Origin of the sequence: Methylobacterium sp. UNC300MFChir4.1, from assembly GCF_900110155.1 — a bacterium.
Taxonomy (GTDB): Bacteria; Pseudomonadota; Alphaproteobacteria; order Rhizobiales; family Beijerinckiaceae; genus Methylobacterium.
The window spans coordinates 55349-99802 of the sequence record NZ_FOCS01000021.1; the positions used below are offsets into that span (position 1 = coordinate 55349).

The 44454-nt window shown below is 70.3% G+C and carries 31 protein-coding genes and 1 pseudogene (1 of these 32 running past the window's edge); 22 read left to right on the forward strand and 10 right to left on the reverse strand.

The features are described from left to right. The 5 genes from BMY19_RS23535 to BMY19_RS23555 all read left to right on the forward strand — a co-directional run. Positions 1-722 carry the 3' portion of an MFS transporter gene (locus BMY19_RS23535; RefSeq protein ID WP_100253127.1) on the forward strand. 580 nt of this gene lie to the left of the window's left edge, so the window shows 722 of its 1302 coding nt (coding positions 581-1302); its start codon lies beyond the left edge, outside the window; the stop codon is at positions 720-722. 220 nt (positions 723-942) lie between these two features. Then, entirely contained in the window at positions 943-2361 is a 1419-nt protein-coding gene (locus BMY19_RS23540) for an FAD-binding oxidoreductase (RefSeq protein WP_100253128.1), read from the forward strand. A 438-nt stretch (positions 2362-2799) separates the two neighbouring features. Further along, a complete protein-coding gene (oxlT, locus tag BMY19_RS23545) occupies positions 2800-4101 on the forward strand; it encodes an oxalate/formate MFS antiporter (RefSeq protein ID WP_091682085.1) in 1302 nt (433 codons plus the stop codon). A 279-nt stretch (positions 4102-4380) separates the two neighbouring features. Continuing rightward, positions 4381-5082: a GntR family transcriptional regulator gene (locus BMY19_RS23550; protein WP_020095868.1), complete on the forward strand. Its 702-nt coding sequence runs from the start codon at positions 4381-4383 to the stop codon at positions 5080-5082. Positions 5083-5108: 26 nt separating this feature from the next. After that, entirely contained in the window at positions 5109-5291 is a 183-nt protein-coding gene (locus BMY19_RS23555; protein WP_020095869.1) for a hypothetical protein, read from the forward strand. A gap of 50 nt (positions 5292-5341) precedes the next feature. On the opposite strand, the gene BMY19_RS23560 is transcribed toward BMY19_RS23555, so the two are convergent. The 4 genes from BMY19_RS23560 to BMY19_RS23575 form a co-directional block, all read right to left on the reverse strand. After that, positions 5342-6697, reverse strand: a complete 1356-nt coding sequence (locus BMY19_RS23560; RefSeq protein ID WP_100253129.1) for a peptidoglycan-binding protein — start codon at positions 6695-6697, stop codon at positions 5342-5344. A gap of 184 nt (positions 6698-6881) precedes the next feature. Beyond that, positions 6882-8174: a cytochrome P450 gene (locus BMY19_RS23565; protein WP_100253130.1), complete on the reverse strand. Its 1293-nt coding sequence runs from the start codon at positions 8172-8174 to the stop codon at positions 6882-6884. A gap of 59 nt (positions 8175-8233) precedes the next feature. Further along, on the reverse strand, positions 8234-9373 hold the full coding sequence (locus BMY19_RS23570) for a helix-turn-helix transcriptional regulator (protein WP_020095872.1): 1140 nt from the start codon (positions 9371-9373) through the stop codon (positions 8234-8236). Between the two features lie 154 nt (positions 9374-9527). Further along, the gene (locus BMY19_RS23575; protein ID WP_100253131.1) at positions 9528-11396 is read right to left on the reverse strand and encodes a di-heme-cytochrome C peroxidase; all 1869 of its coding nucleotides are present in this window, start codon (positions 11394-11396) and stop codon (positions 9528-9530) included. Between the two features lie 414 nt (positions 11397-11810). Between BMY19_RS23575 and BMY19_RS23580 the strand changes: the two genes are divergently transcribed. Beyond that, positions 11811-14633, forward strand: a complete 2823-nt coding sequence (locus BMY19_RS23580; RefSeq protein ID WP_100253132.1) for a patatin-like phospholipase domain-containing protein — start codon at positions 11811-11813, stop codon at positions 14631-14633. An 819-nt stretch (positions 14634-15452) separates the two neighbouring features. On the opposite strand, the gene BMY19_RS23585 is transcribed toward BMY19_RS23580, so the two are convergent. Beyond that, a complete protein-coding gene (locus BMY19_RS23585; RefSeq protein WP_020095876.1) occupies positions 15453-15671 on the reverse strand; it encodes a hypothetical protein in 219 nt (72 codons plus the stop codon). A gap of 273 nt (positions 15672-15944) precedes the next feature. Between BMY19_RS23585 and BMY19_RS23590 the strand changes: the two genes are divergently transcribed. After that, a complete protein-coding gene (locus tag BMY19_RS23590) occupies positions 15945-16610 on the forward strand; it encodes a phosphatase PAP2 family protein (RefSeq protein WP_244534998.1) in 666 nt (221 codons plus the stop codon). Between the two features lie 14 nt (positions 16611-16624). Here the strand turns inward: BMY19_RS23590 and BMY19_RS23595 are convergent, their stop codons facing one another. Continuing rightward, on the reverse strand, positions 16625-16786 hold the full coding sequence (locus BMY19_RS23595) for a YjiS-like domain-containing protein (RefSeq protein WP_244435356.1): 162 nt from the start codon (positions 16784-16786) through the stop codon (positions 16625-16627). Positions 16787-17170: 384 nt separating this feature from the next. On the opposite strand from BMY19_RS23595, the gene BMY19_RS23600 reads away from it, so the two are divergent. The 5 genes from BMY19_RS23600 to BMY19_RS23620 are packed head-to-tail and all read left to right on the forward strand — an operon-like array spanning position 17171 to position 21858. Beyond that, positions 17171-17668 carry a MarR family winged helix-turn-helix transcriptional regulator gene (locus BMY19_RS23600; RefSeq protein ID WP_020095879.1) on the forward strand — a complete coding sequence of 166 codons (498 nt, stop codon included), beginning with the start codon at positions 17171-17173 and terminating at the stop codon, positions 17666-17668. Beyond that, positions 17665-19707: an FUSC family protein gene (locus BMY19_RS23605; RefSeq protein WP_100253135.1), complete on the forward strand. Its 2043-nt coding sequence runs from the start codon at positions 17665-17667 to the stop codon at positions 19705-19707. The genes BMY19_RS23600 and BMY19_RS23605 overlap by 4 nt, the downstream gene beginning before the upstream one ends. Further along, entirely contained in the window at positions 19704-19913 is a 210-nt protein-coding gene (locus tag BMY19_RS23610) for a DUF1656 domain-containing protein (RefSeq protein WP_091682073.1), read from the forward strand. The genes BMY19_RS23605 and BMY19_RS23610 overlap by 4 nt, the downstream gene beginning before the upstream one ends. Before the next feature lie 57 nt (positions 19914-19970). Next, positions 19971-20918, forward strand: a complete 948-nt coding sequence (locus tag BMY19_RS23615) for an efflux RND transporter periplasmic adaptor subunit (RefSeq protein WP_020095882.1) — start codon at positions 19971-19973, stop codon at positions 20916-20918. Positions 20919-20970: 52 nt separating this feature from the next. Next, entirely contained in the window at positions 20971-21858 is an 888-nt protein-coding gene (locus BMY19_RS23620; RefSeq protein ID WP_100253136.1) for a VOC family protein, read from the forward strand. A 248-nt stretch (positions 21859-22106) separates the two neighbouring features. Here the strand turns inward: BMY19_RS23620 and BMY19_RS23625 are convergent, their stop codons facing one another. The 3 genes from BMY19_RS23625 to BMY19_RS23635 all read right to left on the reverse strand — a co-directional run bounded on the left by BMY19_RS23625 (position 22107) and on the right by BMY19_RS23635 (position 23623). Continuing rightward, positions 22107-22556, reverse strand: a complete 450-nt coding sequence (locus tag BMY19_RS23625) for a DUF6691 family protein (RefSeq protein WP_042673736.1) — start codon at positions 22554-22556, stop codon at positions 22107-22109. Between the two features lie 3 nt (positions 22557-22559). Beyond that, entirely contained in the window at positions 22560-22985 is a 426-nt protein-coding gene (locus BMY19_RS23630) for a YeeE/YedE family protein (RefSeq protein WP_100253137.1), read from the reverse strand. Between the two features lie 314 nt (positions 22986-23299). After that, the gene (locus BMY19_RS23635) at positions 23300-23623 is read right to left on the reverse strand and encodes an ArsR/SmtB family transcription factor (protein WP_020095886.1); all 324 of its coding nucleotides are present in this window, start codon (positions 23621-23623) and stop codon (positions 23300-23302) included. 597 nt (positions 23624-24220) lie between these two features. Between BMY19_RS23635 and BMY19_RS23640 the strand changes: the two genes are divergently transcribed. Continuing rightward, the gene (locus BMY19_RS23640) at positions 24221-30580 is read left to right on the forward strand and encodes an autotransporter outer membrane beta-barrel domain-containing protein (protein WP_100253138.1); all 6360 of its coding nucleotides are present in this window, start codon (positions 24221-24223) and stop codon (positions 30578-30580) included. Positions 30581-30765: 185 nt separating this feature from the next. Here BMY19_RS23640 and BMY19_RS23645 read toward each other — a convergent pair whose 3' ends face one another. Next, complete coding sequence (locus BMY19_RS23645) at positions 30766-32223, reverse strand: FAD-dependent monooxygenase (RefSeq protein ID WP_100253139.1); 1458 nt, start codon at positions 32221-32223, stop codon at positions 30766-30768. A gap of 530 nt (positions 32224-32753) precedes the next feature. Between BMY19_RS23645 and BMY19_RS23655 the strand changes: the two genes are divergently transcribed. From BMY19_RS23655 to BMY19_RS23695, 9 genes and pseudogenes are all read left to right on the forward strand, one after another. Next, entirely contained in the window at positions 32754-33158 is a 405-nt protein-coding gene (locus tag BMY19_RS23655; RefSeq protein WP_244534999.1) for a hypothetical protein, read from the forward strand. Positions 33159-33206: 48 nt separating this feature from the next. Further along, positions 33207-33458 (forward strand): annotated as a pseudogene (locus BMY19_RS31445) (hypothetical protein); the annotation flags it as partial. Between the two features lie 358 nt (positions 33459-33816). Next, complete coding sequence (locus tag BMY19_RS23660) at positions 33817-34638, forward strand: hypothetical protein (RefSeq protein ID WP_100253142.1); 822 nt, start codon at positions 33817-33819, stop codon at positions 34636-34638. 301 nt (positions 34639-34939) lie between these two features. Continuing rightward, positions 34940-35254: a hypothetical protein gene (locus BMY19_RS23665; protein ID WP_020095892.1), complete on the forward strand. Its 315-nt coding sequence runs from the start codon at positions 34940-34942 to the stop codon at positions 35252-35254. Between the two features lie 255 nt (positions 35255-35509). Beyond that, a complete protein-coding gene (locus BMY19_RS23670; RefSeq protein ID WP_244535000.1) occupies positions 35510-37294 on the forward strand; it encodes an ABC transporter ATP-binding protein in 1785 nt (594 codons plus the stop codon). A 569-nt stretch (positions 37295-37863) separates the two neighbouring features. Beyond that, complete coding sequence (locus tag BMY19_RS23675) at positions 37864-38373, forward strand: RNA polymerase sigma factor (protein WP_056524283.1); 510 nt, start codon at positions 37864-37866, stop codon at positions 38371-38373. Positions 38374-38445: 72 nt separating this feature from the next. Next, the gene (locus BMY19_RS23680) at positions 38446-39393 is read left to right on the forward strand and encodes a FecR family protein (protein WP_100253144.1); all 948 of its coding nucleotides are present in this window, start codon (positions 38446-38448) and stop codon (positions 39391-39393) included. Between the two features lie 117 nt (positions 39394-39510). After that, positions 39511-42144 carry a TonB-dependent siderophore receptor gene (locus BMY19_RS23685; protein ID WP_100253145.1) on the forward strand — a complete coding sequence of 878 codons (2634 nt, stop codon included), beginning with the start codon at positions 39511-39513 and terminating at the stop codon, positions 42142-42144. Between the two features lie 755 nt (positions 42145-42899). After that, positions 42900-44454: S8 family peptidase (locus BMY19_RS23695; RefSeq protein WP_244535001.1), on the forward strand; the 1555-nt coding region annotated here is incomplete at its 3' end.

A 44454-nucleotide genomic window follows, 5' to 3' on the forward strand; every position in this document is an offset into this window, starting at 1 on the left:
TCCTGACGGACCGGCCGGCGCAGGCGGGCTGGCTGCCCGAGGACGAGCGCGCGTGGCTCACCGAGCGCCTCGCGCAGGAGCGGCGGGCGCGCGAATCCGCCCGCCGCTACAGCGTCGCGGAGGCGCTCCTCGACCGGCGCGTGCTCGCCGTCGCCTTCGTGTATTTCGGCAACGTGGCGCTGCTCTACGGGCTCAGCTTCTTCCTGCCGCAGATCGTCAAGGGCTTCGACCTCACGAACGTCCAGACGGGTCTCGTCAGCCTCATCCCCTTCGCGATCGGGATCGTCGGCATGCTCGCCCTCGGGCGCTCCTCGGACCGCAGGGGCGAGCGCAAGGGGCACGCGGCCTTCGCGCTCCTGCTCGCGGCCGGCGGCACGGCCGCGGCGGCGCTGGTCTCCGATCCCTACGCCAAGATGGCCCTGTTCAGCGTCTCAGCCTTCGGCATCTTCGGCGGCCTCCCGGTGATCTGGACGCTGCCCACCGCCTACCTGTCCGGCGCCGCGGCGGCCGGCGGCATCGCCATCATCAACGCCCTCGGCAACCTTTCCGGCTTCGCCGCGCCCTACGCGGTCGGCGCGATCAAGGACGCCACCGGCACCTTCACGGGCGGCCTCCTCCTCATCGCGGCGGCCGGCCTCGCCGCCATGGTGACGGTCCTCTGCCTCACCCACGACCGGCACCTGGAGCAGGCCGCGGCGCGCGGCGCGCGGGCGGCGGAGTAGGCGCGGCGGGGCAGACGCGGTGGGTGAACGCGACCCGGGGGGAGGGGGCAGCGCCGCCGCCCCGCCGCGCCCGGGTGGCGGGCGGCCGCCGATCGACCTACGGTCGCGTCGCCATGTCGTCCCGGCGGAGGCCGTGTCGCGGGGCCGCGCGCCCCCCGGGACACGCCGTCCCCGGCGCCGTCCCCAGCGACGCCCCAGTTCGAGCCCATCGGAGCAGCCCATGAACGCCCCCGTTCCCGCCCCGCGGACCCGCCCGGACGCGGCGACGATCGCGGGTCTCGCCGAGGCCCTGCGGGCCGTGCTCGGGGACCGGGTGACGGCGAGCCCGGCGGTGCGCGAGCAGCACGCCAACCAGCTCACCTGGGCGCCGTGCGAGCCGCCGGACCTCGTGGTCTTCCCGCACTCCACCGCGGAGGTGCAGGCCGTCGTGCGCGCCTGTGCCGAGCGCGACGTGCCGATCGTGCCCTACGGCGTCGGCACCTCCCTCGAGGGCCACGTCAACGCGCCGTTCGGCGGCGTCTCGATCGACACGGGGGCGATGAACCGCGTCCGCGCGGTCCATGCCGACGACCTCGACTGCACGGTCGAGGCCGGCGTCACCCGCAGGGCGCTGAACGCGTACCTGCGCGATACCGGCCTGTTCTTCCCCATCGATCCCGGGGCGGACGCCACGATCGGCGGGATGGCGGCGACGCGGGCGTCGGGCACCAACGCCGTGCGCTACGGGACGATGAAGGACGCGGTGCTCGGACTCACCGCGGTGATGCCGAACGGCGACATCGTCACGACCGCCCGGCGGGCGCGCAAGTCGTCGGCCGGCTACGATCTCACCCGGCTCCTCGTCGGCTCGGAGGGCACCCTCGGGATCATCACCGAGGTCACGCTGCGCCTGCACGGCATCCCCGAGGCGATCTCGGCGGGCATCTGCCCGTTCCCCTCGATCAAGGCGGCCTGCGACGCCACGATCCTGACGATCCAGTCCGGCATCCCGGTCGCGCGCATCGAGCTGCTCGACGAGGTGCAGGTGGCGGCCTGCAACCGCTACTCGAAGCTCGCCCTGCCGGAGACCCCGCTGCTCCTCGTCGAGTTCCACGGCACGGACGCGGGCGTGCGCGAGCAGGCCGAGCGGTTCGGCGAGATCGCCGCCGATCTCGGCGGCGGCCCGTTCGACTGGGCGACCGGGGCCGACGAGCGCGCGCGCCTCTGGCAGGCGCGCCACGACGTGTACTGGGCCTCGGTCGCGCTGCGGCCGGGTCCCACGATCAAGAACATGTCGACCGACGTCTGCGTGCCGATCTCGCGGCTCGCGGAATGCGTGGAGGCGACGAAGCGCGACATCGCCGCGACCGGGCTCACGGCGCCGATCGCCGGCCATGTCGGCGACGGCAACTTCCACACCCTGCCGCTCGTCGATGCCGACAGCCCCGAGGAGATGTCCGCGGTGGCCGGCTTCCTCGACCGGCTCGTCGCCCGCGCGCTGGACCTGGGCGGCACCTGCACGGGCGAGCACGGGATCGGCCAGAAGAAGATACGCTTCATGGAAAGCGAGCACGGGCCGGAGGCGCTCGGCCTCATGCGGACCCTGAAGCGCGCGATCGACCCCCGGAACCTCATGAATCCCGGCAAGCTGATTCCCTGACGCGCCCCGCGACCCGGCGCCGCCGTCCGCGTCGCCCGTCGATCCCTCCGATCCCTCCGATCCGGGCCGATCGTCTGCATCGGTGCTGTTCAGGGCCGAGCGATCACGTCGTCCGATCCTCAAAGCTAGGGATCGCGCCGACGCCGCGGGCCGGGTCTCAGATGGCGCCGGCACACCGAGGACGGGCATCCGCGAGAGCGGCGGCCGGCCGCGCGATCCGGTAGCACGCGCGAGATCGCCCTCTAATCCCGAATTCTCGGCCGAAACGGATGAATTATTCTGCTTGCCATACGTTCCTGGCACACAGAATAATGCATGCCGCCGTGCCAATTTCGGAACCCGACATAAGGTTCCGGCGCGGGCAAGGAATTCGTCGGCGTGCACGCCAATCCTATAGCACGCCGCTGAATGTCAGCGCAGGAATGAGGGAGGAAGCTCATGGCCATGCCAAATGCCACGCCGGCTACGGCAGTACCCAGTACAAATCGATGGCTGCAGATCGTGCTCGGCGTGATCTGCATGGTTGCAGCGGCGAACATCCAGTATGCCTGGACGCTGTTCGTCCCCGAGATTCAGAAGACCTTCGGATGGGACCGCGCCGCGATCCAGGTCGCCTTCACGATCTTCGTCGTCGTCCAGACCTGGCTGACCCCGATCGAGGGTTACTTCATCGATAAGTACGGCCCGAGCCGCGTCGTCATGTTCGGCGGTCTGATGACGGGCCTGGCCTGGGTCATCAACTCCTACGCCACCAGCCTGAGCGGCTTCTACCTCGGCTCGGTGGCCGGCGGTATCGGCGTCGGCTGCGTCTACGCCACCTGCGTCAACAACGCGCTCAAGTGGTTCCCGGACAAGCGCGGCCTCGCGGTCGGCCTCACGGCGGGCGGCTACGGCGCCGGCTCGGCGCTCACCATCCTGCCGATCGCCAAGATGATCGACGGCGGCAACTACGCCCAGGCCTTCTTCGTCTTCGGCCTGATCCAGGGCGCCATCATCATCGCCGCCGCCATCGCCATGCGCGCCCCGCGCAAGGATCAGGTGCCGTTCTCCACCAAGGTCCTGCAGTCGCGGCGCGACTACACCCTGGGCGAGGCGCTGCGCACCCCCGTGTTCTACGTGATGCTGCTGATGTTCACCTGCACGGTGACGGGCGGCCTGATGGCCGTGGCCCAGCTCGGCGTGATCGCGCAGGATCTCGGGGTGAAGAACTTCCAGGTCAACCTGTACTTCTTCGCCATGGCCGCGCTGCCCTTCGCGCTGATGCTCGACCGGATCATGAACGGCATCTCGCGCCCCCTCTTCGGGTTCGTCTCGGACCGGATCGGCCGTGAGAAGACGATGTTCATCGCGTTCGCGATGGAGGGTATCGGCATCGTGGCGCTGGGCTACTTCGGCTCCAACCCGTGGGCCTTCGTGATCCTGTCCGGTGTGGTGTTCCTGGCCTGGGGCGAGGTCTACTCGCTGTTCAGCGCCACCGCCGCCGACACCTTCGGCTCGAAGCACATCGGCAAGATCTACGGCGTGCTCTACTGCGCCAAGGGCTTCGCCGCGCTGTTCGTACCGGTGGGCAACCTGATCATGCAGGCGACCGGCACCTGGGCGACCGTCCTCTACACGGTGGCGACCATGGACCTGATCGCCGCCGTCCTGGCGATCGCGGTCCTGCGGCCGATGCTCAAGCAGCACCACGCGGCGAACAACGACGCGGCGGCTCCGGCGATGAAGCTGGCCCACGCCTGAGCGACGGCCCCGGCCGCTCCGCGGCCGGGGCGAAGCCTCCCCGACCCGGCTCCGGAATTCCGGAGCCGGGTCGGCCAGCACCGGGCAGCTGGCCCGCACGGAGACCGTCTCGTCGAGACGCAGGGCGCCGCGGACGATCGCGCATGTTCGGGCGCGCATCGACGATCGGGCGAGGGGCGGCTGTCCTGGCGCCTCGCTCTCACGCGATAGCCCGGCCGCGCTCGGCGCCATTCCAGGACCTGAGGCCAGAATCCATTCTCGCGTTCCCGGAGTTCGACTGTGCTGCAGCCTTCCGAGACCTCTCTGGGTCTAGCCTCGATCGGACAGACCCTGAGTCTGCGTGAACAGGCCTACGACAGCATCAAGCAATCGATCCTGGCGATGGATCTCTACGCCGGATCGGCGCAGATCCGGCTGCACGAACACCAGATCGCGCAGGATCTCGGCATCAGCCGCACGCCGGTCCGCGAAGCCCTGACGCTCCTGGAGCGGGAGGGCTTCGTGTCCACGGTGCCGCGCCGCGGCCTCTTCGTGACGCGCAAGAACAAGCGCGAGATCGTCGAGATGATCACCGTCTGGGCCGCGCTCGAAGGCATGGCGGCCCATGCCGCCGCACGGAACGCCGAGGATGCCGATCTCCGCGCGCTCGGCAGGGCCTTCGAGGCGTTCGATATCGCGACTCTGCCCGACCATCTGAAGGCCTACGACGAGGCCAACCTCGACTTCCATCGGACGATCATCCGTCTCGGCGGCTGCGGGTTGATGGTCGAGATGACGACCAACCTGTTCATCCACATGCGGGCGATCCGGTCGGCCTTCCTCCATCGGGCCGGGAGGCTCGAGGACTCGATGCGCGAGCATGCCGCCATCATCGCTGCCTTGCAGGCACGCGACGCGGATCGGGCCGCGATCCTCGTCCGCGATCACGCGCTCGGGCTGATCGCGCATGTCGAGGCGCACTGGGTTTGGCCAGAGGGGTGAGAGGCACCTCTGACGGAGGACCACCGATGCTACCGTCCGTTCAGACGACCGATCTGCTCGGCCTCGGCTTCCTGATCATCGGGCTCGCCGCAGCTGGGATCGCCAGCGCGAGCCGGTCCGCGCGTTTCGCAGAGGAGCCGCGCGAGGAGCTCGCGGGCGGGGCTCTGCTGGTGGCGATCCTCGGCCTCGCCTTCGTGCTCGCCGAGTGAGCGGGCGCGGCGCGTCGTGAGCGCCGGACCTCCCGGGAGCCCGTCGCGCGCTACGGGGTCGCCTGCCCCGCGCGTGCGTTCCACTTCTCGAACTTCCCGAGCGCGCCCCACGCCGTCAGCCCGATGAAGATCGGCATCGTGTAGGGGCTCAGCCCGAAGGCGGGCGTGAGCTGTGCGAGCACCTGCCCGAGACCGGTGTTGAGCGGCACCTGGGACAGGATCTGCGTGGCGACGGCGCCGATGATGCCGATCGCCGACTTCTTGCCGGAGAGCAGCTGCCCGATCGTCTGCCCGAGCGCGCCGTTGACCGGCCCGAGGACCGCGCCGTCGGGACGCGCCGCGGGCGGGCCGGGCAAGATCGGTGCGGTCGGGAGGCGCGCACCGTCGATCTGTCGGCGCAGGGCCTGGAGGAACTCGTCGAGCCGCGCCGCGACGTCGGCGGGCGGCGCGGCCGGCGCGATCACCACCGGGGGCATCGAGGCAGGTTGCATCGGGGCGGGCTGCATCGGGGTGGCCGCCCGCGCGGCGAGCTGTCGCTCCAGGTCCTGGATCCGCGTCAGCACCGCGTGGTCCGGCGCCGCCGGCCGCAGCGCCTCCTGGATGGCGGCGATCGTGCGCGCGTCCGCGAGGCCGGTATCGTCCAGACCGCACCGCGCCTGGAACGTCGCGACGGCCGTCATGGTCCGCGGCCCGTTCCGGCCGTCCTCGACGAGGGGCGGCGTCGCGCCGAGGCGATTGAGCGATTGCTGGACCCAGAGCGTGCTGTCGGCGAGTTCGTCGTCGGGCTCGCGGGACACGGCCGCCTCGACGGCCCGCGGCGCCGCGAGCGCGACCGTCGCGTCGAGGTCGATGAGGCTCCGCAGGATCACCGCGGTGCCGATCTGCGTGTCGACCACGTTCGGGTCGAACACGTGGTCGCGCACGAACTTGCCGCCGCGCGCGCCCGGCGGCCCGTAGGCCGTCGATCCGCCCCAGAGATACGGCGAGTTCACGCCCCGGCCGTGGTAGCCGTAACCGTTGAAGCCCTCGAGCCGGTAGAGGGCCCGCGCGACGCTCCAGTCGCCGAGCCCGACCAGGCCCTGGAGGCGCAGCGCGTCGACTGCCCCTTCGACGAAGGCCTGCGGCCCCGTGAACGGCCCGCGCCCCTTCGGGACGATCGTGGTGCGCCGTCCGAGTCTCTGTCCGTTGCCGAGATACGTGTCGAAATCGAAGGTCGATTCCCGGTAGTGGCAGAGCCCGATGAACCACCAGGGCACGCCGGTGCGCGCCTCGATCTCCTGGTAGCGCGGCTTGCCGGCGGCGAGCTGCTGCGCGAGCTTGCGCACGGTCGCGAGCTTCTCCGGCCGGATCTGGAGCGACGCCCAGGTCCGCTCGTAGCCGTCCTGAAAATCCTGGAAGGATGCCATGTCGATGCTCCGGGCTCTGCGGTGACGAAGCCTTGATGGGACCGGCGGCACCCGCGCGCGGCCGGGCGCCGATCGGGCGGGGCTCCGGGCGACGCCCCGGATCCGGGCGCGCGCGGTCGCGCGCCGCCCGGGCTCGCGACGGAGGGACCGGGCGCGGTGTCGGCGACGTCCCGCGCGCGCCGGGCTAACCGGGCCCGGCGGCCCCCGCCGGCCGGCCGGCGCAGGAGATCCGGAACGCGGTCGGGAACGGCGTGCCCCCGTCCTCGACCGCGCCCTCTGCCCGCACGGCGTCGCGCAGGAGGATGCGGCGAACGATCTCCGGGACCATCGCGCCCGCCACGTAGCGGCCGAGGCACTCGTGATGGCCCCGGCCGAAATGGAGATAGGTCTGCTCCGGGCGGGCCGGGTCGAAGCGGTCGGGGTCGGGCACGCCGGTCGCGTCGAACATCGCCGACAGGCTGAGGGGCAGGACGACCCGGCCCTTGGCGATCCGGCTCTCGGCCGGGCTGCCCCGGCCGAGCAAGTGGTCGGTCTCCGCCTGGCGGAACATGAAGGCGACGATCGGCGCGAAGCGCAGCGCCTCCCACACGTAGCCGTCGAAGGCGGCGGGTCCGGTCCGGGCGGCCGCGCGGGCCGCCGCGAGGATCTGCGGCCGGCCGAGGAGCTCCGCGAGGGCGTGCACCACCGCCTCCGACGTGGTCTCGATGGCCCCGATCAGCAGACCGCCGACGTTGATGACGACGCGGTCCATGCCGAAGCCGGTCGCCGCCGGCAGGTGCAGCCGGAGCAGCCGGGTGAGGACGTCGTCGGGCAGGTCGGCGCCGGCCTCGATCGCCGCGACGCGCGCCGGGATGATCCTGGCGAAGGCCGCCCGCATCTCCTGGCGCGCCAGATCCGCCGCCGCGTGGATCGCGTCGGCGTCCGGGCGCTCGTCGAAGGGGAGGTTGTTGAACTGGTCGAACTGGTTCGCGTACGACCAGCGCAGCAGGTCGGCATCGGGCGCCGCGAACCCGAAGAAGCGCTGCACGATCCGCAGCGGGACGCGGCGCGAGACCGACGCCACGACGTCGATGGATCCGCCGCCCTGGTCGAGACCCGCGTCGAGGGCCGCGTCGGTCTCGGCGCCCGCCAGATCGCGGATCGCCGGGAGGTCGCGCCAGGACAGCACGGCGCGCATGACCGCCTTGTCGCGGTAATTCACCTCCGTGCCGTCGAGCGCCAGCATGAACTCGCCCATCTTGGGCTTGTAGAGCGCGACGGAGAAGACCTGCGGCAGGGACAGGATCTCCTCGACCTCGGCGCGGCCGGCGACGAGGATGGCCGCGCCGCAATCCAGGGCGGTCCGCCGCGCGCGCAGCTGCGCGAAGAAGGGCCGCGGCGCCCGGGCGATCCAGTCCCGGGCGCGCTGCCAGCGCTCCGCCACCGGCAGGGCCTCCAGGAAGGCGAGGCAGGGCGTCTCGGGAGCGGCGGCGCGCATGCACGACCTCCTGTGGCGTTCGCGGAGCGGCGCGGGCCGTCCGGCCCGACGCCCGGTGGTCAGTTGAGCGAGACGTCCAGCCCCTCGCGCAGGCGCGCCACGAGCTCGCCCTGCCGGTGCGTCTCGGTCTTGGCGAACAGGGCGCGCAGCTGGGTGCGGGCGGTCGAGATCGCGATGCCGCGGTCCTGGGCGTGGTCGTCGAGGGACCGTCCCGAAGCGACCGCGTTGGCGAGGATCGACTCGGCGACGGTCAGCCCGAACAGCTTCTGCAGCCGCGCGGCGTTGCTCCCCTGGACCTTCGGGGTCCCGGTCCGGATCACGATCGCCAGCTCGGCCCGCACCTTCGACCCGGTGCCCGCCGGCCGCTTCGACAGCGGGTGCAGCGACACCCGGTAGGGCATGCCGCTCTCGCCGCAGGTCACGGTGATGTGGTCGGCCTGCGTGATCGCGACGTCGCCGCTCGCGGCCGCGAGCGCCTCGCCGGCCGCGCGGGCGATCCGCCGCCCGGTCTGGCTGTCCTTGAGGACGAGGCTGCCCTTCACGAAGGACAGGCCGGTCCGGGACCGCGCCAGCGCCTCGGCGGCGCGGTTGGCGTGCGCGACGCGCAGGTCGGAATCCGTGAGGATCACGGCGGCGTCGAGCAGGTCCAGGGCGGAGGCGAGATCGGACGTGCGCTCAGAGGCCTGCCGCATCAATGCGTACAGCTCGAAGGCCCGGCGCAGGTGCGGGACGAGCATCGCCAGGCGCCGGACCTCGTCGGACCGGAAGGGGCCGCCCTCCTCGCCCCGCATCGCCGCGAGCGTCGCCATGACGTCGGCTTCCTTGGCGAAGTAGGTGACGAGGCTGTGCTCGATCTCGAAGGGCTGCACGACCTCCTTGAACAGGGCGGACTCGCGGAACTGCACCGCGTCGACCCCCTCCTCGGCGCGGATGACCTTGCCCTGGTTCGACAGGATGTAGGGGAGACGCGGATCCTCGGTGGCGTGCCGGTAGAGGAACTCGCGGTACCGCGACCGCTCGAAGCCGGACACCGCCCAGAGCGGCTTGCGGTTCCCGTCGAGGCTGAACACGGCGAGCTGGCCGACCCGGCCGCCGACGAAATCGGTCAGATCCTCCAGGAGCGCCGACCACTCCTCCGGCTGGCCGACGCGGTCGTAGATCGACCCCACCAGAACCGAATACGCCTCGAGATCCTGCATGGCCACGCTCCGCGCTGAGTGCGAGTCTTGAGTGTTGTCAGATCTCCAGCCATCCGGTCGGACCGACAGGTGCCGAAATCGGTTGTTCCATTACAGATGCAATCGAACGACAAATCAATACTGATAAGATAGAAATCGAAACCGCGGAGCGCGCCTACAGGGTTCGCAGATACTCCAGGAGCTGCCGGCGCTGCGCGTCGTCGAGCTGCTCGGTCCCGTAGGCCGGCCCCTCGTGGCCGGTATTGGTATTGCCCGGCAGCGCGGTGTCGAACAGGAACGGCCCGACATCGGACCGGAACCCGATCCGGTCCTCGTCCAGCTCCCGGCTGCCGACCCGGAACGTCCTGGATCGCCGGCCGGACGGTAGCAGGAGTTCGTACAGGTTCGGCACCGAGCCGTTGTGCAGGTATGGGCCCGTCGCCCAGATGCCGTTGAGGGGCCGCGCCTTGTAGACCATGAGGTCGCGGTCTCTCCGCGCGCCGACGAACGCGGCGACGAGGCCCTTGCCGCCGGCGGTCGAGACGTCGTCGAGCATCGCGTTGCGGGCCTCGAGGGCGGCGGTGCCGCGCTTGAGCAGCCGGTCGAGGATGACGGCCTGGTCCGCCCCGACGCCCGCCGGGGCCGGTCCACGGTCGAGGGGCGCCAGGATCGCGCCGGCGACGAGCGTGGCCACGAGTTCGAGGCTGCTCGTCTCGGCGGCCAGCGGCGGCGTCGTCGCCAGGAACGGCATCCGGATCCCTTCGAGGATCCCGGTCCGCGCGCGCCGGGACACAGCGTTCGTCGCCATCTTCGGGTCGGTCCCGATCTCCGCCAGCGGCGTCAGGGTCACCGTCAGCGTGCGGTTCGCGCCGGTCGGGGCGATCGCGTGGCAGGACAGGCAGTACCGGTCGTAGTGGATCTTGCCGGCCGCGGCGTCCCGGGCCTGCGCCTCGGTGCGCGGCGCGATCCGGTCGGGCCAGGCCGGCGCCGTGAGGGCGCCCAGCTGGTTCTCGATCCGCAGGAGGTTGACCCGGTCCGCCGAGGTCTCGAACCAGAGCGGCGGCAGGGTCGGCTCCCGGATGTCGGTGCGGGCGAAGACCCCCAGCACCTCGCCGACGTTCCGGCCCAGGCGCTCGACGGCGAGCCCGTTCGCGGCGGAGCCGTTCCACTGCACCCGGTCGTGCCACGACGTATCCCACAGGAACGGGTAGCTGACGGGCGCGTCGGGCGGGGCGATGTTGTGCGGGTCGCGCAGATCGATGCCCGTTGCACGGTTGAAGATCATGCCGAACGCGTCCAGGCGTGCCGGCCCCCAGGGCACCGCGGTCCGGCTCGACGCGACGTAACGGGAGAAGTCCTCGGCCAGCCGCGTCAGGCTGGCCCGCAGGCGGCGGCGGTCGGGCTCGGACGGGCCCGTCCCCGGCGCCGACAATTCCGCCGGGATGACGCGGCGGGCGAAGCGCTCGAAGCGCGCCGGGTCGTCGCGCGTCCGCGCGAGGGCGCGGCCGAGTTCCTCGATGAAGGCGAACATGTCGGCATCGGCCGGACCGCCGTCGATCAGGATCGACCGACCGCGCAGGTCGACCCGGTTCACGTGGCAGGCGGCGCAGGTCATGCCGATCCACTCGCCGCGATCGTCGACGTCCTTCACGAACCCGATGGGGAGCCCGCTGCGGTCCGATCCGCGCGTCCCGTCGTACGGGTTCGGCAGGTAGCCGAAGCGCGCGAGCCCGTCCGCGACGAAGAGCGTGTCGTCGTCCGGGCGCTCCAGGGACATGAACCAGGCATACGGCATGATCTGCGAGCCCTGGCTCGCCCGGTAGAACCACGCGCGCTCCTGCGGCGTCCAGGATTGCTCGAGAAAGTGCGGGGTGCCGTCCGGCCTGTCGCTCGGCCCGTCTGCCGGCCTGTCACCCGGCCTGTCTGCCGGTCCTCGGTCGGCGGCGCGCGATCCGGCCTGCGCCGGGAGCAGGATCGCCGCGGTGAGCGCGACGACGCGGGCGGCGTGGCGGGCAGTCTGGCGGGCGGCCTGGGAGCGGGTCACGATCGCACCTGGGACATGGCGGGAACCCTGCCTTCGCGAAGCGTCTCGCCGATTTCAATAAACGCCGATCCCCATGCGCGCGTCATTCGAATGGATGATGTTCGAATACAGTTTTTCTGTGAGGGTCGGCGCGCCGGTAGTTTCGGGCTTCGGTGGTGCAGCGCCCCTGCTCGGCCGCAATGCTGATTCGGGTAACCTGTTCTCCCGACCGTTGTTCTCGATATCGTTTATACAGCGGTTACTGATCCCGTAAAATTTTATCGTCACTTGTTTCGACATCGGGCGGGGAGATGTTCGAGAGGTCACCGATCAGGACGGCCGGGGCGCGGTCGCTGGCGTGCACCGGCGGCTGAACCCCGCACAGTCCGGCGCAGTCTGGCACAGCGCGGGCGATAGCGGGCGATAGGAGGAGCGATGAGCGCCAGTGTCGCGGACATCCAGGCGGATGCCTCTCCCCACCATCTGCCCGCCCTGACGACGGGCCGGGACGCGTGGTTCCTCGACACCGAGCAGGCGCTCGCGGAGGAGATGGATCATTTCTGCGGGCCGCCGGAGCCCGGCGATCGCGCGCCCTGGCAGGCGCGGGCCGACCAGGCCCGGCTCGCCGCCCTGTGCCTGTCCGGCGGCGGGATCCGCAGCGCCACCTTCTGCCTCGGCGCCCTGCAGGCCCTGGCCAGCCGGCGGATGCTCGGCGAATTCCACTACCTGTCGACGGTATCGGGGGGCGGTTTCGCCGGCGGCTGGTTGCAGACGTTCATCCGTCAGTGCGGCAGCATCGCCGAGGCCGAGCGCCAGCTCGGCGGCTCGGGCAACGAGATCTTCGCCAAGCTGCGGCGCTACACGAACTACCTGACCCCGGAGGTCGGGATCCTGTCGCGCGACACCTGGGCCGGCATCGTTCTCTACATCCGGAACACGATCCTCAACTGGTTGATCATCTTCCCGCTGCTGCTGTTCGTCCCCCTCGCGCTGCTCGCCTACCGGACGGCGCTCGAGGCTGCGAGCGGCAGCACGCTGTGGCTGCCCCTGGTGCTCGGCAGCGCGGCGCTGTTCGTCGCGACGTTCAGCGCCTGCACCCTCCTGCCGAGCCATCGGCCGCGGACGGGCGGCGTCACGGCGTACGCGTCCCCGGCGCGGATCGCGGCCTGCATCATCGCGCCGACCTGCGTCTGGGCCCTCGCGCTGCCGTTCACGCTCCGCGCGCTGTTCGAGCAGCCGCTGCCGGTCTCGGGCCTCTCCCTGTGCCGCCTGGGCCTCGCCTACTTCGCCGTGCAGGTCGCGGCCTATCTCAGCGGCCTGATCTGGCAGACCTCGAAGGGCCATCCGGGCCTCTGGCTGTACGAGCGGAATCTCGGTCCCTGGCTCGCCAGCAGCCTCGTCTCGGCCGGGCTGATCTGCGTCTGCGCCGACGCGTCCATCGGCTGGCTGGTCGGTGGCTCCGCTGCCGGCTTCGACGCCGCGAAGGCCGAGGTCTCTCAGATCCTGACGGTCGCGGCCCCGCCGGCGCTGATCGTCATCCACCTTCTCCAGAGCGTCATCTTCATCGGGTTCCGGAAGAGCGCCGAGTGCGCCGACCTCGACCGCGAGTGGGTCGCGCGGGTCGACGGCCAGCTCCTGCTGGCCGCGATGGGCTGGACAGGCCTGTGCCTGTGCTGCCTCGTCCTGTCCGCCGACGCCCTCGGCCGCCAGGACGCGCAGATCCCCGCCCTGTTCGGCGCGCTCGGCGCCCTCGCCACCGGCCCGGCCGCCGCCTTCCTGGGCAAGCAGGTCTTCGTCCGCGCGCAGTCCCTGGCCGCCAAGGGACGCATGGACGACCTCGTGATGATCGGCCTCAGCGCGATGGCGGCGGTCTTCGGGATCAGCCTGTTCGCCCTGATGGGCTGGTGCCTCGGCCGCTTCCTCGGCCAGGCGCACGATTGGTGGGGCAACTGCCTGCTGCCGCGCCGGGCGCTCGGCGGCGCGGACGCCGGCGCGGATGCCGGCTCCGTCTGCGGCATCAACCCCTACGGCATGATCGTGATCCTGGACGTCGCGGTGGCGGCAATCCTGGCCGGGGCCGTCTGGCTGTTCGGCCGCGTCAACGTCAACCGCTTCTCCATGCACGGCGTCTACCGCAACCGCCTGACCCGGGGCTTCCTCGGCTCGGCGCGGACGCGGCGCGACGCCGATCCGTTCACGGACTTCGACGAGGAGGACAGCCCGCGCATCGCCGATCTCGGGACCGAGAAGCGGCTCCTGCCCGTCGTCAACATGACGCTCAACCTGACGGATCTCCTCCACACCGAGTGGGCGGAGCGGAAGGCCGCCTCGTTCACCGCGACACCCTTCGCCTGCGGCTCGGCGATCCTCGACCGCGCCGACAGGGCGCGCGACCGGCCCGGCACCGTCGGCCCGCGCGGGGCCTACATCCGCACGTCGCAATATGCCGGGATGGAGACCCCGGGCGACCGTGTCAGCGCGGGCCGAGGGCCGCTGCTGGGCGGTCTGCTGACGATCTCCGGGGCGGCGGTCAGCCCGAACTGGGGCTATCACTCGTCGCGCCTGATCGCGTTCCTGATGACCCTGTTCAACGTCCGGCTCGGCGCCTGGCTGCCCAACCCCGCGGTGGCGCGCCGGGACGACCTCAAGCTCGCCAAGCCGAGGAACTCTGTGCTCGCGCTCCTGAGCGAGCTCGGCGGCCGCAGCACCGATGTCCGGCAGGCGATCTACCTCTCGGATGGCGGTCATTTCGACAATCTCGGCGTCTACGAGATGCTGCGGCGGCGCTGCGCGCGGATCGTGGTGATCGACGCGGGCCAGGACGAACGCTGCACGTTCTTCGACCTCGGCAACGTGATCCGGAAGGCCGAGGTGGACGGGCTGGCGAAGGTCCAGATGGGCGAGATGCGCATTCTCCCCCGCGCGACGATCGAGCGCGAGGGCAAGCGTGCCGGTGCGCTGGGCTACGCGCGGGGTACGATCGCGTATCCGGGGGCCCGCGACGCGGCCTCGCTGATCTACATCAAGCCGAGCTTCCTCGACGACATCCCCGCCGAAGTCCGCGCCTACGGCGCCACCAGCCCGGCCTTCCCGCACGAGAGCACGGCCAACCAGTGGTTCTCGGAGAGCCAGTTCGAGAGCTATCGCGCCCTGGGCTACTACCAGGTCAGCAAGATGTTCGGCTCGCAGCTCACGACCTTGTCGGACTGGTCCGTGTATCTCGACAGCGAGATCGGGCGCCGGACCGCGGATTCCTAGCGCGGGCGACGCCGGACGCGCGCACCTCCCGATCACGGTCGCTCGGCCGAACGCTGCGGCCGCGCGGACGCGCAGGTCCGGGACGACCGGCGCCGGGGTGGGGTGTCCGTCGCGCCGGCCGCGCCCCTGCGGCGGCGCGTCGTAGCAGAGCGGAAGATCAGTTCCTTCCGGGGCGGTCAAAGCGCAGGAAAGCCGATGCCGATCCGGCCGCGCTCAGGATCTCGGCACGTCGTTCAAGGCATCGCGGCTCGACCAGAGCGCCCCCTGTCCGCGGCATCCCGAGCGCCGCCCGGCCGGCGGGGCGGGGAAGTCCTTCGAACCCGCGCGCGGTCTGTGTCGAGCCGGCCACCGTCTGCCACGAGACCGAGCGGCCGAAGCTGATCGGGGCCGGGATTATTTCGTGCGCAAGCCAGATCGGTGAAGCGAGGGACGTGGAAACTCTATTGCGCGGCCCGATCAGGGCATCGATTGAGAAATCTACGTAAACTTGCGCGCTGCAGAGGTGCGGAATCGATCAAATGATGGATGCGTTAATTGAAAGTAGCTGCTAGGACACGTCGTGATGTCGTGCGGAGGAGCGGATGCGCTACCGGGCCGTAAGTGTCTTGGATGTGTCGGCGATGGCTTCGGAAGAGAACCCGACGGACGAGACCCTCATGCTCCGCGAGCACATCCGCCGTATCCTGCGCAAGCTCTCCCGCGCGCGGGCCGAGCTTCAGTACAGCTGAACGGCGCGGGGCATGCCGGCATCGGTGCGGATCGCCGCCCCCGCACCGTCGCGATGCGCGGCGTCGCGCGCCGGTCCGAGCCTCCGCGGTCTCACGAGGTGACGTCGGTGTCGTGGCGGCTCGGCGCGGGTTCGACGTCACGACAGGACGGGGTGTAGGCGCACCAGCCGCACTGCCCGAGGTCGGCAGCCCGGGGCGCGTTCCACTGCGAGCACAGCGGGCAGACCTTCAGCACCAGCTTGGCGCCGTGCGCGAAGGCCAGACCGCGGCCGCGAAACGTGACTCTACCCTGGGGGAGATCAGTGGACATCGTCGCCCTGACTGTAACACAGGTTAGTCACTGGAACCTGTCCAATCTGTCCGATTCCGTCAACTCCGGGCCGGCCTGACGGGTATTCGGGGCCGAGCCGCATGTCCGATTCCGCCGGTCCTGACTGAGATCCTGACTGAGATCCTGGCTCAGATCCTGGCCGATCCTCTCCATCCGCCGGGCCCGAGTTCAGGCGATCACGGCCTCTCCCGTCCGGACCGTGAGTTCGCCGACGCGGCGCGCGTCCCTGACCGGGCGCGGGTGCGGTGGCGGGTGCCGTTCGCGGGGGCCGCATCGAACGAACGCCCGTCGGGCGCGTTTATAGCCATGCTTGCGCGATCCCCGAACAGACCGTCCGACGTCAGAGCACGCGACACCGCCAACCGGTTCGAGGCGGCCGACGTCGCCCTCGGCGTCGGGCTGGCACGCGCGAAAGACCACCCCGTCGTTCGAACGGTGGGGACGGCGAGCGAGATCGGGAGCTGGCAGTCCCTGCTCTCGCTGTCTGCCGGCACCCTCGTCCTGGGGCTCATGGTGCGCGATCGCCGGATGGCAGAAGCGGGGCGGCACATGCTGCAAGCCGGTCTCCTGGCCGGTGTCGTCAAGACGAGCTTGAAGCGGGCGGTGCATCGGACGCGGCCGAACGTCCTGATGGATGAGGGGGTCTACGTGCGGGGATGGCCGGGAACGGGCATCGGTCCGTGGCAATCCTTCCCCTCGGGTCATTCCGCCCTGAGCACCGCCGTCGCGCGCGCCGCCGCGCGCGCCTATCCGGAGATCAGGGGACCGTCCTACGCCGCCGCGGCCGGCGTCGTCACCGCGCAGGTTCTCCGCGGGGCGCACTTCCCCGCCGACGTGCTGGCGGGTGCCGTCATCGGCATCGCCGCGGAGTTCGCCGTCGACCGCCTGACACGCGACCGGCGAAGGTCGCCGCGCTGACGGCGCCGGGATCCTCAGGCCGCGCCTCTCCGCACGGACCGCGCCGAGGCGATGCGCTTCACGTCACAGCCGACGAGATCGAGATCCGCGAGGTCGCGCTCGCTGAACGACGCGAGTTCGCTCCGCGCGCGACGGCAGTCGAGCCATCGCCTGATGAGGGAGAACGGAGCCGTCATCTGATCCTCCTGGCCTGCGGAGGCTGACATGCCCTGTGCGCCGCTCCGCGACCGTGACGAAGGTCACGGACGCCCGGACGCCTGGCCCGCCGCATGGGCGGGAAGGTGGGAGCCCCCCGGCCGCACACGCCGCGTTGCCGGGGCGTCCCAGGTGGAGACGGCGCCGGCGTCGGCTCATCGGCCGCGAGGGGCGCATCGCCGAGGCTGGCGTCGCGTTCCTCGAGGACCGGGCTTCCGGCCTCGAAGATCCGCGGGATGGACCACCGCGCGTTGTGGCCCGCCGGCGCGCGCCCTTGAACGGCGCCGCGCCAATCGATAGGTTGCTATCAATATCGGTGCGGGGCCGCCCGATGCGCGTCACCACGATCCGCCGGGAGGCTTGAGATGGCAGCCAAGACCCTGCGGCAGCTCCGTCTGGCCTACACCCACACGCTGCTGCTCTCCGGACGGCAGTGGCGGCGCCTGGCCAACGCGGCGACCGAGGCCCACGGCATCTCGGAGGCCAAGGCCCTGCCGCTGGTGCTGATCGCCCGCATGGGCGGCGAGCCGCGCCAGACCACCCTGGCGGACGCGATCGGCATCGAGGGGCCGTCGCTGGTGCGGCTCCTGGATCAACTGGAGAAGGCGGACCTCGTCGCGCGCCGGGAGGACCCCACCGACCGCCGCGCGAAGGTGCTGACCCTGACGCCCGCGGGACAGGCGGTCGTCGCGCGGATCGAGGCGGATCTCGAGCGCCTCAGGGAGACGGTGTTCGCGACCGTGAGCGCCGCGGACCTGGAGGCCGGCCTGCGGGTGTTCCAGGCCCTGCAGGATCATCTCCGCGGCGAGGCCGGGCTCGACGGGGCGGAGGCCGGGGCGCGTCGCGGCGAGGCCGCGGAATGACGCTCCCCGGCTGGCGCGACTGGGCCTTCGCGCTCAAGACCTTCGGTGCCGGCATGCTGGCCCTGTTCCTGGCGTTCTGGATCGATCTGCCGAACCCCTACTGGGCGCTCGGCACCGTCTACATCACCAGCCAGGTGCTGGCCGGCGCCACCCGCTCCAAGGCGCTCTACCGGGTGCTCGGCACCCTGCTCGGGGCCGTGGTCACGGTCGCCCTCGTGCCGAACCTCGTGAACGCGCCGGAACTCCTGACGCTCGCCATCGCGACCTGGGTCGCGACGTGCCTGTACTTCTCCCTCCTCGACCGGACCCCGCGCAGCTACCTGATGATGCTCGGCGGCTACACGGCGGCGCTGATCGGCTTCCCGGCCGTGGGCGATCCCGGGACGATGTTCGATGTCGCGGTGGCCCGGGCCGAGGAGATCACCCTCGGCATCCTCTGCGCCAGCCTCGTGAACACGATCGTGCTGCCGCAATCGGTGGCGCCGGTGATCTCCGGCCGGCTCGACCTCTGGCTGCGCGACGCGCGGGGCTGGGTCATCGACGTCCTCGGCCGCACCCGCGCGACGACGGACACGCAGGCCACCCGGCTGAAGCTGGCCTCGGACGCGGTCGCGTTCGATGCCCTGGCGACGCCGCTGCGCTACGACATGACCGGCGCGGAACGCTCGGCGGATGCCATGGCGACCCTGCGCCAGCACATGCTCATGTTCCTGCCCATCGCCTCGGCGGTCTCGGACCGCATCGAGACGCTGGAGCGGGCGAGCGCGCTGCCGCAGCGCCTGCGCACCCTCCTCGACGCCATGGCCGCCTGGCTCGCCTCCGGAACCACCGAACAGGCTGAGGCCGACCGCCTGAAGGCCGACGCGGACGCCCTCGAACCCGGGCTCGGGGAGCGGCCGTCCTGGGACGCCCTCGTGCTGGCGAGCCTCCTGGCGCGGCTGCGCGACTTCATCGACCTGCGCCAGGACGCCCGGATCCTGCAGCGGCACATCGCGGACGGGACGCCGGTCACCGAGGACCTGACCTTCCGGTACACCGCGGCGGCGCGCACGATCCGCCACCGCGACCACGGCATGGCGCTGCTGTCGGCCCTGGGCGTGTTCCTGACCATCCTGGTCACCTGCGCGATCTGGATCGCGACCGGATGGCCGCACGGCTCGGCCGCCCCGATGATGGCCGCGGTCGGCTGCTGCTTCTTCGCCGCCCAGGACGATCCCGCCCCGTTCATCGTCAGCTTCGCCAACTCGGCCATCGTCGGCGCCCTGGGGGCGGGCGCCTACCTGTTCGCGGTCCTGCCGCTGGCCACCACCTTCGAGATGCTCGCCCTGGCGCTGTCGCCGGCCCTCCTGGCCTGCGGGGTGTTCATGGCCCAGCCGAGGACCGCGCCCCTGGCGATGGGCGCGGCGGTCAACGGCTCGGCCATGATCGCCCTCCAGGGCAGCTACACGGGGGACTTCGCGGCCTTCACCAACGCCTCCGTCGCGGTCATCGTCGGCATGTGGGTCGCGGCCATCGTCACGCGCCTCGTCCGCTCGGTCGGCGCCGGCTGGTCGGCGCGGCGCCTGCGGGCCGTCAACCGCCGCAGCCTCGCCCGCGCCGCCGGGCGCCAGGGCGCGCAGAACGGTCTCGAACTCGCCGCGCTGATGCTCGATCGGGTCGGCCTGATCGCGCCGCGGCTGGCCGCCCTGCCGTCCGACGACGCGGAATGGACCGCCGACCTCCTTGCCGAGGTCCGGGTCGGCATCAACGTCGTGGAACTGCGGCGCGACCGACGGCAGCTCTCGGAGCCGGCCCGGGCGGCGGTCGAGGCACTCCTCGTCGCGCTGTCGCGGCACTTCGCGGCCGAGCCGGGAAAGCCCGCCCCCGGCCTGCTCGATGCCGTCGACGGGGCCCTCGACGCCGTCTCCCGCGACGCGCGGCGGGCGGCCGGCCGGGCCGCGCTGATGGGTCTCGTCGGCGTCCGGCGCGGCCTGTTCCCGGACGCGCCGCCCTACCGGTCGACGCTGCCCACCACCACGCATCCGGAGCTCGCGGCATGACGGGTGAACTCGACCTGTACGGCGTGTTCGTGCCGAGCCTCGCGGCCTGGATGCTGATCGCCTTCGCCCTGAGCCTGCTCGTGCGGCGGCTGCTGGCCCGGACCGGGTTCTACCGCATGGTCTGGCACCGGCCCCTGTTCGACCTCGCCCTCTACGTCGTGCTCCTCGGCCTCGTCGTCTCGGTCGCGGTCCCTCTCACCTCCTGACCGGCGGGCTCGTCCGGCCGCCCGGTCTCGCCCTGCCCACACCTTCCGGATCCCTCCATGCCCCGGCTTCTCGCCCTCTCGTTCCGCCTCCTCGTCACCCTCGGGACGGTCGCCGCCGCGATCGTCGTTGGGCTGGCGCTGTGGGACTACTACATGGAGGCGCCGTGGACCCGCGACGGGCGCGTGCGCGCCGACGTGGTGCAGGTGGCCCCCGACGTCTCCGGCCTCGTCACCGAGGTGCTGGTGGCGGACAACCAGGTGGTGAAGCGGGGCGACGTGCTGTTCCGCATCGATCCCGAGCGCTTCGATCTCGCCCTGCGCCAGGCGGAGGCGGTGGTCGAGGGCAAGCAGGCGACCGCCGAGCGGGCCGCCGCCGACTACGTCCGCTATCAGAAGCTCAGCGACGCCGCCGCGTCCCAGCAGAGGGTCGAGGCCGCCCGGGCGACCGACCTGGAGGCCAGGGCGGCGTACGGGCAGGCGGTGGCCGACCGTGACCTCGCCAAGCTCAACCTCGAACGCTCCGCGGTGAAGGCCGCGGTCAACGGGCGCATCACCAACATGGAGCTGCGTCCCGGCACCTACGTGTCCACCGGGCGGGGCGTGATGGCGCTCATCGACAGCGACACGCTGCGCGTCGAGGGCTATTTCGAGGAGACGAAGCTCCCGCGCATCCATGTCGGCGACAAGGCCAGCGTCCGCCTGATGGGCGAGACGTCGACGCTGAACGGCCGCGTTGAGAGCTTCGCGGGCGGCATCGAGGACCGCGAGCGCACGGCGGGCTCGAACCTGCTGGCCAGCGTCAACCCGACCTTCGCCTGGGTCCGGCTGGCCCAGCGCATCCCGGTGCGGATCAAGCTGGACGACGTTCCCGACGAGACCCGCCTGGTCGCGGGCCGCACGGCGACGGTCGCGGTCGCGTCCGAGGGCGGGACCCCGCATTTCAGCCTGTTCGGATCCTGGCGCGGGGCGCCGGAGCCCGCCGCCCGGGAGACGAGAAGCCGCTGAGGACCGGCCGGCGATCCCACCTGCCGGACGGACAGAGATCGGGAGACGAACCATGGCGACACCCGCTTCGAGCCGGCCCCAGGCCGGGCCGGACCGCGTCCTGGCCGAGGCGCCGTACCGGATCGGTGCGGTGACCCTGGCCGTGCGCGACCTCGACGCGCTCACGCGGTTCTACCGGGACATCATCGGGCTCGGCATCCTCTCGGAGACCGAGAGTGCCGTGCAGCTCGGGACGGGCGACGCGACGCGCCTCGTCCTGCGCCGTGACCCGAACGCGCGGTCACGGGACCCGCGCGAGGCCGGCCTGTTCCACACGGCGTTCCTGCTGCCTGACCGAAGCGACCTCGGTGCCTGGCTCCTGCACGCGGAGAGGCACGGCATCGCGCTCACGGGCGGCGCCGACCACCTCGTGAGCGAGGCCGTCTACCTCGACGATCCGGAAGGCAACGGCATCGAGATCTACGTCGATCGCCCGGCATCGGCGTGGCCGCGTGCGTCGGACGGTTCGGTCGTGATGCGCAACGAACGGCTCGATCAGGCCGGAATCGTCGGTGCCGCGACACGTCCCTGGTCGGCGATGCCGGCCGCCGCCTGCGTCGGGCACGTCCATCTCCAAGTGGGCGACCTCGGAGCGGCAGAGCGCTTCTACGCGAACCTGCTCGGCTTCGACGTGATGTGCCGCTATCCGGGGGCCCTGTTCCTCGGCTCCGGCGGCTACCACCATCAGCTGGCCGGCAACGTCTGGAACAGCCGCGGTGCGGCCGTCAGATCCGAGGGGCGGACGGGCCTCGCCGAGGTGCTGCTGCTGGTCGATCGACCGACCCTGGCATCGACGGGAGACCGTCTGCGCGAGGCCGGCGCGCCCCTCGGCGCGGACGACGGCGCGCTCGTTGTCCGCGATCCCTGGGGCATCGCTCTGCGGCTCCAGCCCACCGACTGACAGCGCCGCCGACGCTCCGTCGGGCACGATGCGCGGAGCGCGAGACCCGAAGGCTGGAGCCGCATCACCGTCACGGCCGCCACCACCGGAGCGATGGCGGATTCCGGACCCGAGCCGTGCCCGCCGCGCCCGCAGAGCGTCGCCTTGAGGCTGTCGGACCGCGAGCGCACGGCGACGCCGGCACGCGGACGACATGGCGGGAGCGTCCGATCCCGACGCCGCGAACCCGCTCGCCCGAGCGGTGCGCTTCAGGCGCCGGCTCCCGGCACGGCCTTCGGCTTCGGACGCACCGGCGGCACGAGGCGGAACAGCAGCATGCCGGCGACCATCGCCGCCACGAAGGTCAGGGCCTCGGCCGGGGCCACCGTCAGGATGGTGAGGGCGGGGCCGGGGCAGAGGCCGACCAGGCCCCAGCCGAGGCCGAAGATCGCGGCCCCGGCGATGAGACGCAGGTCGAGGTCGCGCCGGGTCGGGACATCGAACCTGGGCGCGAGCACCGGCCGGCCGCGCCGTAGCGCCAGGCGGTAACCGGCGGCCGAGACCGCGACGGCACCCGCCATGACGAGGGCGAGGCTCGGGTCCCAGCGGCCCGTCACGTCGAGGAAGGCGCGCACCTTGGCCGGGTCGGCCATGCCCGAGACGAGGAGGCCGAGGCCGAACAGGAGACCGACGGCGAGGGCGGAGACGGTCTTGGCCATGGCTCAGGCTCCGACGAGACGCCGCGCGACGAGGACGGTGAGGATCGCGACGGCCATGAACGTGCCGGTGGCGGCCAGCGAGCGGGGCGAGCCGCGGCCGAGGCCGCAGACGCCGTGGCCGCTGGTGCAGCCGGATCCGAGGCGCGCGCCGAAGCCGACCAGCAGGCCCGCGACGACGAGGAGCGGGAACGAAGCCCCGATCGTCACCGGCGGCAGGCCGCCCCCGAGACCGCTGTAAGCGACCGGCGCCAGGACGAGGCCCGCCACGAAGGCGGCCCGCCAAGCGGTCCCGCGCGCGGGCGGGACCAGGAGGCTGCCGAGGATGCCGCTGATGCCGGCGACGCGCCCGGTGAGGAGGAGGAGGAGCGACGCGGATGCGCCGATCATCGCTCCGCCGAGAAGGGCGCCGACTGGGTTGAAGTCATCCATCTCGATCTGCCCACAGCTCCGGTCCAGGCGAGGCCCGGCTCGGCGGCGGAGAACGCTGTCCCGCGCGAGAACATTAGACGGTTCTTATTTAGCGTACCCTAATGTTCTGCGGCAAGCCTGCGAGCGCCGGAGCGACGCGCCGGCCGGCTTCCCGGAGCACGCGGGCTTCCTCCGCGGTCGCCGCGCGCGACGGGCCGCGGGCTCGCTCTCGCCATCGCCGCGATGGCGGCGCGCCGCAGCGGGCCGAGCCTGCGGCTGCGCAACCGGCCGGACCGTTCGGGACTCGCGGTGGAGATCCTGCGTGGCTGACGCGGTCAGGCGAGTTCGGGGCAGAAGATGTCCTTGAGGGTCGCCAGCACGCGGGCGACCCGGGGATCCTCCAGGCGGTAGTGAAGCGTCTGGCTCTCGCGTCGGTACGCGACCAGCCCGTCCTCCCGCAGCTTGGCGAGGTGCTGCGACAGGGCCGACTGGCTGAGTCCGACCGCCTCGGCGAGGCTCGTCACGTCCATCTCGCCGCGGGCGACCAGCAGGCACAGGATGAGCAGGCGCTTCTCGTTGGCGAGGAGACGGAGCAGACGGGCCGCGTCGCCGGCCCTGTCCTGAAGGCGCAGCAGTTCGTTCGGCGTGACGACGTCCATCGGTCCGGATCCGGGCGCTCTCAGGGTCTCTTATTTAGCGGATCCTAATATATCGCGGGCGTCGCCATTTGCCACGCCGGCGCGCGCCTCGCCTCACCGAGCAGCTCGGCGAGCCTGTCCGGTTCCGAGGGCCGGCTGCGGCGACGAGACCCGGCAGGACGGTCGTCGAGGGACAGCCGTCATTCCTGTTCCGTCTCCGGCCTGTGGCGGTGTGAAACGCGTCCCCCGACGGGGTGGGCAACGCCGACCGTCTAAATCCACCGCACCTACATTGCTGCACCCGCGACGCGTGCAATTCGCTCCAGGCGCGGCCTCGAATATCTGAGGACGTTTAAACATGGACTCGGATACTAAAAATCGTGAATTACCAAGAAATATGGGTTCGGTCGCTGTCAGAAATATCGATCTCAGTCCGCACATTTGCTCCAGAATTGGGAAAAATAGGACCATCATCGGCCCGAAAGATCGTCCTAAACGTTTTGTTAACCATGTGAGAGGAATGCATTCAAAACTTCGTGTGGACGATCGCTGGTTGCCCTGAGCCGCGAGGGCCCGGATTTTTTTCTTGAGACAGCGGCGCAGAGAGACGCGTTCCTGATGGGTCACCGGCCAGGTCAGCTCTGTGTCCCACGCCGCGACCGGCAGATCCGCGATGGCGGACGGCTCGTCGTCGCGGCCAGCACCGGCCTGGTCCTGGTCCTCGACCTGCCGGCGCGCGCCGCGGAGCGACCTCGGCCCGAGGTGGTGACCGCCACCAGCGGCCGCGACGGAAGAGCCAACGTCATCGCGTCGAACGTCGTCGCGACGCCCGGTGCCGACGGCCCTGACCTGTCCTTGATCGATGTCGATGCCGCGGCCGCCGGCAACGACCCTGCCGCGACGATCCGGACCGGTTCGGTGGGCGGAGCGGGCGGGCGAGGCGATGCGATCCCGGGGCTGGCATCCGTCCCCGGCGCGAGCGGTGGGCGCGGCGGTGCCGTCGCGGTGACGCTCGGAGAGGATATGAGCGGAGAGGGGGATCAGGTCGGCTACACGACGCGCGCCCGCGTCTCCCAGCTCCAGTTCCGGCCGATCCCGCGGTTCTGGGTCTTCTCCCGGGGTGGGAACGGCGGCGACGCCCAGAAGGATGTCGGCGCCGGCGGCGATGCCGGGCCGGCGACCCTGACCCTGTCGTCCCGCGTCGCGACCGAGGGGCAGGCCTTCCTGGGGGTCCGGGTCAGTGCGGTCGGCGGCGATGCCGGCCGCGGGGGCACCGACGCCGACCAGACCGCCTCCAGACGGGGCGGCGCCGGCGGCGCGGCCGCGCTCACGGTGACACGCTCCGGGCAGGTGACGACCGACGGTGTCGGGGCGACCGCGGTGATCGTCGAGTCCATCGGCGGCGCGGGCTCGATCCGCGGGTCCGGGACCTTCTACAGCAACCCCTTCGTGACGCCGGGCGGCGCGGGCGGCACCGCGCGCCTCGACATGGCCGGGACCATCCGGACCTCCGGCGACTCTGCCCTCGGCGGCCTCGTCCAGAGCATCGGCGGCAACGGTGGGATACAGCCCGATGCCGGCGGCCGGCCCGGTGGCCGGGGCGGTGACGGCGGGACCGTCACGGTGACCCAGAGCGGCACGATCGTCACGGCGGGCGACTACGCCCTGGGCCTCGTGGCGCAATCGGTCGGCGGGCCGGGCGGCAAGGGCGGCGGCGGGGTGTTCGGCGGCGGCGGCGGGGGCGATGCCGCCCCGGGCGGATCGGTGACCCTGACCAACAGCGGGACGGTGACGACGTCCGGCGCCGGGGCGACCGGCCTCGTGGCGCAGAGCATCGGCGGCGGCAGCGCCCTCTCGGCCCTGCCGCTCGCGGCCCTCGACGTGGCGCCCGGGAGCGGCGGCGGGGCCGGAGGCATCTCGCTCTGGTTCGGCCGCGGCGGGGCCGGCGGGACCGGGGGCGCGGGCGGGACCGCGGAGATCGTCAACGCGGGTGGCCGGATCACGACCGAGGGCGACTCGGCCTTCGGGGCGTTGGTGCAGAGCATCGGTGGCAGCGGTGGCAGCGGTGGCGGCGCCTTCCCGGCCGGGGCCTTCTTCGCGGTCGGCCTGGGCGGCAGCGGCGGCGGCGGCGGTGATGGCGGTCTCGCGCGCTTCACCGGCCGGGCCGGCGCGATCGAGACCGGCGGGACGGGATCGACGGCCGTGCTGGTGCAGAGCATCGGCGGCGGCGGCGGCGCCGGCGGCGACGTCAGGAGCATCGCGGTGGGCGCGGCGCTCTCCGCGTCGTGGGCGATCGGCGGATCCGGCGGCAAGGGGGGCAACGGCGGCGAGGCCCGCATCGAGAGCAGCAGCACCGTGACCACCGCCGGTCTCGGGGCGGACGGCCTGGCCGTCCTCAGCATCGGCGGCGGCGGCGGCGTCGGCGGCCTGGCCAGCGCGACGGCGATCACGACGCCCCTGGCCACGCCGAGCGGGCAGTCGCTGCCGAGCTTCGCCTTCTCCACCGCGATCGGCGGCTCGGGGGGCGACGGCGGCAATGGCGGCCCGGCGGGCGTGATCAATACCGGCCGGGTCACCACCTACGGCGACGCGGCCGCGGGGCTGCTGGTCCTCAGCGTCGGCGGCGGCGGCGGGATCGGCGGCGATGCCGCCGCCTACGCGCTGGCGGTCGCCCCGCCGGGCCAGATGGCCGTGTCCGCCACCTCCACGCTGGGCGGGACGGGCGGCGGCGGCGGCAATGGCGGCACCGTCACCGCCGCGAATAGCGGCGCGGTGCGCACGTCCGGGGACGGCGCGATCGGCATCCAGGCCCAGAGCATCGGCGGGGGCGGCGGCAATGGCGGGGGCGCGACCGCGACGAGCAACAGCCTGAGCCTCAAGCAGAATGTCACGGTCTCGCGGAGCGTCGGCGGCACCGCGGGCGTCGCCGGGATCGGCGGCGCGGTCACGGTCACGCAGTCCGGCAGCGTCACCACCGGGGGAGCCGGCGCGGTCGGCATCCTCGCGCAGAGCATCGGCGGGGGCGGCGGCAACGGCGGCAACGCCGCGAGCCTCGCGGCTCCCGGCTTCTCCTTCGACAAGACCCTGAACGGCCTCGTCGGAAAGCTTCCGATCGCCGATACCCTCTCGGTGACGGAGACGATCGGCGGCGGGAAGGGCAAGGGCAATGTCGGCGGCGCGGTCACGGTGACGAACCGGGGCGCGATCACGACCGGGGGGTCGAACGCCCACGGCATCGAGGCGCAGAGCATCGGCGGGGGCGGCGGCAACGGCGGCACCGTGTCCGGATCGGCCGTCGGCAAGCTCACCGTCGGCCTGACGCTCGGCGGCCAGGGCGGCAGCGGCGGCAGCGGCGGGGACGTGACCGTCACCAATGCCGCTGGCGGCCTGATCGCGACCAGCGGCGACGGCTCGCACGGGATCGTGGCGCAGAGCGTCGGCGGCGGCGGCGGCATGGGCGGCAGCGTCGCGGCGCGTGACGTTTCCGACCCCGACACCGTCGGAACGATCTGGACGCAGATCAAGAAGACGATCGGTGTCGCCGCCTACCAAGAGTGGGCGAAGGACAAGGAGAACAAGGACGATCTCGATCGATTCCTGAAGGACATCAAGTCCAGCGACACGTACAAGGGCCTGGCGGATCAGCTCAAGAACTCGGATTTCGGCAAGGCGCTCAAGTCCTACAGCGGCAGCGTCTCGAGCTATCTGGACGCGCAGAAGAAGGGCGCCACCAAGCTGCCCGACGTGGCGTTCACCCTGTCGCTCGGCGGGAGCGGCGCGCAGGGCGGGAACGGCGGTCGCGTCTCGGTCGAGAACGGCGGCACCGTCCGGACGATGGGGATCGGCGCGCACGGCATCCTGGCGCAGAGCATCGGCGGCGGCGGCGGCCAGGGCGGCCTCGCCTACGCGGAGGCGACCAACAGGACGACCGTGACGGCGACGCTCGGCGGCACGGGCGGCAGCGGCAACATCGGCGGCACGGCCAAGATCGTGAACACCGGTTCCGTCGCCACCGCGGACGATGCCGCCTACGGCCTCTACGCGCAGAGCATCGGCGGCGGCGGCGGCAACGGCGTCGGCGCCACGGTCGCCGGCAGCCAAGCGAACAAGGGCCTGACGCTCAACCTGACCGTCGGCGGATCGGGAGGGACCGGCGCCCGGGGCGGATCTGTCCAGGTCGATAACCGCGGCTCGGTGACCACCGCCGGGGCCGAGGCGCATGCCGTCGTCGCCCAGAGCATCGGCGGCGGTGGCGGAAGCTTCTCGGCGCCCTCCGCCGAGGCCGACGCCGACACCCCCGACGCCGACACCCCCGCCGCTGCGGCGGAGGGGACGAAATCATCCAAGGAGCCGGGCGCGAGCCAGATTCAGAGCCAGACCAAGAGCGAGACGAAGGGCGGGACGAAGAGCGACGCCCAGGCGCTGGCGGACGCCCTGCTCGCCGCGCTCGACATCGAGCGGATCGCCCCACCGGAGGATCCGGCCGGCGTCTCCGAGAGATCCGGCAGCCTGACGCTCGGCGGCTCTGGGCGCGTGGCGGGCGACGGTGGCGGCGTGACGATCGTGCAATCCGGCACGGTCGCCACGACGGGCTTCGGGGCGGTGGGCATCCTGGCGCAGAGCATCGGCGGCGGCGGCGGTCTCGCCTCGGTGGCGGCCGGCCCGGGCGGCCACCGCTACACGTTCGGGATCGGCGGCGCGGGCGACGCCTCGGGGAGCGGCGGCCCGGTCGCGGTGAGCCTGACCGCGGGCGCGCAGGTCTCCACCGCCGGCGACGCGGCGCCGGCGCTGCTGCTGCAGTCGATCGGCGGCGGCGGTGGCTACGGCGGCGCGCACCAGGCGATGGGATACGCGGTGCCCTACGCCCTGCGCGACGGGTCCGACGGCAACGGTGGGACGATCCGGGTGACGCTGGAGGAGGGCAGCGCGATCCGCACGTCGGGCGCCCAGTCCCACGGCCTCCTCGCCCAGAGCCTCGGAGGCGGCGGCGGCCTGCTCCTGGACCTCACCGGCCCGGCCGCCGGGGCGTCGGGTCAGAGCCGTCTGAACGCGACCGGCAAGGGCGGCGACATCTCCGTCGCGTCGTCCGGATCGATCATCGCGTCGGGCCGCGACGCGAACGCGATCTTCGTCCAGTCCGGCGTCCAACGCACCGACGGGAGCCTCGAACCCGACCCGGAGCGGGGCGGCAGGATCAACCTCCAGGTGAACGGCCTCGTCACGGGCGGCAGCGGCACCGGGGCGGCGATCCGCATCGACGGCGGGCGCTCCACTACGATCGTGATCGGCGGGCGCGCCGTGGTCAGCGCGGCTTCGGGCCGGGCCATCGTCGGCGCGTTCTCCGCCGGCGAGATCAACAATTACGGCACCGTGATCGGCGACGTGGACCTGGCCGCCGGCCAGGCGGGGGGCGTCACCTTCGTCAACGGCGGTTTCCAGAACACGGGTGGGACCTCGGCAATCCTGCGCACCGGACCCGAAGGCGTCATCGCCCTGGGGCCGAACGGCCGCCTGCACAACAGCGCCACCCTCGACATCGGCGGCGTCGGCAAGGTCGCCCGAGCGACGGTGACCGGCAATTTCGAGCAGAGCGCGTACGGGCGGATGCTCGTCGACGTGGCGCCCCTGGCCCCGGAGGGGGCCCTGCGCGCCGATCTCCTCACCGTCACCGGTACCGCATCGCTGAAGGGCCTCGTCGAGCCGCATCTGATCGACGGGCTGCTGCCCGGCCGGTACGCCTTCCTCCGGGCCGGTCAGGTCGTGGAGAGCGGCGCCATGGCTGTCGGCAGCAGCCTCCATTCCGGCGCGGTTCCGATCTCCTGGTCGATCGTCGCGTCGGGCGACACCCTCTCCCTGGTCCCGAGAGCCCGGTTCACGGAGCCGACGGGCGTCACGCTCACGCCGGACCAGCGCAGCGTCGCGCAGGGCCTGCAGGATGCCTGGGACGGCAATACCAGGCAGCTCGGAACGCTCTACGGGCGCTTCCTCTCGGTCGACAGCCAGAAGGCCTACGCCGCCGCCCTCGACGAGTTGAAGCCCGAGTCCAACCAGGACAGCCTGACCGACCGGACGCTCGACACCCGCAAAGGTCTTCAGCGGGCCATGAGCTGTCCGGCCTTCAGCGGCACCGGCACGCTCCTGCGTGAGGGCGAGTGTGTCTGGGGGCGGATCACGAGCGCCCACACGACCCTTTCCGCGACCGCGGAGGACGGCGGCTATCGCCAGACCGCCCTCAGCTACCAGACCGGCCTCCAGACCGAGTTCGCCCCTGACTGGTTCTTCGGTCTGACCGGCGCCTACATCCGCGCCATCCAGAGCGATCCCGACCGGATCACCGGGACGACCAGCGATGCCGGCGATGTCTCGGCGGCGCTCAAGCACCAGATCGGCCCCTGGCTGCTCGCGGCATCGGCCAATCTCGGCTATTCGTGGGCCGAGAACAGGCGCCTGATCGACTTCGGCGGCGCCACGGCCACGGCGCGCAGCAAGTCCGGGATCCTCTCGGCGGGCGGGCGGCTGCGGGCAAGCTACCAAGTCCTGTTCGGCGATTGGTATCTCAAGCCCTACGCGGATCTGGATCTGCTCTACAGCTACAGTCCCGCCTATTCAGAGACCGGGGCCCCCGGCTTCAACCTCGACATGCGACCGGTCGCCAAGACGCTGGTGGCGTTCAGCCCGATGCTGGAGATCGGCGGCCGGATCGACCTCGATGCGGGGCGCTGGATCCGGCCTTACGGTATCCTCGGCGTGACGCTCCTCTCGGACGACCATTTCACCGGTCGGGCGAGCTTCCAGGGGACCGGCGCTCTCGGCCTGTTCGCTACGGAATCGTCGATCCCCGATCGCCTCGGCGAGATGGGGCTGGGCTTTCAGATCAGCCTCGGTGGCGGCATCGAGGTGACCGGCGAGTATCAGGGTCAAGTCGGCGATCACTTCCTCTCGCATGCGGGGACTGCTCGGATGCAGCTGCGCTTCTGAGCGCGACGTGGACCATTTCCAAGACGTCGCGTGGGCGGAGGTGACGAAGCGGGCGTGACGGACAGGCCGGTGTGACCTGACCGACTGGCTCTGGACCGGGCTGATTGAGAGGATCGGCCAGGACCGAAGAAGTCGGGCATGCGGCGAGGTCAGAAGACGAGCGCGGAGCAGGTGGTGCTCGGACCTTACGCGAGGGCTCGCAGATACTGCTCGGCGGTCTCCCACGCGCCGTCCCTCGCAGCCAGACCGATATAGCCGTCGGGTCGGACAACGATGAGGTCGGAACCGCTCGGCAGCGACCGACGCGTCGGTTCGAGCAGGCCGGGGAAGCGCTCGATCAGTTCAGCCCCACGCGTCGCGTCCGCCGCATAGAGGACGAAGCGCGGCTCGCTGCCGGCGCCCGGGGGCGGTCCCGCGTAGGCAGCAGGCTCCCAACGCGCGCCGGCGCCGTGTCCGAGGGAGAGCGGGCTGTCGGCATAGGCGATCTCGATCTCGCTCAGCTGCGTCGCCATCCGGTCGCGGACGACATGGAGGCCGAGCAGGAAGCGCAGCGCGAGGTTGCGCGCCGTCTGCGCCGCCGGGTTCGACAGCGTCGCCATGTCGGTCAGCCGGGTCGCGTTGCGCAGGACCAGCTCCCCGACCGCGCTGCGCTCTGGGCTGTAGCTGTCGAGCAGGGACGCGCTCGCTTGACCCCGCACCACCATCGCCAGCTTCCAGGCGAGGTTCACCGCGTCCTGCATACCGGTGTTCATCCCCTGTCCGCCTGCGGGACTGTGGATGTGCGCCGCATCGCCGGCGAGAAAGGCGCGCCCGCGCCGGTAATCCGCGACCTTGCGCTCGTTGATGCGGAAGTGCGTCAACCAGACCGGGTCAGACACGCCGAAGCCGCCGCCGGCGCGCTGATCGACGAGGGCTTGCACGTCGTCGAGGGTGGGCTCCGGCCGTGGGTGCGCCGCATCCGCCTTGCCCACCGTCGCGATGACGCGCGCCCGACCGCCCGGGATCGGGAAGACGACGAAGGGGCCGTCACGGTGCAGGTAGGTCGCGATCTCGTCCGCGGGCGGTGCTGCGGGCCCCTCGAGGCGCACGTCGGCGAGCAGCCAGTCGTCCCCCTGCGCCGAGCCGGAGAACGGGATGCCGAGTTTGTGCCGGACCGTGCTGTGAGCACCGTCGCAGCCGATCAGCCACGGCGTCCTCACCGTCTCCTCGCGTCCGTCGGCGTGTCGCACGTGCGCGTCGATGCCGTCCGCCGTCTCGGCGAAGTCGACCAGCTCGACCTGACGCTCGATCTCGACGCCGAAGGCGCCCAGCTGCGCGGTGAGCAGGCGCTCCGTCTCGCATTGTGGGATCATCAAGGCGAAGTTGTACGCGCTCGCCACGCCTTCCAGGCGCGGGCTGCCGAGCACCTTGCCGCCGCTGCGGATCGAGGCACCGGGAGCGCGCAGTCCCGCATCCAGGAAGGCTCGCGTGCAACCCATGCGATCCATGAGTTCGAGGGTGCGCGACCAGACCACGAGGGCCTTCGAGGTCTCCGTGGCGTGCGGGGCGCGGTCGATCAGGCGCACTCCGACGCCGTAGCGGGCCAGCTCCGCCGCCATGGTCAGACCGACCGGCCCCGCGCCGACGATGAGAATGTCCGTCATGGACCCGCCTCCCGCGCCACGTGGCTCGCTCGGTCGCATATCCTGAGGCGGTCTCACCTCAGTCTCGAATTCGCCCAGCGGAAGGACCCGACCCTAAAGGGCGCCGTCCGGCGGTCAAGGCTCGCCGCACTCGCTCGGTGCCCGCACGCCGGCGGAGCGGTCACCGATCCGGTCGAGAGCCGTCGGCGCAGCGTCCTTGGCCATCGACAGATGTCCCACGCCAGGCACGCGGTCGAACGCGACCCGGCTGCCGGCTCGGCACAGCCGCGCGCGATACTCCTCGGTCACCCGCGGCAGCACGCGGTTGTCCGTGCTGTCCTGCGCCAGGAAGATCGGGATGCGCGGCGGAGCAGAATCAGGAGCCGCGTGAGAGCTGGAGAGCCGCGCCTTCGTGCGGCCTGAGCGGCATCCGGCCTGTGCTGCACGTCACCGCAATCTCTGGAAGATCGCCTACAATCCTACACGGTTCGGCGGGCCGACGTAAACGCGGATCTGCTAGACGCCACCGTGCATGCAGAAGGTGTGGGATAGTGAAGACGTTGCTCGCAGCCGCCATACTTCTCGGATCGACGGTCGGCGCGATGGCGGTCGAGTCGTACGGGGATTACCGTGACTATTTCGATGCGAAGCCCGTGACCGCGAAGCGCGCGCCGCGCAGCGCTTCCCGGAAGATGGCTCCCATCGACATCACCACGGACCTGAGCGCGGTGCGACGCCGGGCCGATGGCGACCGCCGTGAGATGTACCGCTACGACACTGGGTCGAGGCTGATCGCTGACATGAGGCCTCGCAACTGGGACGGCGGCCATGTTCCCGTGCAGCCGCACAGTTGGTCGCCGGATGGCTTCTGGAGCCCGATGGTACAGTCACACGAGGGGCGCGAGCGGCCCGACCAGTCATTCGAGGGGCGGGGACGGCCCGAGCGATTCCGGTGAAGCTGCGTCCTGTAGGGCGCGATGGACGCTGCGGCGTGAGATCTTGAGCGCTCGTTCGAGTCGGTCGAGTACGCCACCCTCGAATGGGTCGACTGGTTCAACCACCGGCGGCCGCTCGAACCGATCGGCACGCTGCCTTCCGCCGAGACGGAAACCCGCCGCTTCTGCCGAAGCCGAGGTCCGAGCCTTGGGTGCCTGACCCGAACCGGACAGGCTCCGGGAAAGCCGCCGCGGTTCACTGCAGGTGACGGCGCAGGCTCGCAAAACCATAGACCTCGGTGGGCTTGTCCAGCGGACTAGCTCATCGCCGTGGCGTGACGACGCCTGTTACGCGGCGTACAGGAACACAGGCGCTTGCGCTGCGCGGACTCGGGTTTGTCCGACGGGTCTGCGACGGTTGCCGAAGTCAGAGCAGGAATGTTGGTGGCTCGCGGCAATGAGCAAGCCTAACATTCGCCTACCATACAGGGCCGAGTTCCTGCTGAACCATAGCTGGTGACATCGCTTATTCGCGGACGTGCGACAAGGTCGTCGGATGAAATCCTTATCCCGTCTCTTTGTGGCCGCATCACTGGTCGGATTTTACAGCATTGGGTGCGCGCGAGGGCATGCTCCGGGACTGGGTGACGCACGTGGGGCCATCGTGCGTCCCGCGGCCATGAAGCTGTTTGACGCCGAACCCGTCTTTCCTCGGGTCCCGGCGATCATGCCAAGTCCGTGGATGCCCCTCGAGGTTGGGCGGACCATGGGGGCGATCTGCAAGCCCCACGACGCGGGCGGAGGGACCTCGTTCCTCGGGCTTCATTTCGACGATCACTGCTTCGGCCCGGCTCCTGAGCATGTGGCACACGCTGTCTTGGCCCTCCCTGTCCGAGCGTTCGACCTCGAACGTGACACGCGCCGTGAGGATCTGCGCAAAGCTTTTTACCTGGCGGCTCCCGGCTTCGGGCGCCGTCCTGACTTCACGCTGGGGGCCGGCGCGTTCATGGTCCGCAGCTTCGAGGGAGCGGACCCCCGAGACACCGTGTACCTGATCTGGCCCGTACGATGCGACGAGGGTGAGGCGGGGTTGGATTGCCACAACGGCATGGGTCGGAAGGCTTTTCGGTTCGCTGCCGACGGCGCCTTGCGGGATGTCAGTGCGGACGTGCTGCCGACGGATCCGGTCCTGAGCTCCGACGACCGCGTGCGTCAGACGAAGTACGGCGGCAGCGTCCTGTTTCTGCTCGACGACAAGCTGCCTTATGCGCCCACCATGCGCTGGATCATGGAATTCGATCCTGACTCGCCACCATTCGAGAAGGACGATCCGAAGGCCGCGGGCCCTTGGGCCCACTTCGGCTTCGTCCACTGGACCGGTTCTCGTTTCGAGCTCGTCGATCGAATTGCCCGATCGCAATGGCCGTGTCGGAAGCTCAATGACGCCCCGGCCTGCTCGACGTATCCCGACGGCTTCGAGGATCCCTTTGTCATCCCGTGAGCGGAATTCTCGAAGTGGAGGGTGGGGCGGTGCCGTCGCCGGAGCATTTGCTGCTCAGGATCGACGGTCCGCCTCTCGATCCAGGTGACGCTCGTCCTCTGTTCGCTCTCTCAGGGAGACGATGATCGTCCCGACACTTTTGAATAGGGGCGCACCGTGGCTCTGTCGGGCGACCGTTGGCACGCGACAGAGGAGGTCGAACAGGCAGCGATGGAAGGACATCGGCGAAGGCGCACGCCCGCATGGCGTGCTCAATGTGGCCGGTTGCACCCTCGACGCGGCCAACACCGGAGACACACCGTTGACCAGCCGTCCCAAGATCAGCTCCGTTCCGATCGTCCCCAGTGAGGTCGAAGGTACTCTCGAAGCTCCCGTCATCTACTTCGAAGCCACATCGACGCATGGCGTCGGAGGAGGCGTCGGTCGCCTCGCTCTCGAGATGATGCTCTCCGAGCCCAGCGCGGACGGCACCCCGATCAGTCGGCGAAAGATAGTCGTACACCTGCGCGGCCCGCTGGGCGCGTTCATAAGTCTGAAAGCCGCGATTGAACACATCGAGGAAATGGCCGCCGGCCCGCTCACGGCGGACATCGCGGAAGATGGGAAACCCAATTGAATCGCGTGCAGATCTGCGTCAAGCGGTGCTCTCGTACTCAGGTCCTATTGGTTCATTCTGGCTTTCCGAAAAATAGAACTTGTATTGATGCTTGGATCGGAGCAGTTCGAATTTCCGGATTGCGTGAGGGATGATCGATTGGTATGGCAGTATGTGATGTATCCTGCGCCGGACATATAGCGTGTTGATATCGGGTATTCGATCGTCATTCGGTCATAGGGCAGAATAGGGCGACTATTCGGGATAGTCGGCTTCTTGCCCGTCCTCACCCGGACGGCGGATGCATCGCGGCGGACAGATCCAGTCGCGGGTTGCTGCGAAAAATCTTGCATTCCTCAAGCTTGCGAGGGATTCGAAAATCGCCCTCAGGATTTTCCCTGGCAATTGCGAATGATATCGATTCTGAACGCGTTGCTGCGAGCCTACTGGCGTGACGCCCGCCTGACGACCATCGCGGTGATCTTGGCCAGTTTGCTCGGTGCATTGGCCTCGATCTCGGCTCCGTACCTTTTCTCACGCGCCGTCGACGATCTGGCCCGCGGACAAGTGCGGTCCGACGCGCTCCCGCTCCTCATGTCCTACGCGTTCCTGTTCGGATGCGCGAAAGCTCTGGGCATTGGATCACGGTTCCTGATCGTGCTTTGCGCGGAGCGTCTATCGTTCATTGCAAATACGGCCTTCTTTGCGCGCCTCCTACACAAGACGCCAGCCTTCTTCCTGGAGCACAACGCCGCGGAGATCGGGACTGCCCGTCAGCAGGGAACCCAGACGCTGAACCTCATCACCCAGCTCGGGCTCGGAGGCTTGCTCCCTGGATGCGTCCAGATCGCCTTCAGCGTCCTAGTCCTCGGCAACCTCGTCAGCTGGGACATAGCCCTGATCATATTCATCTACGGCGTGGTCGTGATCGCGCTCGACTACACGCGTATCGGCAAAGTCAAACCCGCTCTCAATGAGGCGATGAATCAAAGTCAGGCCAATGCGCGCCTGGTCGGCAACGCCATCGCCGTCATCGACACCCTGCGCCAGACACGCGGCGAACGATGGATCACCGAGCGTTTTACTGCCAGCGCGGGTGATGCCTTCGCGAATTTGCGGCGCTACGCGCTGGTGAGCAGCGCCTTCTGTGGGCTTCTGGGCATCGCTGCAGCCTTGCAGTTGACGGTCACGTTCCTGATCCTCGTCCCCCGGTTCGAGGGCGGCCTGATCTCGATTGGCGGCATCGTGCTCTTGAACACGTTGCTGATCCAGTTGAATGAGCCGTTCCACATGGTCGGCATGGCCATCAAGGAGTCGGTCGAAGCAGCGGCCCGCTTCCGGCCCTTAGCGATGATGTGGAGAGCACCGGAAGAGCTCGAGCCCGCCGATCCGCTGCCCTACCGGCCGTCCCTCGGCATCGTCGCTTTCGAGAACGTCAGCTTTCGCTACGCCAATGGTCGTGGCGTTGCCGACCTCTCCTTCGTCGCTCGCCGCGGCACGCCGACCTTCCTTACGGGTGAGACCGGTGCAGGCAAATCAACCGTCGTTCGCCTGCTGTTGAAGGGGTTGCAACCGAGCGGCGGCCACATCTTCGCCGACGGAACCGACCTGACTCGCATCGCGAGCGATGATTGGTTCAACCATGTCGGCGTCGTGCCGCAAGAGGTGACACTGCTCAACGATACGCTGTCGGCCAACATCGTGCTGGGCCGTCCGTTCGACGCGGAGCGCCTCCGCCGGGCCTCCGCGCAGGCCTCCATCCTCACGCGCATCGAGGCCATGCCGGAAGGGTTTGAGACCGTCGTGGGCGAACGGGGCCTCAAGCTGTCGGGCGGTGAACGGCAACGCATCGCCATCGCGCGGGCGCTCTACGGCGAACCGGCGATCCTCGTTCTGGACGAAGCCAGTTCGGCCCTCGACGACGAGACCGAGCGGCACATCATGGACGGCTTACGTGACCTTGTTGACGGGTTGACCATCATCGCGGTCACGCACCGCACCTCCATGATACGGCCAGGAGATCAGAACGTCCGCCTGTCGGCTTCCCCATCACAGGCGTAACCGTCTGAGATGGGCCGACAGCCGAAGGGCGGCTCCGGGTGGAATGCCGCCATTTTTGCTGTGGGACGGCAGATGTAGCGAAGCGGATATAGCCGCACGGACCAAGTCCGACCCTTTTCAGACCCTCGCAGCGCCAGAGTGCAGGCCGCGTTGCGAGGCGAAGGTGCGTGGCCGGAACGGGCGGCTCCGCGATCGGCCGGGTTCGAGCACCATGTCGAGGACGTGGGCGTTCGACGTCTGACGGAAGGCCGCCCCGGGACGCTGAGCGCGTCTCGACCACGAACGGCGCGAAGCCGGGTCCCAGAACGCCACCGGCATGCCCCGATCCATGCCGCAGATTTGCAACAGAACATGGAAAACAGCCGTTCTACTAGAACTATTCCAGTTCAAGGCCCTGCATTCGCATCGCTGTTTCGTTGCGGCCGAACAAGCGTTTGGCTGAGAGCAGGTGCATCAGTTTAGATCGGATAAAAGCGTTCAGAACGCTTGCGTCTATCCTCGGCGTGACAGTCTAATCGGTCGGCGCCGCGCGCTCGTGTGCGTCGGCGAGGCACCTGAGGATTGGAGTTATGGCGGCGGTATCATTGGATGCCCTACATCGCAGTGAGAACCTGAACCTCCAGCGGTTCCTTCTTCGCAAACTCGGGAACCCTGCCGACGCAGCCGACGCCGCGCAGGAGACGTATCTTCGCCTCGTCAAAGCACTCACGACCACCGACTTGGAGCATCCGCGCCTCTTCCTGTTCCACCTCGCGCGCAACGTCGCCGCCAATCTCGGCAAGCGCCGCCGGTTCGAAGCGCGCCTCTTCCGATCCATGACCGATCTCGAACTGTCGAGCGTCGTGGACGGGCACGCCCAGACCGAGACGCAGGTGATCGCCCGCGAGCAGCTGCGCCTCGTGGCGGCAACGATCGACGGGCTGCCGCCGCGCTGCCGGGAGGCGTTCCTGCTCAGCACCGTCGAGGGCCTCTCGAACGGGGAGGTCGCCGTCCGTCTCGGCGTCAGCCGCAACATGGTCGAGAAGCACCTCATCAAGGCGCTGCTGCACATTCGCCGCGCGTGTCACGAGTTTTTCTGATCGGGCACGTCAGGAGTTCGCGGCCTCGATGGTCTTCATAGGTCGGACGGGCGGAGCGGGCAGCGGGTCGACATGGAGGAGGAGCGCAAGCCCGCGGGCGACGACGAGGCCGCGGACGACCCGATCTACGCGCGGGCCGCGTTCTGGGTGGTTCGCCTGTCCTCCCCCGACGCGACCGACGCCGACCGGGCAGCCTTCGAGACCTGGCGCGCCGCCGACCCGGCCCATGCCGAGGCCTACGCGGAGATGGAGGTGTGGCGGGGCATCGCCGGGCGCGTGCCCGATACGCGCCGGCGCAGGCGGCCGCCGCCGACGCGCCTCGTCGGCCTCGCGGCAGCGCTGGGCCTGTCCGGATTCATCACCTACGAGAGCGGGATCCTCGACCGTGTCCGCGCCGACGTCTGGACCGGAATTGGGGACATCGAGACGGCGCGGCTCCCCGACGGCAGCCGCGCCGCCCTCAACACCGACACCGCGCTCGCCCTGCACTTCACGGCCGCCGCGCGCGACGTCCACCTGCTGCGCGGCGAGGCGGTGTTCGATGTCGTGCCCGACAGCGCCCGACCCTTCGTGGTCTACGGCGGCGGGTTGCGGGTGCGCGCTGTGGGGACGCGCTTCTTCGTCCGGGCCGGCGGGGACGCCGAACCGGTCGGCGTGGCGGAGGGGCGCGTGGACGCGTCGACGACCGCGGGCGCCGTGACCATCGGAGCCGGCGAGGTCGCCCTCCGGAGCGCCGACGGCCATCTGATGGTCGAGCGCGGCGATGTGGGGCGCGCCACGGCGTGGCGGGAGGGCAAGCTCGTCGTCACGGGGCAGCCCCTCGCCGCGGTCGTGGCCGACCTGAACCGCTATCGGCGCGGGCGCATCGTCCTGCTCGGTTCGGGGCTCGGCGCGCAGCGCTTCAGCGGGACGCTCGACATCCGCGACACCGACGACGCGCTCGACGTTCTGGCCGCGACGATGGGCCTGCGCGTCACGCGCCTGACTCCGTACCTCGTCCTCGTCAGGCCGCCGGCCTGACGAGGCGAAAAAAACCGACGCGGGGAGGTCAGGAGTTTCGCGCCTCGATTGTCGTTTGTCCGTGAGGGCCACGGAGCGCGCGCCGAGCGCGCCGCCCTCCGCGGAACGGGGGCATGAATGGCAGTGTGGGATCTTGGCGGCACGCTCGGCCGCGCGCCGGGCGGTCCATGGCGCGGTGCGGCCCTGGCGAGCGCGTCCCTGATCGCGCTCGGGCAGGCGTCGGCCGCGCAGGACCGTTCGATCACCCCGACCTTCGTGCGGGCGGGCGAGCGGCTCAACATCGTGCCCGTCGCCACCGGCGATGCCGCGCCGCCGCGCGCGCTCTCGGAGCGGCGCGTTCGGCTCTCGATCGCGCCCGGCCCCCTCGAGCCGGCCCTGGCGAGCCTCATCGCGCGGACGGGTCTGTCGCTGGCCTACCGGACGGCGCTGACCGAGAACCTCGCGACGCGGGGCGTCGAGGGGGACGTCCTGCCCCTGGAGGCGCTGACGCAGCTGCTCGACGGGACGGGGCTGACCTACCGCGCGGCGAAGCACGCGACGATCACGCTCGTGAACCCGCGCTACGCCCAGGCGTCCCTGCCGCCGGGGGATTCGAACGCGCCGACGCCGGTCGGGGCGGCCGCCGCGTCGGTCACCCTCGAAGAGCTCTCGGTCGAGGCCCAGCAGCCGACCTTCGGGACGACGGGCTTCGTCGCGACCCGGTCAACGGCGGGCTCGAAGGGCAACGATTCCATCCTGGAAACGCCCGCCACCGTCAGCGTCATCACCCGCGACGAGCTAAATGTCCGGGGCGTGCAGGACGTCAACCTCGCGGTCGCCTACACGCCCAACGTCCAGGCCGTCGACTATCCCGGCGGCCAGGGCGGTCCGACCTTCACGCTGCGCGGGTTCAACGCCAACAATTTCGACAGCGTCTACGAGGACGGCCTGCGCTACGGCTTCAACTCGTTCGACCAGAACATCGAGCCCTACGCCTACGAGCGCATCGACGTCGTGAAGGGGCCGATCTCGGTCCTCTACGGCCAGGGCCAGCCGGGCGGCATCATCAACCTCGTCTCGAAGCGCCCGACCTTCGTGCCGTTCAACGAGGTGTTCATCCAGGGCGGCAATTACGGGCGCATCCAGGCCGGCTTCGACCTGTCCGGCCCGGTCGAGGGGGCGCCGCAATTCGCCTACCGGGTGACCGGCCTCGTCCGCAACGCCGACAGCCAGGTCAAGTACACGCCGGATGACCGGACCTTCATCGCCCCGGCTCTGACCTGGCGGCCGGACGCCGACACGTCGCTCACGGTGCTGGGCAAGTACGCCGAGTACCGCGGCGGCGGCTCGGAGCAGAGCCTGCCGATCGTCGGCTCGATCCTGCCGAGCGCGCGCGGCTTCTTCCCGCGCAGCCCGTTCGTCGGGCAGCCGAACTTCAACACCGGCCTTCTGGAGAACAAGGAGATCGGCTACATCCTCGACCACAGCTTCGCGCCGGGATGGCTGCTGCACTCCGCCTTCCGGGCCTACGAGACCACCTCGAAGTTCGACGCGGTCGGCGCCAGCCCGGCCTTCACGCCGCCCGGTTTCCTCGCCGTCTCGGTCTTCCCGTACCTGCGCGACCAGTCGAGCCAGGGGCTCCTGACCGACAACTATATCCAGGGGCGCTTCGACACCTGGGACGTCCAGCACGACGTCGTCTTCGGCGTCGGCTTCCAGAACTACTACCGCCGCGACGCGCGGACCTTCCCGAACGGCTACCCGACGATCGCCGCGAACCGCCTGATCGACCTGTACAATCCGGTCTACAACCTCGGCATCGACTTCCCGCAGCGCACGAACGTCTCGACCCGGGCGCTCCAGCAGCAGACGGGCGCCTATGTCCAGGACCAGATGAAGTGGAACGGCTTCATCCTCACGGGGAGCCTGCGCAACGACTGGGTCGACCAGCAGGTCCGGACCACCTTCAACTTCCCGAACCTGCCGGTCGCGACCCTCAACCGGACGACGGTCGACAACCAGAACTTCTCGGCCCTGAGCTACCGGGCCGCCCTGGGCTACGAGTTCGCCGCCGGAATCGTGCCCTACGCCGCCTACTCGACGTCGTTCAACCCGCAGATCGCCGGCCAGCGGGCGGACGGGTCGGCGCTGCCGCCCCGCGAGGCCAGCCAGATCGAGGGCGGCGTCAAGTGGCAGCCGGTCGGCACCAACGCGCTCGTCACCGCGTCGTATTTCGAGATCACGCAGACCAACATCCCCCTGGCCGATCCCCGCAACCCCGGCTTCTTCATCGTGACCGGCGCGGCGGAGTCGCGGGGCTTCGAACTGGAGGGCAAGGCGAGCCTGTTCGACGGGTTCAACCTGATCTTCGGCTACGCTCACCTCGACACGAAGGTCACGCGGAACGCGACCAACCCGGCGCTCGTCGGCAATCGCCTGCCGAACGCGCCGGACAACACCCTGTCCCTCTTCGCCGACTACACCTTCCCGCTGAACTCGCCCTTCGCCGGCTTCCGGGCGGGGGCGGGCGTGCGCTACGTCGGCGAGCGGACGGACGCCACCAACGTCGATCGCATCCCGGCCTACGCCCTCGTCGACGCCTCGCTGAACTACGACCTCGCCCAGCTGAACCCGGCCTGGAAGGGCGCAATCCTGTCGGTGAACGCCAACAACATCTTCGACCAGCGGTACTTCACGTCGGGCTTCTACACCGGCTACGTCTTCGAGGGGTTCCGCCGGAGCGTGTTCGGGACGCTCACCTATCGCTGGTAGGATCGTCGGACGATGACGCGCGCGGCGCCGACCGTCTCCGGGCGGCCGGGACCGGAGGGGAATCGGCGGGCGTCGGCCCGCCGCTTTACCGCCTCGCGAACCTTCCGCCTGTGTCTGTGGCCGCATGGCGGGAGCGGCCGGTCGCGGCGCCGAGAAAGCCGAGCCGGTCGCCGCGATCCCGATCCTATGGTCCGGCCGTGTCACAACGCCATTCCGCTCCTGTGCGTCCTTCGAACCGCTACGCTTCGGTTTGCTCTGGGCGGTCGCCTGACCGCACGGGCCGATCCGAACGGCCGCCGCCCCCAGGAATCGCATGAGACCTCCTCCGGAGCTCGGCGGTCATGCGCGGGGCCGCTGGACAGGGCGGCCGCACGCGCCAAGATTGCGTGCCTCGCGGATCCGGACCGACGCTGAGCCGTCCGACGTGGCGGGGATCGAACGCTGCGCCCGCGGGTGTTCCGACCCGATCTGGCCGCACGGAACCGCGGCGCTCGGCCCAAGCTCGCACTTGCCGGGGGGCTATCCGTTCCAGAAAGGGGGATCCCCGTTTCAAGCTGTCGCGCGCGACGCCGAGTGTGGCCCCGATGTGATAGTTCGTCGAGGCCGCATTTTCTAAGCCCCGCGCAAAGCTTGCGACAGGCGTGACCGGGGTCAGTTCGATGGTCCGACAGTATATCGGTTCGGGGCCCGTGACCGGATCCTGTGATCCGAGCAGAGGTATCGGCTCCGGAACGCGGAAGCGCGGCCGTGTGCGGATGGGATTGCTGATCGGCGCCTCGCTGGGCGTGCTCGCACTCGCTCTGGGACCTGTGGCTGGACAGAGCCTGCCGGCGCGATCACCCTCGACCGCGGGATTGACGGCAGCGGATTTCATCCGGATGCCGGAGTATCGAGCCGATTGGGGGCTGGCCAAGATCGATGCCGCCACGGCCTATGCGCGCGGCTTCACGGGCCTCGGCGTTCTGGTGGCTGTCGTCGACAGCGGGATCGACCCGACACACCCTGAATTCATCGGCCGCATCTCGCCGGCGTCGCGGAACTTCATCCCCGGCGAGACGCGGCTCCGCGACACCGACCTTCCCACCGCCGATGATCCCATCGGGGGGCATGGCACGCACGTGTCCGGCACCGTGGCGGCGAGTTTCGACGGCCGGGGCATGATGGGCGTCGCTTTCGACAGCACGATCCTCGCCGCGGTCGATCTCAGATACGTCAATGAAGCGACGCGGTATGCGGCAGATCGGGGTGCCCGGGTTCTGAATGGCAGCTTCGGGGACGATTTTCGCTACGAGAGAACGTCCTACCAGACCTATACATTGAGCGGAGCGCAGGCCGAGTACGACGCCATGAAGTACGCGGCCGCGAAGGGCGTGCTCATGGTCCGGGCTGCCGGAAACGAGCATACGATCTACAATCAAGCCAGCTATAAAAACCCGATCAACGGTGGGCTTTTTCCGTATGTCAGCCCAGAGAACGCGAACGCGGGAGTGTACCGCTTCGTCGACGATGCGGGAAATCCGGTAGACCAAAGTCAGATCAGATTCTCCGGCCTCGACGGGTACGTCGTTTCGGTGGTCGCTTTGGACAGCAACAACAACGTCGCGGATTTCAGTAATCTGTGCGGCGTCGCCAAGAACTGGTGCATGTCCGCACCGGGGGTCGACATCTACTCAACCCTCCGAATGGGATCGGGTGAGAATCCCTACGACCCGAATTACGGGCTTAAGAGCGGCACATCGATGGCCGCACCGCACGTGGCCGGTGCTGCAGCCGTGCTGTTCCAGGCGTTCCCGTTCCTGACGGCGCCGCAGATCGCCCAGACCATGTTCACCACCGCCACCCATCTCGGTGACGGTCCGGCCAACGCCCCGAACGCCACCTTCGGCTGGGGCCTGCTCAACCTCGGCAAGGCCATCGACGGCCCGGGCCAGTTCACCTCCGACTGGACCGTCAACACCACCTACAACGGACAGGCCTATTACGGCCGCTTCGCCAACGCCATCTCCGGCGTCGGCGGTCTGACCAAGGTCGGGCTCGGCACCCTCGAACTCGCCGGCACCAACACCTATGCCGGACCGACCACCGTCGCCGGCGGCACCCTGTTCCTGTCCGCCAGCGGCAGCCTGACCTCACCGGTCTCCGTCCAGAGTGCCGGCACCTATCTCAATGCCGGCTGGACCCAGAGCAGCGTCAGCAATGCCGGCCTCCTGATCAACACCGGCACCATCTCCGGAGGTGCGACCAATGCCGGCACGGCGCTCAGCAGCGGCGTGATCGCCGGCGGCGTGGCCAACAGCGGCACGCTGTCCA

Bases quoted from the DNA above. Each gene is read 5' to 3' on its own strand.
- BMY19_RS23540 (WP_100253128.1), top strand. From the start codon at position 943: ATGAACGCCCCCGTTCCCGCCCCGCGGACCCGCCCGGACGCGGCGACG.
- oxlT (WP_091682085.1), top strand. From the start codon at position 2,800: ATGGCCATGCCAAATGCCACGCCGGCTACGGCAGTACCCAGTACAAAT.
- BMY19_RS23555 (WP_020095869.1), top strand. From the start codon at position 5,109: ATGCTACCGTCCGTTCAGACGACCGATCTGCTCGGCCTCGGCTTCCTG.
- BMY19_RS23560 (WP_100253129.1), bottom strand. From the start codon at position 6,697: ATGGCATCCTTCCAGGATTTTCAGGACGGCTACGAGCGGACCTGGGCG.
- BMY19_RS23565 (WP_100253130.1), bottom strand. From the start codon at position 8,174: ATGCGCGCCGCCGCTCCCGAGACGCCCTGCCTCGCCTTCCTGGAGGCC.
- BMY19_RS23570 (WP_020095872.1), bottom strand. From the start codon at position 9,373: ATGCAGGATCTCGAGGCGTATTCGGTTCTGGTGGGGTCGATCTACGAC.
- BMY19_RS23580 (WP_100253132.1), top strand. From the start codon at position 11,811: ATGAGCGCCAGTGTCGCGGACATCCAGGCGGATGCCTCTCCCCACCAT.
- BMY19_RS23585 (WP_020095876.1), bottom strand. From the start codon at position 15,671: ATGTCCACTGATCTCCCCCAGGGTAGAGTCACGTTTCGCGGCCGCGGT.
- BMY19_RS23595 (WP_244435356.1), bottom strand. From the start codon at position 16,786: ATGACGGCTCCGTTCTCCCTCATCAGGCGATGGCTCGACTGCCGTCGC.
- BMY19_RS23600 (WP_020095879.1), top strand. From the start codon at position 17,171: ATGGCAGCCAAGACCCTGCGGCAGCTCCGTCTGGCCTACACCCACACG.
- BMY19_RS23605 (WP_100253135.1), top strand. From the start codon at position 17,665: ATGACGCTCCCCGGCTGGCGCGACTGGGCCTTCGCGCTCAAGACCTTC.
- BMY19_RS23610 (WP_091682073.1), top strand. From the start codon at position 19,704: ATGACGGGTGAACTCGACCTGTACGGCGTGTTCGTGCCGAGCCTCGCG.
- BMY19_RS23615 (WP_020095882.1), top strand. From the start codon at position 19,971: ATGCCCCGGCTTCTCGCCCTCTCGTTCCGCCTCCTCGTCACCCTCGGG.
- BMY19_RS23620 (WP_100253136.1), top strand. From the start codon at position 20,971: ATGGCGACACCCGCTTCGAGCCGGCCCCAGGCCGGGCCGGACCGCGTC.
- BMY19_RS23625 (WP_042673736.1), bottom strand. From the start codon at position 22,556: ATGGCCAAGACCGTCTCCGCCCTCGCCGTCGGTCTCCTGTTCGGCCTC.
- BMY19_RS23630 (WP_100253137.1), bottom strand. From the start codon at position 22,985: ATGGATGACTTCAACCCAGTCGGCGCCCTTCTCGGCGGAGCGATGATC.
- BMY19_RS23635 (WP_020095886.1), bottom strand. From the start codon at position 23,623: ATGGACGTCGTCACGCCGAACGAACTGCTGCGCCTTCAGGACAGGGCC.
- BMY19_RS23640 (WP_100253138.1), top strand. From the start codon at position 24,221: ATGGGTCACCGGCCAGGTCAGCTCTGTGTCCCACGCCGCGACCGGCAG.
- BMY19_RS23645 (WP_100253139.1), bottom strand. From the start codon at position 32,223: ATGACGGACATTCTCATCGTCGGCGCGGGGCCGGTCGGTCTGACCATG.
- BMY19_RS23660 (WP_100253142.1), top strand. From the start codon at position 33,817: ATGAAGCTGTTTGACGCCGAACCCGTCTTTCCTCGGGTCCCGGCGATC.
- BMY19_RS23675 (WP_056524283.1), top strand. From the start codon at position 37,864: ATGGCGGCGGTATCATTGGATGCCCTACATCGCAGTGAGAACCTGAAC.
- BMY19_RS23680 (WP_100253144.1), top strand. From the start codon at position 38,446: ATGGAGGAGGAGCGCAAGCCCGCGGGCGACGACGAGGCCGCGGACGAC.
- BMY19_RS23685 (WP_100253145.1), top strand. From the start codon at position 39,511: ATGGCAGTGTGGGATCTTGGCGGCACGCTCGGCCGCGCGCCGGGCGGT.